The 56,454-nt window shown below is 67.7% G+C and carries 39 protein-coding genes, 1 tRNA gene and 1 pseudogene (1 of these 41 only partly in view); 22 read left to right on the plus strand and 19 right to left on the minus strand.

The window, feature by feature from the left end:
• From nadE to HUA76_RS22155, 10 genes are all read right to left on the minus strand, one after another.
• Positions 1-799: the 5' portion of an NAD(+) synthase gene (gene nadE, locus HUA76_RS22110; RefSeq protein ID WP_174455051.1), read on the minus strand. The gene continues 197 nt to the left of window position 1, outside the view; 799 of the gene's 996 nt are visible here — the first part of the coding sequence; its start codon is at positions 797-799; its stop codon lies off the left edge, out of view.
• A gap of 23 nt (positions 800-822) precedes the next feature.
• Positions 823-2,400 (minus strand): class I adenylate-forming enzyme family protein, encoded by a 1,578-nt coding sequence (locus HUA76_RS22115; RefSeq protein WP_174461968.1) that lies wholly within the window; start codon positions 2,398-2,400, stop codon positions 823-825.
• A gap of 82 nt (positions 2,401-2,482) precedes the next feature.
• Positions 2,483-4,459, minus strand: a complete 1,977-nt coding sequence (gene asnB, locus HUA76_RS22120) for an asparagine synthase (glutamine-hydrolyzing) (RefSeq protein ID WP_174461969.1) — start codon at positions 4,457-4,459, stop codon at positions 2,483-2,485.
• Between the two features lie 13 nt (positions 4,460-4,472).
• Positions 4,473-4,724 (minus strand): acyl carrier protein, encoded by a 252-nt coding sequence (locus tag HUA76_RS22125; RefSeq protein WP_141647593.1) that lies wholly within the window; start codon positions 4,722-4,724, stop codon positions 4,473-4,475.
• Between the two features lie 90 nt (positions 4,725-4,814).
• Positions 4,815-5,405: a DapH/DapD/GlmU-related protein gene (locus tag HUA76_RS22130; RefSeq protein WP_141647594.1), complete on the minus strand. Its 591-nt coding sequence runs from the start codon at positions 5,403-5,405 to the stop codon at positions 4,815-4,817.
• Positions 5,402-5,950 carry an acetyltransferase gene (locus HUA76_RS22135; protein WP_141647595.1) on the minus strand — a complete coding sequence of 183 codons (549 nt, stop codon included), beginning with the start codon at positions 5,948-5,950 and terminating at the stop codon, positions 5,402-5,404. Before HUA76_RS22135 ends, HUA76_RS22130 begins: the two co-directional genes overlap by 4 nt.
• 1 nt (position 5,951) lies before the next feature.
• Positions 5,952-6,815: a hypothetical protein gene (locus HUA76_RS22140; protein WP_174461970.1), complete on the minus strand. Its 864-nt coding sequence runs from the start codon at positions 6,813-6,815 to the stop codon at positions 5,952-5,954.
• Positions 6,816-7,024: 209 nt separating this feature from the next.
• Positions 7,025-9,427 (minus strand): ABC transporter permease, encoded by a 2,403-nt coding sequence (locus HUA76_RS22145; RefSeq protein ID WP_174461971.1) that lies wholly within the window; start codon positions 9,425-9,427, stop codon positions 7,025-7,027.
• A 171-nt stretch (positions 9,428-9,598) separates the two neighbouring features.
• The gene (locus HUA76_RS22150) at positions 9,599-10,279 is read right to left on the minus strand and encodes a hypothetical protein (RefSeq protein WP_174455056.1); all 681 of its coding nucleotides are present in this window, start codon (positions 10,277-10,279) and stop codon (positions 9,599-9,601) included.
• Positions 10,280-10,447: 168 nt separating this feature from the next.
• Positions 10,448-11,941 (minus strand): mechanosensitive ion channel family protein, encoded by a 1,494-nt coding sequence (locus tag HUA76_RS22155; protein WP_174455057.1) that lies wholly within the window; start codon positions 11,939-11,941, stop codon positions 10,448-10,450.
• A gap of 81 nt (positions 11,942-12,022) precedes the next feature.
• Here HUA76_RS22155 and holB point away from each other — a divergent pair, with 81 nt between their 5' ends.
• The 4 genes from holB to HUA76_RS22175 all read left to right on the plus strand — a co-directional run bounded on the left by holB (position 12,023) and on the right by HUA76_RS22175 (position 15,553).
• Positions 12,023-13,057: a DNA polymerase III subunit delta' gene (holB, locus tag HUA76_RS22160; protein ID WP_174461972.1), complete on the plus strand. Its 1,035-nt coding sequence runs from the start codon at positions 12,023-12,025 to the stop codon at positions 13,055-13,057.
• On the plus strand, positions 13,054-14,370 hold the full coding sequence (holA, locus tag HUA76_RS22165) for a DNA polymerase III subunit delta (RefSeq protein ID WP_141647601.1): 1,317 nt from the start codon (positions 13,054-13,056) through the stop codon (positions 14,368-14,370). The genes holB and holA overlap by 4 nt, the downstream gene beginning before the upstream one ends.
• Positions 14,371-14,431: 61 nt before the next feature.
• On the plus strand, positions 14,432-14,893 hold the full coding sequence (locus HUA76_RS22170) for a hypothetical protein (RefSeq protein ID WP_174455060.1): 462 nt from the start codon (positions 14,432-14,434) through the stop codon (positions 14,891-14,893).
• Positions 14,894-15,004: 111 nt separating this feature from the next.
• Positions 15,005-15,553: an AraC family ligand binding domain-containing protein gene (locus HUA76_RS22175; protein WP_174461973.1), complete on the plus strand. Its 549-nt coding sequence runs from the start codon at positions 15,005-15,007 to the stop codon at positions 15,551-15,553.
• Here HUA76_RS22175 and HUA76_RS22180 read toward each other — a convergent pair.
• A complete protein-coding gene (locus tag HUA76_RS22180) occupies positions 15,516-16,322 on the minus strand; it encodes an NRDE family protein (protein WP_174461974.1) in 807 nt (268 codons plus the stop codon). The genes HUA76_RS22175 and HUA76_RS22180 overlap by 38 nt on opposite strands.
• A 115-nt stretch (positions 16,323-16,437) precedes the next feature.
• Between HUA76_RS22180 and metG the strand changes: the two genes are divergently transcribed.
• The 3 genes from metG to HUA76_RS22195 all read left to right on the plus strand — a co-directional run bounded on the left by metG (position 16,438) and on the right by HUA76_RS22195 (position 20,767).
• Complete coding sequence (gene metG / locus HUA76_RS22185) at positions 16,438-18,570, plus strand: methionine--tRNA ligase (protein WP_174461975.1); 2,133 nt, start codon at positions 16,438-16,440, stop codon at positions 18,568-18,570.
• 449 nt (positions 18,571-19,019) lie between these two features.
• Positions 19,020-19,994, plus strand: coding sequence for a HEAT repeat domain-containing protein (locus HUA76_RS22190; protein WP_174461976.1), 975 nt, complete (start codon positions 19,020-19,022; stop codon positions 19,992-19,994).
• Positions 19,991-20,767 (plus strand): TatD family hydrolase, encoded by a 777-nt coding sequence (locus HUA76_RS22195; RefSeq protein ID WP_141648335.1) that lies wholly within the window; start codon positions 19,991-19,993, stop codon positions 20,765-20,767. Before HUA76_RS22190 ends, HUA76_RS22195 begins: the two co-directional genes overlap by 4 nt.
• Here HUA76_RS22195 and HUA76_RS22200 read toward each other — a convergent pair.
• The 5 genes from HUA76_RS22200 to HUA76_RS22220 all read right to left on the minus strand — a co-directional run bounded on the left by HUA76_RS22200 (position 20,754) and on the right by HUA76_RS22220 (position 27,657).
• Complete coding sequence (locus tag HUA76_RS22200) at positions 20,754-22,706, minus strand: HD domain-containing phosphohydrolase (RefSeq protein WP_174461977.1); 1,953 nt, start codon at positions 22,704-22,706, stop codon at positions 20,754-20,756. The genes HUA76_RS22195 and HUA76_RS22200 overlap by 14 nt on opposite strands.
• Positions 22,707-22,712: 6 nt before the next feature.
• Positions 22,713-24,275 (minus strand): 3'-5' exoribonuclease YhaM family protein, encoded by a 1,563-nt coding sequence (locus HUA76_RS22205; protein WP_174461978.1) that lies wholly within the window; start codon positions 24,273-24,275, stop codon positions 22,713-22,715.
• Positions 24,276-24,323: 48 nt separating this feature from the next.
• Positions 24,324-25,463: a class I SAM-dependent rRNA methyltransferase gene (locus HUA76_RS22210; RefSeq protein ID WP_174461979.1), complete on the minus strand. Its 1,140-nt coding sequence runs from the start codon at positions 25,461-25,463 to the stop codon at positions 24,324-24,326.
• Positions 25,464-25,659: 196 nt separating this feature from the next.
• Positions 25,660-26,028, minus strand: a complete 369-nt coding sequence (locus HUA76_RS22215) for a hypothetical protein (RefSeq protein WP_174461980.1) — start codon at positions 26,026-26,028, stop codon at positions 25,660-25,662.
• Between the two features lie 33 nt (positions 26,029-26,061).
• Entirely contained in the window at positions 26,062-27,657 is a 1,596-nt protein-coding gene (locus HUA76_RS22220) for an NAD(P)/FAD-dependent oxidoreductase (protein ID WP_141648330.1), read from the minus strand.
• A gap of 326 nt (positions 27,658-27,983) precedes the next feature.
• On the opposite strand from HUA76_RS22220, the gene HUA76_RS22225 reads away from it, so the two are divergent.
• The gene (locus tag HUA76_RS22225; protein ID WP_246137768.1) at positions 27,984-28,184 is read left to right on the plus strand and encodes a hypothetical protein; all 201 of its coding nucleotides are present in this window, start codon (positions 27,984-27,986) and stop codon (positions 28,182-28,184) included.
• Positions 28,185-28,279: 95 nt separating this feature from the next.
• Here the strand turns inward: HUA76_RS22225 and HUA76_RS22230 are convergent, their stop codons facing one another.
• Positions 28,280-28,975 carry a diacylglycerol kinase family protein gene (locus HUA76_RS22230; protein ID WP_174455069.1) on the minus strand — a complete coding sequence of 232 codons (696 nt, stop codon included), beginning with the start codon at positions 28,973-28,975 and terminating at the stop codon, positions 28,280-28,282.
• A gap of 78 nt (positions 28,976-29,053) precedes the next feature.
• On the opposite strand from HUA76_RS22230, the gene HUA76_RS22235 reads away from it, so the two are divergent.
• From HUA76_RS22235 to HUA76_RS22300, 14 genes and pseudogenes are all read left to right on the plus strand, one after another.
• Positions 29,054-31,909, plus strand: coding sequence for an N-acetylmuramoyl-L-alanine amidase (locus HUA76_RS22235; protein WP_174461981.1), 2,856 nt, complete (start codon positions 29,054-29,056; stop codon positions 31,907-31,909).
• Positions 31,910-32,009: 100 nt separating this feature from the next.
• Complete coding sequence (gene gap, locus HUA76_RS22240; protein WP_174455071.1) at positions 32,010-33,020, plus strand: type I glyceraldehyde-3-phosphate dehydrogenase; 1,011 nt, start codon at positions 32,010-32,012, stop codon at positions 33,018-33,020.
• 28 nt (positions 33,021-33,048) lie between these two features.
• Positions 33,049-34,236 carry a phosphoglycerate kinase gene (pgk, locus tag HUA76_RS22245; protein WP_174455072.1) on the plus strand — a complete coding sequence of 396 codons (1,188 nt, stop codon included), beginning with the start codon at positions 33,049-33,051 and terminating at the stop codon, positions 34,234-34,236.
• Positions 34,237-34,283: 47 nt separating this feature from the next.
• Positions 34,284-35,057, plus strand: a complete 774-nt coding sequence (gene tpiA, locus HUA76_RS22250) for a triose-phosphate isomerase (protein WP_141640855.1) — start codon at positions 34,284-34,286, stop codon at positions 35,055-35,057.
• Between the two features lie 93 nt (positions 35,058-35,150).
• Complete coding sequence (gene secG, locus HUA76_RS22255; RefSeq protein WP_174461982.1) at positions 35,151-35,576, plus strand: preprotein translocase subunit SecG; 426 nt, start codon at positions 35,151-35,153, stop codon at positions 35,574-35,576.
• Positions 35,577-35,663: 87 nt separating this feature from the next.
• Positions 35,664-35,745: transfer RNA gene (locus tag HUA76_RS22260), tRNA-Leu, on the plus strand.
• Between the two features lie 276 nt (positions 35,746-36,021).
• Positions 36,022-37,063 (plus strand): annotated as a pseudogene (locus HUA76_RS22265) (IS3 family transposase).
• 82 nt (positions 37,064-37,145) lie between these two features.
• A complete protein-coding gene (locus HUA76_RS22270; RefSeq protein ID WP_174461983.1) occupies positions 37,146-39,236 on the plus strand; it encodes an N-6 DNA methylase in 2,091 nt (696 codons plus the stop codon).
• The gene (locus tag HUA76_RS22275) at positions 39,233-40,507 is read left to right on the plus strand and encodes an ATP-binding protein (RefSeq protein ID WP_174461984.1); all 1,275 of its coding nucleotides are present in this window, start codon (positions 39,233-39,235) and stop codon (positions 40,505-40,507) included. The genes HUA76_RS22270 and HUA76_RS22275 overlap by 4 nt, the downstream gene beginning before the upstream one ends.
• Positions 40,504-41,148, plus strand: a complete 645-nt coding sequence (locus HUA76_RS22280; RefSeq protein WP_174461985.1) for a hypothetical protein — start codon at positions 40,504-40,506, stop codon at positions 41,146-41,148. The genes HUA76_RS22275 and HUA76_RS22280 overlap by 4 nt, the downstream gene beginning before the upstream one ends.
• A complete protein-coding gene (locus HUA76_RS22285; protein WP_174461986.1) occupies positions 41,145-42,551 on the plus strand; it encodes a restriction endonuclease subunit S in 1,407 nt (468 codons plus the stop codon). Before HUA76_RS22280 ends, HUA76_RS22285 begins: the two co-directional genes overlap by 4 nt.
• On the plus strand, positions 42,551-46,693 hold the full coding sequence (locus tag HUA76_RS22290; RefSeq protein WP_174461987.1) for a protein kinase: 4,143 nt from the start codon (positions 42,551-42,553) through the stop codon (positions 46,691-46,693). Before HUA76_RS22285 ends, HUA76_RS22290 begins: the two co-directional genes overlap by 1 nt.
• The gene (locus tag HUA76_RS22295) at positions 46,693-48,375 is read left to right on the plus strand and encodes a hypothetical protein (RefSeq protein ID WP_174461988.1); all 1,683 of its coding nucleotides are present in this window, start codon (positions 46,693-46,695) and stop codon (positions 48,373-48,375) included. Before HUA76_RS22290 ends, HUA76_RS22295 begins: the two co-directional genes overlap by 1 nt.
• Entirely contained in the window at positions 48,372-53,918 is a 5,547-nt protein-coding gene (locus HUA76_RS22300) for an ATP-binding protein (RefSeq protein WP_174461989.1), read from the plus strand. The genes HUA76_RS22295 and HUA76_RS22300 overlap by 4 nt, the downstream gene beginning before the upstream one ends.
• Before the next feature lie 9 nt (positions 53,919-53,927).
• On the opposite strand, the gene HUA76_RS22305 is transcribed toward HUA76_RS22300, so the two are convergent.
• Together HUA76_RS22305 and HUA76_RS22310 are read right to left on the minus strand one after the other, a co-directional pair.
• On the minus strand, positions 53,928-55,613 hold the full coding sequence (locus HUA76_RS22305; protein WP_174461990.1) for a DUF262 domain-containing protein: 1,686 nt from the start codon (positions 55,611-55,613) through the stop codon (positions 53,928-53,930).
• 179 nt (positions 55,614-55,792) lie between these two features.
• The gene (locus HUA76_RS22310; RefSeq protein WP_174461991.1) at positions 55,793-56,020 is read right to left on the minus strand and encodes a hypothetical protein; all 228 of its coding nucleotides are present in this window, start codon (positions 56,018-56,020) and stop codon (positions 55,793-55,795) included.
• Between the last annotated feature and the right edge of the window lie 434 nt (positions 56,021-56,454).

Consider the following 56,454-nt stretch of genomic DNA (forward strand, 5'->3'; position numbering starts at 1 on the left):
GCGAGTAGTGCACGGAGAAGTAGAAGTCCTCCTGCGACTGGGGAAGGCTGAACGTGTCCGTGGTCGGCTCGCCACTGGTGATTTCGTCGATGACGCCCAGGTGTTTGGCCAGCTTGTATGTCTGGGTTTTGTAGAGGCCGGCGATAGGCTTTACATCCGCGGCGCCGTCGCCCAGCTTCACGAAGAAGCCCTGGTCATACTCCAACCGGTTGGGCGTGCCCGCCACCGCGAAGTTCAGCCGGTCCGCGTGGAAGTAATCCATCATCTTTCGCGTGCGCTGCTTGAAGTTCGTCGCGGCGACAATCTGCGTATACGCCTGGGGCGGCAGCCGGAAGCGGCGCTCCTCGCCATTCACTTGCACCACGACGTAGAAGAAGTTCACCGCGTCCGTGTTCAGCCGGTCGCCGTGCATGACAATCTTCCACTTCATGTCGGGCGTGAACTCAGGGAAGACGGACTGCACCGCCTCGTCGCGCTGCCGGTAGCAGCCGGCGGCCTCGAGGATGGGGGCGATGTCGTGGAGCTGGTACTTGATTCCCAGCTTCTCGCAGAGCTTGCGGCCCAGCTGCGAGCTCCATCCGCTGGAGTCCTTCTCTGGCAGGAGGATGCCGAAGACGCGCTCGGGCCCCAGCGCGCGCACAGCCAGCGCCGCGACACATGCGGAGTCGATGCCGCCGGAGATGGCCACCACGAGGCCGCGCTTGCGCAGCTTCTTCAGCACCGTCTCGCGCAGCCCTTCGGACAGCTCGGTGGCTTTCGCCTCCCAATCCAGTTCCAGCACCTGCTTGGAGAAACTCATTGTGTGGACCCCTCTCAATCCCTTCACGAAGAACCGACCGACGAATATTGGGTGCGCAGCTCCGCCTTGAGCACCTTCCCACTGGGCCCGCGCGGCAGCGCCTCCACGAACACCACGTGCCGGGGCACCTTGTGCGCCGGCAGCGACTCCCTGCAGAACCGCCGCAGGTCGTCCTCCTTCACCTCGACGCCCTCCTGGAGCACCACCACGGCGCAGGCCGCCTCCCCCCCCAGCGCGTCGGGCACGCCGACGACGGCGACCTCGCGCACCGAGGGATGTCGCGCGAGCTGATGCTCCATCTCCGCGGGGCTCACCCGGTGGCCGCCCACCTTGAGGATCTCCTTGGCGCGGCCGACGAGGAAGATGAAGCCGTCCGCGTCCCGCCACGCCAGGTCGCCCGTCCAGAGCCAGCCATCCTTGAGGATGGCCGCCGTCTCCTCGGGAGCGCCCAGGTAGCCCGGTGTCACGTTGGCGCCGCGCGCCACCAGGTGGCCCGTCTCGCCCGTGGGCAGTGCCTTGCCGTCCTCACCCACCACGCGCAGCTCGACGCCGGGAATCGCCACGCCGATGGAGCCGGCCTTCTCCGTGGCGCGGGTCGGTGGCAGGTAGCTCAGTCGCGCGGTGGCCTCGGTCTGCCCATACATGACGTACAGCTCGGCGGGGTAGAGCGCGTCACGCGTCCACTGAATCGTGTCGGGCGACATGCCGCCGCCGGCTTGTGTCGCGTAGCGCAGCCTCAGCTTCGACAGGGCCTCCGCGCCGGCTTGCCTGCGCAGGAGTTCGAAGGTGAGCGGCACGCCGGCGAAGCCCGTGCACTTCTCCGCCGCCATCGCCTCCAGCACGACCTGCGGGTACATGAAGCGCGGGTCCAGGAACACCGAGCCGCCCACGAGCAGGTGCGTCTGGAGGACGCTCTTGCCGTAGCAGTAGTGCAGGGGGAGGACCAGGTGCGCCCTGTCACGGGAGGACAGGCCCAGGTACTCGACGATGGAGCGCGTGTTCGCGGCGATGTTGCCGAAGGTCTGGATGACGCCTCGGGGTGTGCCCGTGCTGCCGGACGTGTAGACGATGGACGCGTGGGCGTGGGCCGGTGTCGCGGGCAGCGCGTCCAGCGGCGTCACCTGGGTGTCTGCGTCCAATGCTCCGTCTTCCTGCACCCAGGTGCACGTCGCGGGTGACAGCGCCTGGAGCATCCGCTCGGGTGGGCGCGCGGAGTGCACCACGCACAGGTGTCCCAGTCCTGGCTTGCCCGCCCACTTGCGTGTGTCCTGCCCGAAGATGAAGGCGTGGCGTGCGCCAGTCTGCGTGAGGATGGCGTCGACGGACGTCGCTCCCGTCTCCCGGTCCAGCTCCACCGCGCATGCGCCCAGGGACTGCACCGCGAGCGCGGCCACCGCGCCCGCCGAGCCCAGGGGCAGGGCGATGAGCACCTTGTCTCCGGGGATCACGCCCGCTGCTTGCAGGTGTCCCGCGAGGGCCCGCATCCGTTCCGCGAGCTGTCGATACGTGAGCCGTGTCCACGGTGAGTCTACCGCCGACGCGTCCGGTGTTCGCTCCGCATGGCCAAGCACCCACGCGGGTGCGGAGTCCGTCGCGCTCATGAGCCCTCTCGTCCCCAGGCAGGGGCGACTGTCGGGGGCTCGGCATGGCCAGGCACCCAGGCGGGTGCTGAATCCGTCGCGCTCATGCGGCCTCCAGCACCACGGCGTCCACGTCGGCCTGAGGCAACGGACGCGGGGTGAGGAAGTGCTGCGCGAGCAACTGCGTGGACGCGATGGCGAACAGGGCCATGGTGTCGGCCTCGCTCTCCGCCGCGTTGGGCGCGCGCAGCTTGGCCACCAGTCGCTCCGCCTTTCGTGCGTCGAAGACGCCCACCTTCGCGATGGCCTCGGGCGCCAGCAGCTCCCTGGCCCATGCGGGCGCCTCCGGCCCCACCAGTGCTCCGGCGATGGGGGCGCGGTACGGGAACTTGCTGCGCTCCAGGATGGACGCGGGGACACGGCCCTGGGCGAACCGCTTGAGGACGTGCTTCTCGTCCAGCCCCTTCAGGCGCACGCGCTCGGGGATGCGCGCGGCCAGCTCCATCACCGACGTGTCCAGGAAGGGGAAGCGTCCCTCCACCGCGTTGCCCAACAGCATGCGGTCGCCCTGCGCGGACAGCAGATATCCGGACAGCAGCGTCTTCGCCTCCAGGTACTGCGCGCGCGCCAGGGGCCGCCACGAGGCCACGTGTTTCGGCACCGTCGCCAGCACCGAGGCCATCGGGTCCTCGTCCACCAGGCTCGCCGCGAAGTCCGGCGCGAGGAACCGAAGGATTCGACCGCTGTTGGACCAGCGCACCAGATGCGAGAAGCCCAGACTCCCCGGGTCCTCCAACCCCATGCCGAAGAACTCGCGCAGCAGCTCCACGTTCTGCTGGCTCACCGACAGGGTGGGGTAGAGCTTTCGCAACAGCAGGGGCCGCCACTTCGACGTCGGCTGCCGAGCCCAGAACTGCCGGACCTTGGTCTCCTTGAAGAGGTCATAGCCGAGGAACATCTCGTCCGAGCCCTCTCCCGTGAGCACCACCCGGATGCCGTTCTCCCGCACCCACTCGCTCAGCCTCAGGAAGGGCGCGGGCGCCGAGCGCATCATCGCCTGCTCCGCGTGGAAGATGACGCCAGGCACCAGCGTGCCGATGTCTCCGTCCCTCATCTCCACCACGCGGTGCTGCGTGCGCAATTGCTCCGCCACCGTGGTCTGATGCTGACGCTCGTCGAAGCGCGCGTGAGCGAAGCCCACGGAGAACGTCCGCAGCGTCCCGCCCAGCTGCTCTTGCGCCAGCGAGCACAGGAGGCTGGAGTCCAGTCCACCCGACAGGTACGCCGCCACCGGCACGTCCGCGCGCAGCCGCAGCCGCACGGCGCGCTCCAGTGCCTCGCCCAGCTCCTCCTGGATGCGCTCGGAGCTCGCGGTGCTCGGCCCCACGCCGAAGTCCAGGTCCCAGTAGCGGAACGTCTCCAGCGTCCCCGCGCGGAACCGCGCCGAGTGCGCGGGCGGCAACAACCGGACGCCCTCGAACGAGGTGCGCGGCGCCACCGGCGACCACAGCTGGAAGGTCTGCTTGAGCCCCCGCGCGTCCAGGGACGGCGTCACCAGCCCGCTGGCGAACAGGGCCTTGGCCTCCGAGCCGAACGCCAGGTGTCCCCCGGGCAGCTCCGCGTAGAACAGCGGGCAGATGCCGACCCTGTCTCGCGACATCCACAGCGTGGCGTCACGCGGGTCCCACAGCGCGAAGGCCCACTGGCCCTCGAAGCGGCGCACGCAGTCGATGCCCCACGCCAGGAACGCCGCGAGGATGACCTCCGTGTCCGAGCGCGTGCGGAAGGCGTACTGCCCCGACAGCTGCTCGCGCAGCTCCACGTGGTTGAAGATCTCTCCGTTGAAGACGACGGTGAGTCCCGTCGCCGCGTCCCGCATGGGCTGGTGTCCGCCCTCCAGGTCGACGATGGACAGCCGCGTATGGCCCAGGGCCACGCCGTCCAGCAACAGGGCCCGCTGCGCGTCCGGGCCCCGGTGGCGGATGCTGGCCGTCATCCGGCGCAGCCGCTCGGCGGATTCCGCCCGCGCGGCCCCGGCGCCCCCTCCCGCCGGGTAGGTGAAGCCCGCGATGCCACACATGGCGCGCTCGCTCTCAGCCGACCTGCGGCAGGCGCTGCTGCTTGCGCTCGACGAAGGCGACGACGCGCGTGAGCGAGTCCAGGTTCTCCGGCACCAGCTCCTTGTCCTCCAGCTTGATGCCGAAGTCCTGCTCCAGGAACGCCACCAGCTCCATCATCCCCGTGGAGTCGATGAGGCCCTTGCGCAGGAAGGAGTCGTCATCGCCGAACTCGTCCACGAAGAACGTGTCGACGATGAAGGTACGAATGCGTTCACGAATGCTCACGGTAGGAAGTCCTGTCTGGAAATACGGTGGAAGGGTGCGGAAGCAATCCGGGCGTGAAGAAGACGCACCCGGGAAAAAGGCTTGAGGCGCTCAGCTGCCTGTGTCGCGAGCAACCAGCTCCAGGCTCATGTTGCGTGCGGGATTGCCCATGGCCAGCGTGTCGGGCGGCACGTCCTGGGTGACGATGCTGCCGGCGGCGACCACCGAGCGAGCCCCCACGCGCACCCCGGGCATGATGATGGCGCCATGGGCCACCCAGACGTCGTCCTCGATGACGATGGGCGCGGTGTGGTGTCCATCCCGATCTCCCACCCGGATGAACGACGCGAACATGCACCGGGCTCCCACGCTCACCGACTTCCACGCCTCCAGAGAGACACCGTAGTTGAACTGGGTCTCCTCGCCGATGCTCAGGCGCGCGCCCGGATGGCACACGAGCGAGCTGGGCAGCATTCCGCCCACGAAGGTGAGCCGGTCTCCCAGCACCATCTCCCCCGCGTTGTGCACGGAGATGGGCCCGTAGGCGGCCACGTTGTGCCCCACCGACTGGACGGCGCGGAACAGCCAGCGGGCGCGAACCATCGCCACCGCGCGCTGGGCCCGAGGCTCCACGGACTTGCGCAGCGCTTCCAACTGGGCCACCACGGCAGGCACCCGGACGAATGGCATTCGCGACGTCATCCCGTCACCTCCCTGCGCAACACCCGGGCGGGCGCGCCGCCCACCGTCACGCCCGCGGGAATCTTGCGGGAGATGACGGTGCCGGGCGCCACGGTGCAGCCCTTCTGGAGCTGCGCTCCTGGCAGGAGGATGGCGCGGCTGCCCACCGTCACCCCCTCCGCGATGACCATCGGCACCGACGGAGGCCGCTCGTGGCGGTTGCCCCTCAGCGGGTGGTGCTGGTTGTCCATCGCCTTGATGAATGCCCCCAGCCTCGCGCCCGGGCCCACGGTGATGGAGCTCAGGGCCTCCAAGGAGGCGCCGCCTTCGATGGCGACGTCGTCCCCCAGGATGATGAGGCTGTCGCTGGACATGGCGTGAAGCTCGATGGGAGCCAGCCGTCCATCCAGCACCACGCGGGAGCCCACGTGCACGCGGCCCGCGCCGTGAATCCACACGCGGCCCAGCACCGTGGGCGAGTCCCCCACCTCCTGACATCGCCTCAACTTCAGGCGGGACAGGAGGCCCCCGAGCTCGCGCGACAGTGATTGATGGAACGGCATCATGTCACGGCGTGGCTTGGACAGCGGGGATGGGAGGCTGCACGACGGGCGCGGGCAGGCCCGCCAGGAAGTTGAGCAGCTCCTTCGCCAGCCGTGCCTGCGCCGTCGCATTGAGGTGGCCGCCGTCGTCCGAGTAGCCCGGCACCATCGCCGGCCACGTCTGCCCGTTCAGCTCGTAGGTCTCCCGTGTCCCGTCGGGCGCCGTGGACTCCAGGCGCGCCAGGTCGAAGAGGGGCTCCTTGCCGCCATACGCCTTGCGCATCAGCTCGTTGAACGTCTCGCGCTGCACGTTCTCGGCGATGCCCCACACCGGTCGGCCGAGCAGCTCCTTCAGCCACGCCTTGGCGCCTCGCTGCACCGTGGTGAGCGGCGCGGTGACGTGGACGAACGTGGTGCCCGGGTGACGCGCCTTCAGGCCCTCCATCGCGACGCGGTACTTCTCGAACAGCGCGCGCGTGTCCGTGGCTCCGTTGAAGTCGATGTAGCAGAACTTGAAGAACGCCACGTCCGTCGACTTCGCGAGCCCCGCGTCCATCATCCGCTCGAAGTCGGCGATCTTCGACTCGGGCTTCTCGTTCTGTCCCACCATCGCGTGGGCCAGGGTGCCGGGCGCCAGCGACTCGGTGGGGCTCTGGACCTCCACCACGCGCGGCACCAACCCCTGCGGGGAGGCGGGGAGCTGCTTCACTCCGTCGAGGATGTTGCCGCCCACCGACTGGTGTCCGAAGAAGATGCGGCGGCTCGCCAGCTTCTCCATCGGGGCGCTCGTCTCCGCGGCGTGCGCCGCCGCGCCATGCAGAACCATGAGCAGCATGGCGGGCAACACCAGCGCGCTCACGCGAACCAGAAAGGTCCAGTCGAAGTGCATGCGGACTCTTAAACCCTTCCATCGCCAAGCGTCAAAGGGCCCACTGTCCGGGACGTCCGCTGGTGCGCTCCTCGTCACCCAAGCAAGGGGATGGGGTGAACTCAACCCACGTGTTTGTCAGCCCAACGAGCGACGGAGGCCGGGGGCTTGACGCTGATGGGGAAGGGCGTTCCGCACCGCCCCTCCCCACACGGCGAGTCGTGGCGGTGCTACTCCGCCCGCAGCGAGATGGACGGCGACACGCGGCTGGCGCGCAGCGCGGGGAACCACGTGGCCATGAGCGACACGCTCGCGAGCACCGCGGCGACACTGACGTAGACGCCAGGTTCGTTGGCCTGCACGCCGTACAACAGCGTCGTCAGGAGCCGCATGCAGCCGAACGCGGCCAGCAGCCCCACGCCCACGCCCACCAGCGTGAGCTGGAGTCCCTGGCGCATCACCAGCCCGAGCACCTGTCTGGGATGCGCGCCCAACGCCAGGCGGATGCCCAGCTCCCGCGTGCGCTGACCCACCGCGTAGGCCATGACGCCGTAGACACCCACGCCGGCCAGGATGACGGCGAGCAGCGCGAAGGCCGCGAGTAGTCTCGCCGTGGCCAGGGGCCGCGAGAGCTGGCGGTCCATCCGGTCCGCGAACGGCGCCAGGTCATAGATGGGCTGCTCGGCGTCCACGGCCTTGAGCTCCTGGCGCACAGACGACACCAGCATCGACGGCTCGCGCCGCGTCCGCATCAGCACCGACATGGTCTTCACCGGATACTGCTCATAAGGCAGGTACGCCTCAGGCGTGGCGGGCTCCGTCAGGCGGAAGTGGCGCACGTCCTCCACCACGCCGACGATTTCGCGGAAGGAGCCGGAGTCGCTCCAGTCCAGTCGCACCCTGCGCCCCAGGGCGTTGCCGCCCTCCAGGAACGTGCGCACGAAGGCCTCGTTGACGATGATGGTGGGAGCGCCCTTCGCGGAGTCCTGGGCGCCGAACTCCCGCCCCTGGCGCACGGCGATGCGCATCGCACGGAAGTAGTCCGGGGTGGCCACGCGGAACTCGGTGAGGTAGCGGTCGGTGTCCTGGTCCATCGCGCCCTCCAAGGTGAAGTTTCCGTTGGCGTTGGTTCCTCCCAGGGGCGCGTCGTTGACCAGACCCACCGCTTCCGTGTCGGGCAGCGCGCGCAGGCGCTCCAGCAACTCGCCGTAGAAGCCTCGCAGCCGGTCGGGTGTGCCGTACTTCACCTCGGGCAGTGACAGCCGCGCTGTCAGCACGCCTTCCGCGTCGAACCCCGGGTCCACCGCCTGCACGTTGCGCAGCGTCTGCACCATCAGCACCGTGCCCACCAGCAGCACCAGCGCCAGCGCCAGCTGCACCGCCACCAGCGCGTTGCGCAGGGGGTGGTTGGCGCGGGCGCCCACCGCGCTCCCGGACTGCTTCAACAGCGGCAGCACATCCATGCCGGCGGTGTGCAGCGCGGGCGCGAGGCCGAAGAGGAGCCCGGCGCCCACGGAGAGGGCGAGGCTGAACAGCAGCGCCGGGACACTCAGCTCCACGGGCGCCATGCGCAACATCGACTGGGGCAACAGCGCGCGCACCAGCTCCATGCCCCACAGCACCAACAGCAGACCCAGGGCGCCACCGAAGAGGCCCAGGAGCACGCTCTCCGCCAGCGCCTGCTGCATCCGGCGGCCCCGACTCGCGCCGAGCGCGGCGCGGATGGCCCCGTCCCGCTGCCGCGCCAGGGCGCGTACCAGGAGCAGGTTGGCCACGTTCGCGCAGGCGATGAGGAGCACGAAGCCCACCGCTGCCCAAAGCGTCCACAGCACCGGGCGGCTGCTGGACGTGAGGTACTGCTGCCACAGCGCCGACGTCACCTTGTGCGGCTTCTCACCCGGTTCGATCCGGGCGATGGCCAGGGCCACCCGCAACAGGTCCTCCGTCGCCGCTTCCAGCGTGACGCCCGGCGCCATCCGCCCCACCACCTGCATGTAGTGGTTGCCGTGGGCTTCCGGGTCCAGCCAGTGGGGCTGCCAGAGGTCCGCGTCCTCGTTGAACTCCGGGAAGGTGAAGCCCTCCGGCAGGATACCCACCACCGTGTGGGTGCGCCCGTCCAACTGCAACGACGAGCCCACCGCGTCCGCCGCGCCACCGAGCGACTTTCGCCAGAAGCGATGGCTCACCACCACCACGCTCGAGCTGTTGCCAGGTTGCGCGTCCTCGTCCAGGAAGTCTCGCCCCTGGGCGGGGGCGACCCCCAGCAGCTTGAAGAAGTTGGTGGTGACGCGGCCCGCGCGGACCCGCTCGGGAGTGTCGCCCCCCGTGCGGCTCAAGTCCTGCCGGGTGAAGCCCGCGAGCCCCGTGAAGCCGCGGCCGTGCTCCCGCCAACCGAGCAGCTCGGGAGGCGAGAGGGAGGCGGTGCTGATGACCTCCTGCTTGCACCACAGGCGAACCAGTTGCTCCGGCATCTGGAACGGAAGCGGCCGCAGCAGCATGGCGTGGATGGCGCTGAAGAGGACGGTGTTCGCGCCGATGGCCAGCGCGAGCGTCAATACGGCGGCCAGCGTGAAGCCCGGGGAGTGTCTCAGCGTGCGCAGCGCGTAACGGAAATCCTGGCGGAGCGAGTCCATGGCGGCCTCTCAAAGCGAAGGCCGTGCCAGTCTCTCACGCCAGGAAACCCCCTGGCTTCCCAGGGAGGTCCCCCGCGTATCCGCGAAGCGCCTTCGCGGATACGGGAAGTCGCGTCCCGGAAATGAACACCGGCCCCTTGTCTGCCTGGGGCGGACGGGGCCGGCGAGCCTTCAGTTCCGGTTCCAGCAGCCGGCGATTTCCTCGCACGCGAGGAGGACGTCGTTCAGCCGGCGCTGCTGGGACTTGGGCGCCACGAAGAGCCGGCCGGCGAACACGTCGAACACTCCGACCAACCGAGGGTCCACGGGGCCCCGCTGCTCCAGTCGCTCCTCGGCGAAGCGGTGGAGCACGGTGGCGATGTACTGGCCGGCGCGCTCATCCAGCGGCGCGTGCTTGGAGAAGTAGAGCTTCAGCACGCCCGAGCGCATCTGCCCGCGCGCATCCACGCCGCGCAGCAGCACTTCCGGCCGGACCTTGACGGAGACACCGGCGACTTCCAGGGGCGCCGGGTCCAGGTCCGCCGGACTGGCGACGGCGCACGAGACGAGGTCGTCCGCGGCGGCGAGGCAGCGCTGGAGGGCCTCGGCGCACAAGGCCAGCCGGTGCGCGTCGAAGTCGGAGTCGGGCTGGGCATTGAGCAGCCGGCGCTGGTGGTAGCGGAGGATGACCTCGTCACGGCCCTCGCAGAGGTACTCGGTGATGGCCTGGGCGGCCGCGGGGTAGCGCAGGTACTGGGGGTCCACGGGGTTGCGCTGCCCGTGGATGATGCGCTTGCGGAGGGACGGCGTTCCGGTGAGGTACTGGCCCAACTGGTTGACGGAAACGCACGGGGTCTCACGAAGGGTGGTCATGTCGACTTCCTTTCCGGTAGCGAGAATGAGGACATACTACCGGAGGGGTCTGACATTCCCTCTGACGGGGAAGGCGCCGCAGACACCGCCCGATGGACTCCCTGGCGGGTAGGGCGAGCAGGCCCAACCGGGGCGCGAAGGGCCCCCGGGGACGAGGGTCTCCAGGGCCTACTCGTGCGACGCGTGCAGGCCGAAAATCTGGCGCAGCCGGCCCAGAATCCGGCCCACTTCGGCGGGGATGGGGTCCGTGCCGGCGCCGCTGGCCTGGGCCACGGCACGCAGCTGGGTGCGCCGCTGGGCCAGGATGGCGGAGAGCTGCCGGGCCAGTCCGGGGTGTTCGGCGAACAGCCGCGCGAAGGTGGGGCGGTCCACCTCGAGCAGCAGCGAGTCCTCCAGGGCCACCACGGTGGCCGCGCGCTTCTCTCCGGTGAGCAGCGACATCTCCCCGAAGTAGCCTCCCTGGCCCAGTCGAGTGACTTCCGCCTGGGACTTGCCCGCGCGCACGCTGACCTCTCCGGAGGCGAGCACGTAGAAGGTGCGGCCGTCGTCGCCCTCCTGGATGACGTGCTCGTCCCGGCCGAAGCGGCGCACGTGGACCTCCTGGCCCAGCCGCTCCAGGTCCGCATCCGCCAGGGGCTCGAACAGGTCCACCGCGCGCAGCAGCCGCAGCACGGTGTGCGCGGGCAACTCCGGCCTGAGGGCGTCCTCGCGCATGCGCACCACGCGATGGGGCACGGGCGGCTCCACGCCGTCGCGCCGCAGCCGGTACCACAGCCGCGTGTAGACCTCCGCCGTGACGGCGTCCGCGAGCGAGAAGTCATTCACGAAGAAGCGGACCATGTAGCGCACGCACTGCTCGTCGAACGCGAGCGTGCGGGCGATGGGCGCGGGGTCCACCAGGACTTGGGGAATCTCCCGCACCACGTCCAGCAGCGCCGCCTTCATCACGTTGGGAGGGGTGTCGTAGGTGGCCCGCACCTGCGCGTCCACGCCCACCGGCTCCCGGTCCTGGGAGAAGGTCTTGAGCTGCTCCTTGGCCACCATCGAGTTGGGCAACGTCACCAGCTCGCGGCGGAACGTCATGATGCGGATGGAGCGCCAGTTGACCTGGGCCACGCGTCCGGTGTGCTCGCCGATGCGGATGAAGTCGCCCACCTCGAAGGGCTTGTCGAGCTGCAGCGACAGGCCCGCGAAGAGGTTGCCCAGCGTCTCCTGGAGCGCCAGACCGATGACCACCGACAGCACCGCCGACGTGGCCACCAGTCCCGTGAGATCCAGGTTGAGCTGCGTCTGGAGGATGGGGACCGCGGCCAGTGTGTAGAGCAGGAAGTCGATGACGTTGCGAAGAATCTTCGGCGTCGCCACGCCCGAGGAGCGCAGCCGCATCAGCTTCAGCCCGAAGCCCACGCTTGCCCGGATGACGCCGAAGGCGAACGTCAGCATCCAGGCGACCTGCAGCGCCTTCATGGGCCCGGGGGGCGTCGTGTGCGGCAGGGCCCAGGCGGCCACTCGCACCACGAGGAACATCACCAGCAGTCGGAGGGCCCCGGTGAGGTCCCGCTTCAGGTCCGCGTCGCCGCTGGAGGCTCGCGCGCCCAGCAGGAGGAGGACCAGGACCGCTCCCACGGCCAGCGACAGATTGCTCTGGAGAAAAGGCAGCAAAGCCCCCCGACTCTGGCCCGCGCTCGCATGAGGGTCAAGGCAGCGGTTGACGCGTGGCGCGCAAGCAGGGATACACGCGCCATGACGCTCGCATCGGTGCTGGGACAGCCCCGCGCGATTGATTCACTTCAGGCGGCACTTCGCGGTGGTGCGGTGCACCATGCGTATCTCTTCGCTGGGCCGGAGGGGGTGGGCAAGGAGCTCGCGGCCGTGGGGCTCGCCCAGGCACTGACCTGCCCCGAGCAGCCGAACGTGGGCTGTGGCGCCTGCGCGAGCTGCGTGCGGGTGGCGCGCGGACTCCATCCCGACGTCACGTGGGTGATGCCGGACGATGAGCGCGTGTCGCGCGGGCTGGCGGGGCGCTCGGACTTCACGGGCACGCCGAGTCGTGAACTTCGCGTGGAGCAGATTCGTGGGCTCCAGGAGCGGCTGGCCCTGCGCGGCCTGGAGTCTCGTCGCAAGGTGGCCATCGTCATCTCCGCGCAGGCGATGAACGTGCAGGCGCAGAACGCGTTCCTCAAGACGCTGGAGGAGCCTCCGTCGGAGACCACGCTGGTGCTGGTGGCCAACGCCATGGACAAGCTCCTGCCCACCATCCGCAGCCGGTGCAGCAAGGTGCACTTCGGGCCGCTCTCCGTGGAGCTCGTCGCCGAGCGCGTGCGCACCGAGCGCAAGCTGGACGCTGACACCGCGCAGCTCGCGGCCATCATGGCCGGTGGCAGCCTGGGCCGCGCGCTGGCGCTGGACGTGGAAGCGTTGGCGCGACGCAAGGACGTCGTCACCGCCTTCGAGTCCCTGCGCGGCGAGAACGCGGTGGGCCTCTTGCGCTTCGCGGACGAGCACGGCGGCTCGCGCGAGGACGCGGAGGCGACCTTGGAGTTGCTGGTGTTGTGGACGCGCGACGTGGCGCTGGTGAGGGCCGGTCGCGAGGACTCGCTGGCGAACCGGGACCTGCGCTCGCTGGCGGAGGAGGTGGCCTCGCGTATTTCCGACGCGGGGCTGCACCGTCGTCACGCGCTGCTGGAGGTGGCGCGCGCGGCGGTGGCTCGCAACGGCGCGCCCCGGCTGCAGTTGGAGCGGATGCTCATCGACCTGTTCACGGAGACCGCACGATGAGCTCGGACCTGGACGACGTGCTCGCGGGCGTGAAGGCCGGCAAGGTCTCTCCGCTGTACCTGCTGTGGGGCGAGGAGTACCTGGTCCGCAAGGGCGCCGACGAGCTGGTGAAGGTGCTCGTCCCCGACGCGGCGGTGGGGCTCAACCTGGTGACGCTGGACGCGGGCAGCCCGCGCGAGGTGGCGCAGGAGCTGGCCACCATGCCGCTGTTCCCTGGCCGCAAGGTCGTCGTCGTGAGGGACCCGGAGTTCCTCGCGCCGAAGAAGGGACGGGGAGATCCGCTGGCCAAGGCTCGCGAGGCGTGGAAGGCGGGCAAGCGCAAGGAAGGCGCGCGGAGACTGCTGGCGCTGGCCGCGCGCGCGGGGTGGGGCGTGGACCGGTTGGACCCGTCCGCGTCTGGCGCTCCGTCGGTGGAGCAGTGGAAGGAAGAGCTGAACGTCGACCTCGCCGAAGCGGACGTGGCCTTCCTCAAGGAGGCTGCCGCCTTCTGCAAGGAGGAGCGCATCACCGCGCCGGAGGGCGACGCCACGGTGCTGATGGACCTCATCCAGAAGGGAGTCCCCGCGGGGCACTCGCTGGTGATGGCGGCCACGGAGGTGGACGCGAAGAATCCGCTGGTGAAGCTGGTGCAGGACAAGGGCCACGTCGTCGAGCGCAAGGTGGCCGCTCGCCACAAGGACCTGGACCTCTCCGACATCGCCAAGGAGTTCCTGGCGCCCTTCAAGAAGAAGCTGGGGCCCGGCGCGCTGGAGGAACTCAAGGAGCGCGTCGGCGGCAACATCCGCCTGCTCCAGTCGGAGCTGGAGAAGCTGGCCACCTACTCGGACGGGCCGGCCATCGAGCGCTCCGATGTCGTCTCGCTGGTACACCACGCTCGCGAGGAGGAGTTCTTCGAGCTGTCCGAGGCGCTCCAGAAGCGGGACTTCCGCGGCGCGCTGTCGTACGCCGAGGACGCGATGGGGCAGGGGACCCATGCGCTCCAGTTGCTGGGCGCGGTGGCCTCCATCGTTCGCGGCCTGCTGGAGGCCCACGAGTGGATGTTCCGCTACGCCGGGGGCACCCCCCCACGCACCGCGAAGGACGTGGAGGCCCGGGTGTTTCCCAAGCTGGAGGCGGAGTTGAAGGGCACGCGGCGCAAGATGCCCAACGCCTGGGCGCTCACGTTCAGCATGAAGGCCGCCGCGGGCTACGAGCGCAAGGAGCTGCTGGGCTCGCTGGTGGCGTGCGCGGAGGCGGACCTGTCGCTCAAGTCTTCCGGCAATGGGCGGCTCGTCATCGAGCGCCTCCTGGCCACGGTGTGCCTCGGCGCCTGAGGAGCGGGCGGGCGGCGGGGGACGTGCACTTGGCGTCTGGCTCGGGTAGAGGAGGCCGGGTATGGCGGACAAGCGTCGCTTCGACCTCTTCGCGGACTTCATCGTGTCGCGCTTCGTGGCCCCTCGCGTCTTCGACGTGGCGGGAGGCCAGGGGCGTCTCAACGAGGCGCTGACCCGGCGCGGCCGGGCTGTCACGACCTTCGACCTGCGGCACAAGCACCTGCCGGTGACGTACGCCCAGCGCCCCTTCACGCTGGAGGAGCCGTGCGACGCGGAGCTGGTGGTGGGCATGCACCCCGATGGCGCCACTCGCATCATCATCGAGTACGCGGCCCGGCACGGCCTTCCCTTCGCAGTGGTGCCCTGCTGCTCCGACAACGGCATGCCCTACAACCCGTGGATGCGGCACCTGGCCGAGCTGGCTCGCACGGCGGGCTTCGCCACGGTGGAAGAGGTGCAGCTCTCCATGGACGGCCGTGCCCGCGTCCTGGTGGGCGAGCCCGCGCCTGTCGCGCCGCGCTGAAGGGGACTGCCCGGGAGCGGACAGCAACCCGGGTCCTCGCGGCCAGCTGTGAGGGCCTGTCGTCGCGTCTAGCTTTCCTGACACCCGTGCATGACGGGGCGGGAGCAGGCCATGGCGACGGAATGGGACGGCTATGCGACGGCGCAGGTCTGGCGCCCGGTGTCGTATCCAGGGCTGGTGCTGTATCGGGTGAGTGGCCGAGCGAACTCCCAGGCGCTGCATGTCCACGATGAGCTCCAGCTCACGCTGGATGCCGGACATGTCCAGCAGGTGTCATGTGGCGGCGCTCGGCTGACAGCCCTGCCTGGGAGTCTGGTCGTCATTCCCCCAGGGGAGGTCCACGCGCTGCGCGGTGAAGGCGGGCGGCCGGGAGTGTTGTGCGGAATGCTCGTGCCGGCTGCGTTCCTGGGCGGTTCTTCTCCCTCGGGGCCGGAATTGGAGGATGAGCCTCCCGGAGAAGAGCTGCTGCTCGGAGGCTGCGCGGTGCTCGACGACCCGGAGGTGGCGCGGGACTTCGTCGCGTTGCACCGGGCGTTGAGGGCACCGGGACTCGAGAGGGAGCCCCGGCTGTGGGTCCTGCTGGCGGGCCTGCTGTCGCGACTGGGGCCGGGACGGGCGGGGCTCATGCTGGGGGGCGGGGCGCATCAAGCATCGCCGTGACGTCCTGCCAGGGCCCCTCGCAGGGGCGCGCCTCTGTCGTCAGGTAGTGCCCGACGCGTCCGGGAGCGAGGGCGACGATGGCCGAGGAGCGCGTGCCATAGGCCGGCGTGTGGATGCACAGCGCCTGGAGCTGCTGGCGGAAGTCCTGGGGAAACGACTCGCCGGAGAGCTGCGCGGGCAGGGCCTCCAGGGGAGGCAGCAGGTCGTCCGCCAGCAGGGCCTTCAGGCCTCCCTCGAACCGGGACCAGGGCTCGTGCACCAGCCCCTCGGCGAGCTTCCTGGCCCGCTGGACCTTGGGCAGCTCCGTCGAGTCGAGCACGTCGTTGGGCAGGACATGGATGCCCGGCGGGACATCCTCGCGTCGGAGCCGGGACTGTCCGGGCCGGGCGTAGGCCACCCGGAGTGTCCGGGCGTCGCCATAGAGGAGGTTGAAGGGGAGGAAGTCCTCGCCGGAGAGCGTGTCCAGGTAGCGCTCGATGCCCTCGACCGTGCCCGCACCGAGGGCCTGGAGGACGACTTCGCCCCTCGAACGGGGGGCCGGGCCCCTCGCCTGCCCGCCGCGCTGGTTCGTCAGGCCCACGAAGAGGCCCTCGTTAGTAACGCCCATCCACGTCCCGCCGCGCTCCACGTCCCGTCCCCCTACGGCGCGGGGAGACTCCAGCAGGACTTGTGGGCCTGTCGCGGGACGCACGAGGAGTTCGTCCCGGTTGGCCGCGAGCACCAGCGGCCACTCAGGATGGACCTGGCGAAGGATGATGATGGTGCACATGCGTTTCCGGTCGATAACATCCCCGGCCCCGCGGTGCATTCGTGCTCGCGGGCTCCACGCCGTCGATGACCTCGGCCCACCGAGCGGCTAATGTCCGCCGCCCCCAGGAGAGTCCATGGCGGAGAGAATCCTCGTCACCAGTGCGCTTCCGTACGCGAACGGCCCGCTCCACATCGGCCATGCCGTCGAGTACATCCAGACCGATATCTACGTCCGTTTCCTCCGCTCCAGCGGCAAGGACGTCGTCTACTTCTGTGCTGACGACACGCACGGCACACCCATCGAACTCAACGCGGCGAAGCAGGGCCTCAAGCCCGAGGACTTCATCGCCCGTTTCCAGGACGAGCATCAGAAGGACTTCCAGGACCTGGATGTCCGCTTCGACTACTTCCACTCCACCAACTCGCCGGAGAACCGCCAGTACGCGGAGCTCATCTACGGGCGGTTGAAGGAGAAGGGCGACATCGAGCGCAAGGACGTCGAACAGGCGTACTGCGAGAAGGACCGTCGCTTCCTGCCCGACCGCTTCATCAAGGGCACCTGTCCCAACTGCAAGGCCGTGGACCAGTACGGCGACGCCTGTGAGAAGTGCGGCAAGGCGTACAGCCCCACGGACCTCATCGACCCTCGCTGTTCCCTGTGTTCGACGCCGCCGGTGCGCAAAACGTCCGAGCACCTGTTCTTCAAGCTGTCTCGCCACGCCGACTTCCTTCAGGAGCTGCTGCGCAAGCCTGGCTTCATTCATCCCGGGCTCGCCGCGCAGCTCCAGGGCTTCTTCGAGAAGGGGCTGGCGGACTGGGACATCAGCCGCGACGGCCCCTACTTCGGCTTCGCGATTCCGGGCGAGACGGACAAGTACTTCTACGTCTGGCTGGACGCGCCCATCGGCTACATCGCCACGACGGAGAAGTGGGCGAAGGAGACGGGCAAGGCGAAGAGCGCGCTGGACTACTGGGCCAAGGACAGCGGCGCGCGCATCGTCCACTTCATCGGCAAGGACATCGTCTACTTCCACGCGCTCTTCTGGCCCGCGGTGCTGGACGTGGCGGGCCTGCACATCCCGAGTGAGATCAAGGTCCACGGCCACCTCACGGTGAACGGGGAGAAGATGTCGAAGAGCCGCGGCACCATGGTTCCGGTGCGCGACTACCTCAACCAACTGGACCCCAGCTACCTGCGCTACTTCTACGCGGCCAACCTGGGCGCGGGCGTGGAGGACCTGGACCTCAACCTCAAGGACTTCCGTCTGCGGGTGAACGGGGAGCTGGTGAACAACGTGGGCAACCTTGCCAACCGCGCGCTGTCGCTGTTGGCCGGGCCGCTGGGCGGGACGCTCGCGCCAGGTCGGTCCGAGGGACCGGGCCGGGCGCTGGTGGAGTCCGTGCTCGCTCGCGTTCCCGAGGTTCGCGAGGCCTTCGAGAAGCTGGAGTACCGCAACGCCATCCGCGTCATCACGGACATCGCCTCCGCGGCGAATGCCTTCGTGCAGACGGCGGCGCCGTGGGCTCTGCTGAAGAAGGACGCGGAGGCCGCGCGCGCGGACCTGTCCGACGCCGCCGACGTGGTGTATCTGCTGGGCGCGCTGCTGGCGCCGGTGACGCCTCGGTTGTCGGAGAAGCTGTTCGCACAACTGGGCGCCACGCCGCTCACGTTCCAGGCGCTGGAGGGGGCGAAGTATCCGTTGCTGGATCGCAGCCGCCCCATCGGTACTCCGGAGCCGTTGTTGCCGCGACTGGAAGAGGACCGCGTCAACGCCATCATCGTGACGCCGCCGGGGGAGCCCGCCGCAACGCCCGCGCCCGAGGCGAAGAAGGCCGAAGGGGGCGGCAAGGAGAAGAAGGCCGAGAAGAAGCCGGCCGAGCCCGCGCCTGTCACTCAGGCTTCCTCGGGGGCAGGGGCCGCGGAGGCCGCTGGCTCGGGGGAGATTGAGTACGCGGACTTCGCCAAGGTGGTGCTCAAGTCCGGCAAGGTGCTGGCGGCGGAGAAGGTCGCCAAGGCGGACAAGCTGCTCAAGCTCACCGTCGACGTGGGTGAGCCGAGCGGCCCGCGCACCATCGTCTCCGGCATCGCGGAGGCGTTTGCTCCCGAGACGCTCGTCGGGCGCAACGTGGTGGTGGTCGCGAACCTGAAGCCGCGCAGCCTGAAGGGCATCGAGTCGAAGGGGATGCTCCTGACCGCGGGCCCTGGTGGCAAGGACCTGTCCTTGTTGGATCCGGGCAACGTCCCGCCGGGCAGCGACGTGAAGTGATGTGTCGGTGGGCGGAGCGAACCTGCTCCGCTCGCGGGCCCGGTGCGGGCGCGTGGAGGGTGTCTCTCGCACGAGCCCGGGCCGACACGTCGTGGATGGGCGGGGCGGTCGAGTGCCGTCTCGCGTGACTCGGGGCTGCGGCTGCCGGGCGATACGTTGTGGATGAGCGGGGCAGTCAAGTGCCGCTTCTCATGGCTCTAGGCGGTGTCTTTCCGGGCCGACACTTTGTGGATGAGCGGGGCGGTCGAATGCCGCTTCGCGTGGCTCCGGGGCTGGGTCTTTCCGGAGCGAGTTTCAGGTGAAGCGCTGGTAGAGCGGTCGTCAGCCGCTCGTCGCTCCGGGGCCGTGGCTGTCCAGGGCGAGTCGTGACGGATGGGCGTGAGGTTGGGGCCATTCCCCACTCATGGGGCTCGGGGCCGCGAGGCAGCCGGGCAGCGAGGTGACTGGACGTGACGGATTGGCGTGCGGAGCGAGACCGGGCCTTGCTGACCCTTGAGCGCGAGAAGCGTCCGGCGTTCCGAGCGGAGGCGGCGCAACAGCTCCATCACCTCGCGTTGGAAGCCCCGTCGCCCGCGGCGGACTTCGCGGAAGTGGTGCCCCGGCTGCTGGCGGATGCCCAGCCGGAGGTGAAGCGCTCGGGTATCGCCCTGGCGACGGTGGCCCTTCCTCCCGAGGAGCTGCCCGCGCTGCTCATCTCCTACCTGCGGGACGCGGAGTCGCTCGTGCGCCTGGAGGCCACCGGTCGACTGGCGGACCTGTACCGGCCGGAGCTGCGCGGGGCACTGGCGGGCATGCTGGAGGACTCCGTCCCCGAGGTTCGCTTCGAGGCCGCCCGGGGCATCGCCGCCCTCAAGCATCCGGCGGGACTCGACGTGCTCATCGATGCGCTCGACGCGGACCTGCTGCGCTTTCGCGCCCTCGGTGCCCTGGCCGAGTTGGAGGATGCGCGCGCCCTGCCCGCCGTGAAGCGCCTGTTCGGCCGCTGGCTCCTGCCCGCCTTCGACAGGACCCAGGCCGCGGGTGTGCTCGCGAAGCTGGGTGACGCCGCGGGCTCGGCGCACCTGCTCCAGCGCTCGCGCAAGAAGTGGAGTCAGGACCGCGCCCTCGCCGTGGAGCTGCTGGGCGAAGTGAAGGCCCCTGGCGCGCTGGAGCGGTTGAAGGTCATCCTCGACGACGTGAAGGACTCCTGCCGTGGCGCCGCCGCGCGAGGCCTGGGTCGGCTGGGTGACCCTCGGGCGCTGCCCTGGCTGCTCGCGCTGCTCCAGGACGTGAGCGCGGACGAGGAGGACCGGTTGGATGCGGCCGATGGGGTGTGGCGTCTGGGGGACGAGGCGGGCCGCGAGCGTGTGCGCGCCTCGGTGAGCACCTTCACCTCACCCGAGGCCCGGCAGGAACTGGACGACTTGTTTCAGGAGGAGCCATGAGACTGGTGGATGCGCACTGCCACCTGGAAGTGAAGGACTTCGCGGACGTGGCTCCCGTGCTGGAGCGAGCGCGCGCCGCGGGCATCGTCCACGCCATCGTCGTCGGGCAGTTCCATGGCCCCGGCGAGTGGGGCAATGCGCTGGAGCTGGCCGCCGCGCATCCGGAGTTCCTGTCGCCCACGCTCGGCATCCATCCGCACGAAGCCGCGCGGGCCACGGAAGACGACCTGGCCACGCTGGAGCGCATCTGCGCCCGCCCTGAGGTGCGCGCCGTGGGCGAGGCCGGGCTCGACTACTACTACGACCACTCACCCCGTGAGGTGCAGGCCCGCGTCTTCCGGCACCAGTGCGCCCTCGCGGTGAAGCTGGCAAAGCCGCTGGTGGTCCACGTGCGTGACGCGCACGAGGACTGCGACGCGATTCTCGGTGAAGTGGGCGTCTCCCGAGGCGTCATCCACTGCTTCACCGGAGACACGGACGCGGCGCGGCGCTACCTGGACAGGGGCTTCTTCCTCTCGCTGTCCGGCGTCATCACCTACAAGAAGACGGAGGCACTCCAGGACGCCGTGCGCTTCGCGCCGCTGGACAGGTTGATGGTGGAGACGGACAGCCCGTTCCTCGCGCCCGTACCGCACCGGGGGCGGAAGAACGAGCCCTCTCACGTGGTGGAGACGGCGCGGAAGCTGGCGGAGCTGAAGGGCGTGGCGCTGGAGACGGTGACAGAGGTCACCACCGCCAACGCCGCCGCCCTCTTCAACCTCACCCTGAGGTGACGCCGCCGGCCAGGGCCTGGAGGTCCTGGTCCATCTGCGGCACGTCGAGCAGCAGCGCGTCCGGGTCGTACTGGAAGTCGGCCTGCTTGAGCTTCAGAAGGGCCTGCAGCGCGGGCTCTCCGGTGTGGCCGCCGAAGGAGGCGAAGACGACGCGGCCTCCCTCCAGGTGGAGTGAGCCCTCCAGCGTGTGCTGACGCAGCTGGAGCTTGCCGCTCTTCTTTCCGCCACCCAGCGTGCGCAGCAGCTCCCGAGGAGGCAGCTCGTCGAAGCTGCCTCGCACCACGCGGCCCGGACCGTTGTGCAGCACCCGGTCCTCGAGCATCGCGCGCACCGCCTTGGCCACCAGGGACTTGTCACCGGGAGGCAGCAGCTCCGTGGCGCCGCCCATCATCAGCCGCTCGCGCGTGGACGCGTCCGGCTCGCCCACCACGGCGATGGGCAGGCCCGCCGTCTCCGGCGTGGAGCGCGCCTGCTGGAGCAGGTCGAGCACCTCTTGCTGCCCCAGTCGCAGGCTCACCACCAGCACGTCGCAGTCCTGTCGGGCCAGCCCGTCCTGAGCGCCTTCCTGCGTGGACAGCGCGTGGGCCACCAGACCCTGCTTGAGCACCGCCTCCAGCAGCTCGCCCCGGGCCGTCTCATCCGGCTCCACGACGAGCACCTGTCGGCCCTCGCTCTCCAGCCGGTGGCGCAAGAGTTCGCCGCTCTGGAGCTGGATGACGATGTCCGCCACCACGGGGTCATAGAGCACGCCCGAGTTCGTCTTCAGGTGCTCCAGCGCCTGCTCCTTCGTCAGCGCCTTGCCCAGCGCGTTGCCGGGGTTCTTCGTCAGCTCCAGGAAGCTGTCCACCGCGGCGAGGATGCGCGCGCCCAGGGTGATTTCCTCGCCCTTGGCGCCCTGCGGGGTGCCGGAGCCGTCCCAGGCCTCATAGAGCTGCGCGAGGATGGTGTTGACCTGCGTGGGCAGGTGCACCGTCTCGAACAGCTTGGTGGGTGCGCGACAGGCCGCGCGGGCCTGGGCCTTCCACTCCGAGTTGATGGCGTTGCTCGCGAGCGAGAAGTGGCGCTCGGAGGGCTTGCCCAGGTCATGCAGGTACGCGGAGATGGACAGCGCGGCCAGCTCCTTGTGAGGCATGCCCATGCGCTGGCCGACGATGCCCGCCTGTCGCGCGAGCTGCGCGGAGTGTCCCCGGTGGCGCTGGCGGTCCTGCTCCAGCAGCCCCACGAGGATGCCCAGCGTCTCCACGTAGTCGATGTCGCTGACCAGCCCGCGAGGGCCGCCCGGCTCACGTCGCTGCGTGGACGAGGGGCGCCCCGCCACCTGCGTGCCGCTGGCGCGCTGCAGCCGCATGCGCGCGTCCGTCTCCATCCGGAAGGACAGGCTGGTGCGGTTGCTGGTGGAGGTGCGGTTGTGCTCCGCGGCCCCCGTGCGCGACGTCGACTCCGTCGGGTTCGAGTGCGCGCTCGCTGACTCCAGCAGCGCGGCGAACGCGGTGGGGTCGCCGTAGTAGTGCTTGCGGATGGCCGCGGCGATGGCGCCGCGCAGGCCCACGTACGCGTAGACCTCCGACATGCCCGTGACGAGGGCAATCTCGTCCATCAGCGCCTTGTTCTGCGGCTCCGCGGCGACCACGGACAACAGCTTCCTGTCCGGGTCCACCGCGAGCGGCAGCACGTTCTGCGCCTCGGCCAGACGCACCGGGAGCCTGTCGAGCACCTCGGTGGGAATCTTCGCCTTGGCCAGCTTGTCCGCGCTCACGAAGCGCGTCTGGAACTCCGCGGCCAGGAAGCGCAGCAACGCCGCTTCCTGGAGGAGCCCCAACTCCACCAGACAATCCCCCAGCTTGTGGCCGGTGATCTTCTGGTGCTCCAGGGCCTGCTCCACGGCCCCGGCGTTGACGAGTCCTGCCTCGATGAGGCGCTCACCCAGCTTCTTCGCCATGACGACTCAGCTTTCCGAGGAGCCCTCTCCATTCTTGGATGTGGACTCGGAGGCGGGGGGCAGTGACGTGAGCGCGCTGAAGGGCTTGAAGGTCAGCTCCTTGGGCAGGCCGCTCGGGTCGCGAGCCGGACGGTCCTCACGGGGAGGGCGGGGCGCACGCTCCTCGCGAGGCGGACGGTCCTCACGCGGCGGACGGTCTTCACGGGGCGGGCGCTGCTCGTCCCGGGCCCGCTCCTCGCGGGGCGGGCGCTCCTTGCGCGGCGGACGGTCCTCACGGGGCGGACGCTGCGGCTCCTCGCGCGCGGCGGGGGCGGTGCCCTCAGCGGGCGGCGTGCCCTGGCTCGGAGCCTTCTCGCCCCGGGCCTTGCGCTTCTCCTCGCGAGACTTGCGACGGCCTCCGCCAGCGCCGCCACCCTCCACCGGAGCGCGGCCCCGGCTGGTGGGCGCGGGGCCCTTCCAGAGCTGACGGTCGTAGTGGCGCAGCACGTCCGTCCACTTGTCGTTGGGGTCGCGCTGCATGGCCTCCAGCCACGAGGCGATGCGCGAGTCCAGCGAGTCCAGCGCGTGGACGATGTGCGCCTCCAGCGTCATCGGCACCTTGGGGCTGCCGTACTCGAGCTGGCCGTGGTGGGAGATGACCAGGTGCGTGAGGTGCTGCTCCAGGAGCGGCGGGAAGCCGGGGATGGCCAGCGTCTTCTCGCGAATCTTCTGGGCCGTCATCACCAGGTGACCCACGAGCTTGCCTTCGTCCGTGTAGTCGAAGCCCTTGTCCGGCGAGATCTCCGCCACCTTCATCACGTCGTGCAGCAGCGCGCCCGCCAGCAGCAGGTCGCGGTCCGCCATGGGGTAGTGGTCCGCCACCCGCAGCGTCAGCCGCATCACCGACAGCAGGTGCTCGGCCAGACCGCCACGCCACGCGTGGTGCATGCCCTTGGCCGCCGGCGCCACCGGCAGCCCCGAGGCCACCTGCGGATCCTCCAGGAAGGCAATCAGGAGCTGCTTCACGTGCGGATCACTGACCCGCTCGTTGACGATTTCGCGGATGAGGCCCACTGCGCGAGCGCCACCGCCACCCTCGTGACGGCCCTCGCCCTTGTCCGTCTTCTCTACCTTCTCGACCTTGTCCGCCTTCTCGGCGCGCGGCTCGGGAGCGGGCTTCGCCTCGGCGGCGGGCTTCGCCTCCGGGGGCGGGGCGGGGGGCGGCTCGAACTCCTTGGGGTCCAGGGGCTCGGGGTCCAGACGCTCCACGGCCTCCACGACAATCTGGGTGCGGCCGTGGAACTGGATGACGTTGCCCTGGACGAGCACGAAGTCGCCCGACTGGAAGGCGGGCTCGAGCGCGTCCACCTTGTCGAAGACGCGCGCGTCCACCTCGCCGCTCTTGTCGACGAGCGTCATGGCCAGGAACACCTTGCCACTTCGGGCCGTCACCTTCTCCTTCTTGGTGACGCGGAAGACAGTGTTGACGCGGTCCTTCTCACGCAGGTCGACCGCGTACACCTTGCGGACGGTCTCGACGGAACCTGCCGGGGTGGGGGTCGCGGTATCGGGGACGTTTTCGTTGGTCATCGCGGGCGCGGACACTAGCACCCCGGAAGGCGGCGCGGGGGACTCGCGTCAGGTGACCTCGAGCGCCACCGCGTCGAGGTACTCCGCGCCGGGGGAGCCCACCAGTGTGGGGTGGTCCGGGGGGAGTCCAGGACGGGACAGCCGGGTGGCGATGCGCGCCTCCGCCTCGCAGGCGGTGGCCACCAGCTCGTCGAAGCCGCCCAGGGCCAGTGGTGGGTGGTAGCCGACCACGAGCAAGCGGCCCCCATGGCGGGTGCGCCGCAGGGCGTACCGGATATGCTCCACGAATTCCTCCTCGGAGCCCACCCGGGGCGTGTCCAGCAACACCAGGTCGAAGGTCTCTCGCACCGCGCGCAGGGCCTGGAGGGCCGTGCCCTTCTCCACCATCACCCGGCCGAACAGGCCGTTGGCCTCCGCGTTCTCCCGGGCCAGGTCTCCGGCGTCCGCGTCCGCGTCGAAGGCGAGGATGTGTCGGGCGCCATGCAGTCCCGCGTGGACGAAGAGGCCGCCCACGTTGCAACTGGCGTCCAGCACGCGGCCGTCCCAGGCCATGCGCCCGACGACGCGCCGCAGCTCGCGCTGGTCATACGCGTAGCCCGTGCCCTGGCCGTAGGTGAGGTCCACGGTGAACCGGGCGCCCAGCTCCAAGAGCCGGCACCAGCGGGGTGGGGTGCCGTAGAGGACGTGGGGCCGTTGCGTGGGCAGGCCCAGGACCTGACGGCGCCCGGAGTCATTGCGCAGGAGCACCGAGCCCGCGCCCGTCACCTCCACCAGCGCGCGGGTGATTTCCTGGTGCCGCGCGTCCATGGAGCGGGTGAGGGTCTGCACGACGAAGTGCGTGTCGTACCGGTCCACGATGAGGCCGGGCAGGCCGTCCCCGTCATCGTTGACCACCCGGCAGAAGCGCGGGTCATCCACCAGCCGGCCCCGGCGCTCGAAGGCGTGACGGAGGTGGCGTGGAATCAGGCCCTCCACGGCCTCGTCCGGCATGCCCAGGCGGCGCACGGCGCGCGAGGCCTCCAGGTCCACGTCACCCAGGCCCAGCACCGCGCCGTCCTCATCCCGGAGCTGCACGGGCTCCCCGGGCTGGGGCGTTCCCTCCATGGAGACGATGTCCTCCCGGCGCAGCCAGGGGGCGCCGTGTTTCAGGCGGCGGGCGGCATCCCGGGACAGATAGGTGCTGAGCAAGGTGCGTCCTCCCTCTCGCGTGGTGCCACGGGACCGGACGCCCGTGGACTGCTTCCAGCGGACAACATGGGCCGTGCGCTTGCCGATGTCGGCGGACGCCTGGCCCCCGCGCTGGAGGGCAGGGGAGGGGGCGAGCCGCGAAGCCGGGGGGATGCCGTTCGGAGCGCCTCGGCCGAGGGGACCGGGTCGCTGATGCTCACGGCTGGGGTGGAGGCCGCTTGAACGCCTTGAACGTCACCCGGGTGAGCATGGAGCTGACGACGAGCGCCAGGATGATGCCCAGGATTCGCAGGTGCCAGGAGTCGCGCAGCACCAGCGCCAGGGCCAGCGCGCCCACGAGCACCGCGCCCGCCACGGGCAGCCACTGTCCCCGAGCGGCCAGCCCCGGCGACGGACGGCGTGCCTGCGCGAGCACGGGCAGGCTGCCCGCCTTGCGCCACAGGCTGGAGCTCTCCTCCCTCACCTCGTCGTCCGGGTCCACCAGGCCCTGGGTGTAGGCGCGCTCCACGTCACCCAGGCTGGGATAGGTCAGCTCTCCGTCCGGAGTGCGCACGATGTAACGCATGGCAGCTCTCCTTCCGTGAGGCGCGACCTCGCCTCACGCCAGCTCGGTGGCAATCTGCTCCGCGATGCGCAGACCATCAATGGCCGACGAGACGATGCCGCCCGCGTAACCGCAGCCCTCGCCCGCCGGATACAGTCCCTTCATGGACACCGACTGAAGAAGTTCGTTCCGTGTGACTCGCACCGGCGACGAGGTGCGGCTCTCGATTCCAATCAGCTTTCCCTCCTCGCTGATGAAGCCGCGCATCTTCCGGTCGAACGTCTTCAGCGCCTGCTTGAGCGAGGTGGTGAGCCGCTCCGGGAACAGGCGGTTGAGGTCCACGTGCGCCAGCCCCGGACGGTAGCTGGTGCCTCCCGGGTCCTTCTTCACGCGGCCGGCCAGGTAGTCCGGAATCGTCTGCGCCGGCGCGAAGAAGCGTCCGCCACCCAACTCATAGGCCTTCTCTTCCCAGTGCCGTTGGAACTCCAGGCCCGCCAGCGGACCGCGGAAGCCCTCGCGCTCGAAGTCCGCCACGGAGACGGAGACGACGATGCCGGCGTTGGCGTAGCGCGCGTTGCGGCGCGAGTTGCTCATGCCATTGGTGCACTGGAGCCCGTCCTGGGTGGGCGTGGGCACCACGATTCCACCCGGGCACATGCAGAACGAATAGACGCCCCGCACCTCGCCATCCACGTCCAGGTTCTCCGCCAGCTTGTAGTCGGCGGGGGGCAGCTTCGGGTTCTTCGCGGCGCTGCCGTACTGGATGCCGTTGATGAGCGCCTGCGGATGCTCGGCGCGGAAGCCCAGCGCGAAGGGCTTGGCCTCCACGAGGACGCGGCCGTCGGCGGCGAAGCGCTCGTACAATTCCCGCGCGGAGTTGCCGGGCGCGAGGATGACGCGATTGCTCTCCAGCGTGCGCCCGTCGGCCAGCTTCACGCCGGCCACGTGCCCGTCGCGGTAGAGGAGGTCGTCCACGCGCTGCTCGAAGTGCACCTGGCAGCCGCCGGCGATGAGCTCCTCGCGCAGCTTCGCCACCGCGCCGGGCAGGAGGTCCGAGCCGATGTGCGGCTTGCCCTCGATGAGGATGTGGTCCGGCGCGCCGTAGCGGGCGAAGGCCTCGATGACCTTGCGCACCATGGGGTGGTTGATGCGCGTGGACAGCTTGCCGTCCGTGTACGCGCCCGCGCCGCCTTCCCCGAAGTTCATGTTGCTCTCGGGGTCCAACGTGCCGTCGCGCATCAGCTTCGCCACGTCCTTGCGGCGCGCGACGACTTCACGGCCGCGCTCCAGCAGGATGCTGCGCACGCCGCGCTCCAAGAGGCCCAGGGCGCAGAACAGCCCGGCGGGGCCGGTGCCGATGATGATGGGCCACTGCTCGGGCGCCTTCACCGGGGGAAGGACTTCCGGCGGCGGAGGGGCTTCGCCCACGTCCGGCGGAATGTGCGCCGGCTTGCGGCCGGGGGCCATCTCCACTTCCAGGGTGTAGATGTAGCGGGGGCTGCCCTTCTTGCGAGCGTCCAGCACTGAACGCACCACCCGCACGGAGGCCAGATCGGAGCGGGTGACGCCCAGCTTCTCCGCGGCCCGCTGACCGAGCAGCTCCTCCGGCTCGTCCAGCCACAGCCCGATGTTGTTCACCCGATACGCCATTGCCGTTCGCTCCTGGTGGGGGCGCGTATCTGCTTCACCCCGGTGAAAGATTGCAAGCACTTGAAACCACGGGGGGCCCGAGCCCTCATCCGGGTGCGTATCCCGTGATGCACCCCGCCATCCACTTCCCTCGGGGGTTCCCCAGGGTGCGTAGGCTCCTTCGCACCCCTGGCGGGGCCATGCCGGGCCATATTTTCATCCAAACCATTGGAATTATTACGGAATCATTCCGGAAGAGAACGACTGGCACGGGGGTTGAAGAACAGGGCTCGCGTGATTACACGGCGGCCCCCCTCATTTCGCCGCCCCATTTGGAGGCATTCACTGTGAGCACCGATCAAAAGGGCACCCGGATCCTGGCGCGCACCTTCTTCAACCAGCTTCGCGCGAGCGGGTACACCCCGCACCAGGTCATCGGCATCGCCACGGAGCTGCTTGATCTGGTGACGTCGGACCTGAAGGAAGGCGACAAGGAAGTCGCGGTGCCGGCCCAGGAGCAGGGCTCCGAGTGGCGCCAGCGCGCCTGATGGTGCGAGACTTCACCGAATAGACCCTCGGCGGGTGAGCGGGCTCCGGACTGGTTTTCGGGGCTCCCGCCCACGAGGTGGCAGGTGGACCGGCGTCAGCCGGTTTTTTTATGTCCGCTGATGGGCGAATCGCCCGGTGGCTGCCCCGTGGAGCGCGCTTCGCGTCGGCGGGTGTAGGCCGCTGAGCCGGCGACGAAGAGCAGCCCCGCCGTCATCGCGCTGAAGACCATGCTGGCCGAGCGTGTCGCCAGGATGCCCAGCAGCACACCGCCGCCGAGGAAGGCGAGCAGATCCACCCAGAGCGGGCGGCGCTGGGGGAGCACGAGCACGAGGACACAGGCCGTCAGGGGGATGCCGAACGCCACCTGTCGGATGATGGCGTCCGTGCTGGTGCGCACCGTCTCCCAGTTGTGCACGAGGATGGCCGCGAAGATGACCACCGTGCCCAGCGCGAGCACGAGCACGCCCGCGGCGGCGGCGTCCTTGGTGAGCCGGGCCTTCTCGTCGAACTGCTGCACGGCCAGGTCGACCAGGTGCTCCAGCGCGCTGTTGAGGATCTCCGCGAAGAAGATGAGCAGCACGCAGAAGATGAGCGTCACCTTCTCCGCGAGCCCCAGGGCGATGCCGCTGCCCACCAGTCCCACCAGCATGGCGGAGGTGAGGTGCACGCGCATGTTGCGCTGGTGGACGACGGTGTGGATGAGGCCCGCCCATGCGTGGCCGAACGAGGCGAAGAGCCCCGAGCCGCGACGAGGAGGGAAGTGGGGAGGTGGCCGGGCAGGTACGGTCATCGGAAGCTGAAGGGGCGGGCAGGCTAGCACTCACGGGTTCGATTGCCGTGGAGATGTGAATAGGTAAGGTCACTCGCCATGAGCACCAACTTCTTCCGGGCGCGTCCAGGTGGCGTGCTGCTGGCCTTCCTGTTGACGTCGTCACTCGCGGGGGCCCAGGCCCCTGCCCCTGTTCAAGAAGAAGAAGTGAACGCCTGTGGGCTGGAGCCTCCCGGTGTGGTGTACCTCCCGGCGCCCTCGCCCCGCGCGCATGAGACGCGCAAGCTGAGCGCCACCGAGGCGCCCGTCGTGAGGCGGGAAGCTCGCGATGGGACGGTGCGTGTGTCGCTCGCGGGCGTACCGCAGACCCGGACGCGGGCCGGAGCGCTGTCCGGGAAGGTCATCTATCTGAGCCCGGGCCACGGCTTCTACCGGGCCGCGCCCCTGGGGCGCTGGGCCACGCAGCGGCCCAACACGTGGGCGGTGGTGGAGGACCTCATCTCCGCCGAGGTTGTGAACCAGTACCTGCTGCCCATGTTGATGGGCGCCGGCGCCACGGTGGTGCCGGTGCGCGAGTCGGACCTCAACCCGCGCATGGTCATCGTCGACGAAGGGGGCGTGGGCTACTCGCAGGAAGGGGACGCCGGCCTGTTCCAGACCACCGCGCAGAAGGGCTGGGGCACGCCCCCGACGCCCATGGGCAACGCGGTGGAGCCGTTCACGCTGGGGGCAACGCGCGTGCTCACCACCGCGACCACTCCCACGGCGTCGGCCACCTGGGCGCCGGTGGTGCCGGCGGATGGTCACTACAACGTCTATGTCTCCTATGGGGCGGACCCTGCTCGGACGATGAACGCGCACTATGTGGTGCGCCACTCGGGAGGGGAGAGCCACTTCCGCGTCAACCAGCGCCGCCATGGCGGGACGTGGGTGCTGCTGGGCCGCTTCTTCTTCAAGTCGGGCGCGGGGCCGGAGGCGGCCTCGGTGGTGCTGATGAACGACGCGGAGGAGGGGAGCACGGTGTCGCTGGACGCCGTGCGCTTCGGCGGCGGCAGTGGCGTCATCGGCGATGCGCAGATGGCCGCGCTGCCGCGCCCCCGCTACGAGGAGGCCGCGCGCTACCACGTGCAGTTCAGTGGTGCCCCGGCATCCGTGTACGCGCCCACCGGGGCCAACGCCCTGGCCAACGAGCGCAACGCGGACGTGACGGCGCGCGCGCGCTTCGCGGCGTGGCTGCACGAGGAGGGCGAGGATGCGGTCTACGTGGCCTGGCACACCAACGCTTCGACGACGGGAAACGTCGTCGGCACCGAGGCCTACGTGTACGGGCCGAACCCGGTGGACGGCACGCTGAACTTCACGGGCGTGCCTGGCAGTGACGTGCTGGCGCGAGCGCTGCTGGACGAACTGGGACGGGACGTCCGTCGAGAGGTGGACGCCAACTGGCGCGTGCGCAACCTGCGCTCCGCGAACCTGGGCGAGGTGAACCCCACGCACAACTCGGAGATGCCGTCCGTGCTGCTGGAGATCGCCTACCACGACGCCGTCGCCGACTCGAACCGCCTCAAGGAGCCGGCCTTCCGCCGCGTTGCCGCGCGCGCCATCCTCCAGGGGCTCATCAAGTACTTCGCCACCCGCGACGGCGTGGCCATCCAGCTTCCTCCAGAGGCGCCGGGCGCGGTGGTGGCGCGCAACGCCTCGGCGGGCACGGTGGAGGTCCGCTGGGCCGTGCCCGCGGCGAACCCGGACGAGGAGGGCCATGACGCGCCCACCGCGTACCGCGTCTATCAGAGCGCGGATGGCCAGGGCTGGGACGAGGGGACCGAGGTGACGCAGACGACCTTCAGCCTGCCCCTGGCGGCGGGCACCGTGCGCTACTTCCGAGTCGCTGCGGTGAATGCGGGCGGCGAGGGCTTCCCCTCCGCCATCGTCGGAGTTCGCTCGGGCGAGGCGCCGCCGGCGCTGGTCGTCAACGCGTTCGAGCGGCTGGACTCGGCGCTGGCTTGTGGCGAGGCGCTGGACGTCTATGACCTCCAGGCTCCGCTGCGGGTGCTGCTGGAGGCGATGAACGACGGCACGTACGTGCGTCGCCATGGCGATGCGATGAGCCAGTCCGGGCTCGCCTTCGACAGCGCGACGAGCGGCGCGGTGGCGGCGGGGCTGGTGTCCGTGGGAGCGGGGTACCGCGTGGTGGATTGGTTCACCGGCCGGGGTGGCGAGGCGGGGGCCCGTCCGACGCGCGCCGAGCAGGACGCGCTGCGCGCCTTCGTGACGGGGGGCGGTCACCTGTTGTTGTCCGGTGGTCAGTTGACCTCCGCGCTGTCGGTGGGGGACGCGGACGACAAGGCGTTCCTCGCGGACATCCTCCGGGCCTCGCCTGGCACGGGCACTCCGCCCTTGAGCGTGGAGGGCGTGCCGGGGGACTTCCTCTCCGAGTTGACCGGACTGACGCTGGACGACGGCACCCGGGGGGCCTACCCGGTGGGAGTGACGGACGTGCTCACCCCGGCGTCGGGGGGCTCGGCGGTGTTGCGGTACGCGGGGACGAACCTGTCGGCTGGCGTGTTCTCAATGCCGGGGGGACAGGTGCTCCTGCTGGGTGTTCCCTTCGAGTCGGTGGTGGACCGGGCGGCCCGGGCGCGGCTCTTGTCCGCGTTCCTGGTGCGCGCGGGCTTCCCCGCGCCGGCCACGCCGCCCGTCGGGGACTCTGGCGATTCGGGCCCAGGCCTCCTGAGCGGATGCGTGGCGCCACGCGGGGTGGACCCGCATCCTCCGGAGCCGCCCGAGCCTCCGGCCCCCATCGTCCTGGACGTGCTGCCGCAGTTCTATCCGCTCGGTGACTCCGGCTGCGGCTGTGGGACGAGCGCGGGAACGGGCACCGGACTCTGGCTGTTGCTCGGGGTGATTGTTCAGCTTCGGCGCGCGCGTCGTCGCGCGAGCGACGTGAAGCGTTGACTCGGCGGGGCCGCGTGCCTACGGTCGGCGGCCCTTATTTTCTGACGTGATGACCCGTGGGCGCCCCATCTGCGCCCACCTCTCCCAAGGAGACACGAACATGGCCACCCGCATCGCCATCAACGGCTTCGGTCGCATCGGTCGCTGCATCCTGCGCGCCGCCCTCAGCCGCAAGGAAGACCTCGAGATCGTCGCCATCAACGACCTCGACAAGCCCGCCGCGCTGGCGCACCTGTTCAAGTACGACTCCGTGCACCGCACCTGGCCGGGCGAGGTGAAGTCGACGGACAAGGGCATCGTGGTGGACGGCAAGGAGATCACCGTCACCGCGGAGAAGGACCCCACGGTGCTGCCGTGGAAGAGCATGAACGTGGACGTGGTGCTGGAGTGCACCGGCCGCTTCACCAGCCGCGAGGGCGCCGAGAAGCACCTGAAGGCGGGCGCCAAGAAGGTCCTCATCTCCGCGCCGGCCAAGGGCCCGGACCTGACCATCGCCTACGGCATCAACCACGGCGAGTACGACGCGGCCAAGCACCACATCGTCTCGAACGCGTCGTGCACCACCAACTGCCTGGCGCCCGTCGCCAAGGTGCTGCTGGACGGCTTCGGCATCGAGAAGGGCTTGATGACGACCATCCACAGCTACACCAACGACCAGCGCATCCTGGACCTCACCCACGATGACATGCGTCGCGCCCGCGCCGCCGCGCTGTCCATGATTCCCTCGAGCACCGGCGCCGCGAAGGCCATTGGCGAGGTGCTGCCGCAGCTCAAGGGCAAGATGCACGGCATGTCGGTGCGCGTGCCCACCCCGAACGTGTCGCTGGTGGACCTGACGGTGAACACCACCAAGAACGTGACGGCCGAGGCCATCATCGAGGCGTTCCGCAAGGCCGCCGCTGGCCCCCTCAAGGGCATCCTGGAGTTCAGCGACGCGCTGACGGTGTCGGTGGACTACAACGGCAACCCGCACTCGGCCATCTTCGACTCCACGAACTGCTTCGTGATGGGCGACAACATGGTCAAGGTCATGGCCTGGTACGACAACGAGTGGGGTTTCTCCAACCGCATGGTGGACACGGCGAAGTTCCTCGTGTCCAAGGGCGTCTAGTCCCCGTCAGGGGCCCAGGGGAGACCAGATGATCCGCTACATCGACGAGCTGCAGCTCACCGGCAAGCGCACCTTCATTCGCGTGGACTTCAACGTCCCGCTGGAGGGGCGGCGCGTGACGGACGACACCCGTATCCGAGAGGCGCTGCCCACCATCCGGCGAGCGCTGGAGCTCGGCGGGAAGGTCATGCTGGCCTCCCACCTGGGCCGCCCCAAGGGCCCGGACCCCAAGCTGTCGCTCGAGCCGGTCGCCGCGCGACTGGCCGAGCTGCTCGGCCCCAAGCACGAGGTCATCCTCACGGATGACTGCATCGGGGACGGCGTGAAGAAGCAGGTGAAGGAGCTGAAGGAAGGCCAGGTCGTCGTCCTGGAGAACCTCCGCTTCCACAAGGAAGAGGAGGCCAACGATGAGACCTTCGCCCGCGAGCTGGCGGCGCTGGCCGACGTCTACATCAACGACGCCTTCGGCACCGCGCACCGCGCCCACGCCTCCACGGCGGGCATGGTGCCCTTCGTGAAGGAGAAGGCCGCGGGCCTCCTGATGAAGAAGGAGATCGAGTACCTGGGCCGCGTGCTGAAGAACCCGGAGAAGCCCTTCGTGGCCATCCTCGGGGGCTCCAAGGTCAGCGATAAGATCAAGGTCATCGAGAACCTGCTGCCCAAGGTGGACGCGCTGCTCATCGGCGGCGCCATGGCCTACACCTTCCTCAAGGCGCAGGGCGTGGAGGTCGGCAAGTCCCGCGTCGAGGAGGACAAGCTGTCGTTGGCCACGCGCATCCTGGATGCGGCGCAGCGGCTGAAGACGCCCATCGTCCTGCCGGTGGACCACATCGCCGGCACGGAGCTGACGGACAAGAGCCTCGCGCTCGAGACGCCGGACAACGTGGTGCCCACGGGCATGATGGGCCTGGATATCGGCCCGAAGACGCGCGCCATCTTCACCCAGCACATCCGCGACGCGCGCACGGTCATCTGGAACGGCCCCATGGGCCTGTTCGAGGTGGCGAAGTTCGCCGAGGGCACCCGCTCGGTCGCCACGGCCATGGCGAACAACAAGCAGGCTGTCACCGTCATCGGCGGCGGCGACAGCGCGGCGGCCGTGGAGCAGATGGGCGTGGCGGATCAGCTCAGCCATGTGTCCACTGGCGGAGGCGCCTCTCTGGAGTTCCTGGAAGGTCGCGAGCTGCCGGGCATCAAGGCGCTGGAAACGCGGTAGTCTCCGCGCCGCCAAGCAACACCACCACACCTCTGGGGGAGCGATTCATGGCCGTCTCGGCTCGTCGTCGGAAGATCGTCGCCGGCAACTGGAAGATGAACAAGACGGTGCCGGAGGCGCTGGCACTGGTGCGCGAGCTGCGGGGGACCGTGGCCGCCGTCGGAGATGTGGTGGAGGTGGTGGTGGCGCCGACGTTCCTGGCGCTGCAGCCGCTGCACGTCGCGCTGGAAGGGGCGCCGCTGCAGCTGGCCGCGCAGAACTGTCACTGGGAGTCGTCCGGTGCCTTCACCGGCGAGGTGTCCGCGCCGATGCTGGCGGAGCTGGGGTGCGCCTACGTCATCGTGGGGCACTCGGAGCGCCGGCAGCTGTTCGGCGAGACGGACGAGTCGGTGAACAAGAAGGCCCGGGCCGTCCTGGCCGCTGGCATGAAGCCCATCCTCTGCGTGGGCGAGACGCTGGCCGAGCGCGAGGCGAACCAGACGCTGGACGTGGTGGAGCGTCAGGTCCGGGGCGGGCTGGCGGGCTTCGAGGCGAAGGACGTGGCGACCTTCGTGCTGGCGTACGAGCCGGTGTGGGCCATCGGCACGGGGCGCAACGCGACGTCGGCGCAGGCGCAGGAGGTCCACGCGGCGATCCGGGGGCTCCTTGGTCGGCTGTACGACGGGGAGACGGCCGGGCGGGTGCGGATCCAGTACGGCGGCAGTGTGAAGCCCGACAACGCCGCGGAATTGCTGGGGCAGCCGGACATTGATGGGGCGCTCGTCGGTGGGGCGAGCCTCAAGGCGGGCGATTTCGCGGCCATCATCAAGGCGGCCACCTAGAGTAGGCTCACTGGCGGGCGGAAGAAGTTGTCACCCATTCGGCAGTTTGTGTAGGGTGCGCCTCCTTTTCACGGAACGTTCGAAAGATCTCTCATGCTGACCTTCGTCACGATCGTGCACGTCCTCGTTTGCGTGTTCATGATCTTCGTCATCCTGCTGCAGCCGGGTAAGGACGCTGGCATGGGCTCGGCCCTCGGCGGCGGCGCGGCCACGAGCGCCTTTGGTGGCCGTGGTGCCGTGACGTTCCTGAGCAAGCTCACGGGCGTCTGCGCCGCGATGTTCTTCTTCACTTCGCTCGGCCTCTCCTTCGTGGGGCTTCGCTCCTCGGTGGCGGCGGGTGGTTCGGTGGCTTCGCCTCCTCCGGCGGCTTCGGCTCCGGCGACCCCGGGCGCGGCGGTTCCGGCGGGCGAGCAGTCGGCGCCTGGCGCGGTCGAGCAGCCTCGTGGTGAGGCTCCGGCGGCTCCGGCGGAGGGCCAGTCGGCCCCTGCTCAGCCGGCGGCGCCGACTCCGGCTCCGTAAGAGCCCGTCGAATAAATCTGGAGCACGCAGCGGTTAGAAACTCGTTGCGTGATCCGGTGCGGTCCTGTAGATGGTCCGCGCAGAAACGCCCAGGTGGTGGAACTGGTAGACACACCATCTTGAGGGGGTGGCGCCGAAAGGTGTGCGGGTTCGAATCCCGCCCTGGGCACTCCGATAGAAGCCTCCGAGTCGAAAGACTCGGGGGCTTTTGTCGTTTCTGGAGTCGGAGTTCCCCGCGATGTGCCTCCAATGCTTCCAGGTGTGCCTGTCGAGCACCCAGACTTCGTACGTCTTCACGTTCAGGCTCAGGTGGGCGAGCATCATCATCCCGATGATCTCGTGCCCTATTTCGTTTCTTCAGTTTCGTTGAGTTCGTTCGACTGTCGGAGAAGGACTCGACGAAGCAGAACCGAAGCCCCAATAACCTCCGGAGTTCCGCGCCAGAATCGTCGAGCTGGCCAATGCAGCGAGAACGACGAGCAGTCTGGCCTAGGTGTTCCATTTCACCGACACCACGATGCGCAACTGGGTCTGCCAGAGAGAACTGGGCGAGGGCGTGCGCCAGAACGGGGTGACGACGGACGAGAGGCAGGAGCAGGCCCGATTGCGGCGCAAGATGAATGTGCTGCGGGAGGAGCGCGACATCCTCTCAAGAAGCCGCAGCCTGGTTCGCTCAGGATGTCGTCGGGGAGCCCAAGCGAAGCGTTCCAATTTATGAGCGAGAACCAGGCCGAACCTGCGGTGTCGACGATGTGCCGGGTGCTGGGCGTGACGGAGGCGAGCTATTTCACCTGGGGAATGGACGCCCAGTCTCGAAGCGGGCCGTGGCGGATGCCTAGCTCACCGAGCGCATCCAGGTCATTCACCGGATATGTGACGGTACGTATAGCGCGCCACGCGTCGGGCGGAGCTGGCCGAGGAAAATGGAGTCCAGGTTGGGCTGCGGCGGGTAGCTCGCTTGATAGGGGGCAGACTGGCGGGAGTCAGCCGGAGGGCATACTGCGTGACGGCAAAGCGAGGCGAGGCGGCCTATCTCGCGGCGGACCTGGTGGAGCGACGCTTCGAAGCCAGCCAGTAGGCCCGACTGTGGGTCGCCAACATCACTTACATTCCGATATGGGTAGGGCTCCTATGCCTGGCCGTCGTCATCGACGTGTGGAGTCGCAAGGTGGTGGGCTGGGCCATGGCCACGCACTCGAAAGTCGAGTTCGTCATCGCCGCGCTGGATATGGCCGTCGCCCAGCGGCAGCCCCAGGAAGTCATCCATCACTTGGACCAGGGATGCCGATACACCTCGCTGGTGAGCTTCGGCCAGCGGTGCCGTGGAGTGCGAACTGCTCGACCGATGGACCTTCCGGACTCATGCCGAGGCCAGGATGGCCGTCTTCCAGTACATAAAGGGCTGGTACAACCTGGGGCGCAGGCACTCCGTCCTCAGCTACCAGTCTCCGGCTAACTATGAGAAGAGGAACCGAACTGAGGCTTGACCCACGAAGTCGCCGGAACTCAACGAAACCGGTGTAACTCCAGTTTCGTCTTCCGACGAGCTTGGTGAGAAGGAGCGGAAGCATGGCTAGGCCCAAAAAGACAGCGAAGTCGGAGTCGGCGACAGCAGCCGAGGAGAACGAGACGTCGACCGACGAAACGAGCGCGATCGAGGACGGGAAGATCCTCGACTACATCACGGGCAAGCCTGTCGCGGAGAACGACAAGGAGCGTGTTCGCCAGCGCATCGCTCGTGCGCTTTTTCACGAATACGGCATCTCCGTCGACGACATGGAGCCCGACTTCAAGGTGAAGGTCGAGGAGTCCGGCAGGTCGTCGAACAAGAAGATCGACATCGCCATCTTCGAGCCTGGATCCAATCATACTCCGGAGAACGTGCGCCGCCTCGTCGTCTGTCAGAAGGAGCTGAAGGTCGGCGATAGAGGTGCGTACAAGATACGCGACCACGAGCAGGCCGCGAAGGATCTCGAGCTGCTCAAGGATGCGATGGCCGCTTGCGAGAACTGCAAGTACGGCCTCTGGACCAACGGACTCGAGTTCTTCTTCTTTCAGGTCAAGCGCACCAAGTTCGACGTCAAGTTCAACCCAATTGGCGACTGGCCGCTCGCCGACGACTCCATCGGTACGCGCGATGTCGCCTCGCACGCCAAGCTTCGTCGAGCCGATCCCGAGATGCTTCGCACCGCCTTCCGGCGATGCCACAACTTCATCCACGGTAATGAGGGGATGCCGAAGGACGCTGCCTTCTGGCAGTTCCTTTATCTCATCTTCGCCAAGATGCATGATGAGCGGCAGCCGAACGATGCGCGTCGCTTCTGGGCTGGCCGCTTCGAGAAGAATGGCCAGCTCATCGACGAGCAGTTCGATCCCGATGGGCAGAAGGCCATTCGCAAGCGTATCCTCCCGCTCTTCGAGGAGGTGAAGAAGAAGTACTCGACGGTCTTCCGCGGCAACGAGGAGATCACTCTCTCCGATCGCGCGCTCGCGTTCATGGTCTCGGAGCTCGCGAAGTACGACCTCGGGCGTACAGATGTCGACGCAAAGGGGGCCGCCTACCAGGAGATCGTTGGCACCAACCTGCGTGGTGATCGAGGGCAGTATTTCACGCCGCGCGGGGCTATCAAGCTGGTTGTCTCGATGCTCGACCCGAAGCCGAACGAGCGTGTGCTCGACCCGGCGTGTGGCACGGGCGGCTTCCTGACCGCGACGCTCGCGCACCTCGCGCACAAGTTCCAGGCCGAGAAAGGCATCGAGCCCGGCGCCGAGTCGACGCAGGAACTCAACTCCATCCAGGACCGCCTCGGCGAGTTCGTGAAGAAGCACCTGTTCGGCGCTGACTTCGATCCGTTCCTCGTCCGTGCTGCGCAGATGAACGCCGTAATGGCAAGCAACACCGAGGCACATCTCTTTAATATCAACTCGCTTGAGTTCCCCGCAGGTCACTTGCCGGGGCGCGCCGAGGCTGAGAAAGTCGCGAAGCTGGGCACGATGGACGTGGTAATGACGAACCCGCCCTTCGGTTCCGAGATCCCGATCACCGATCCGAACATCCTTCGGAACTTCAACCTCGCGCGCATTTGGGAGCGCACTGAGGACGGAGGCTTTCGAAACACGGGCCGACTGCAAGGTAGAGTGGCACCCGAGGTCCTCTTCATCGAGCGCTGCGTCGATTGGCTCAAGCCGGGTGGACGCATGGGCCTCGTCTTGCCGGACGGCATCCTCGGCAATCCGGGCGACGAGTATATCCGCTGGTGGATCCTTCGACACAACTGGGTGCTGGCGAGCATCGACCTGCCCGTCGAGGTCTTCATCGTCGAGGCTAACGTCAACATCCTCACGAGCCTCCTCTTCTTGAAGAAGAAGACCGAGCAGGAGCTGAAGGCTGGCGACCTCGGGAGCACCAATGAATACCCGGTCTTCATGGCTGTCGCCGAGAAGGTTGGCTTCGATCGGCGAGGCAACACGCTCTACAAGCGCAGCCCCGACGGCGAAGAGATCCTCAAGGACATTGAGGAGATCGAGCGCATCCGCGTGAACGGCCACTTCGTTGAGCGGCGGCTGCGTCGCAAAAGAAAAGTCGTTGATGACGACCTGCCGCTCATCGCGGACGCGTACCAAGAATTCCGCAAGAAGAACAAGGAGCCTGGGGCGTGATTACGCACATCGATGCCACCAACTATCGATGCTTCGAGAAGCTCTCGATCACCACCAATGACCTCGTGGTCGTCGCTGGCGCGAACGGTTCCGGCAAGACAACGCTGCTCGACATCTCAGTGCTCCTCGGAGACCTGCTCAGGAGTCGTAGCATCTCGGGTGCGTTCATGGACCCGCTATTGAACAGAGGCGCGCGTGCGTCCTCTCTCAGCGAACTGTGCTTTCGTCACAACGGCGAGAGCTTCTCGCTCGGCATTGAGGCGCGGCTGCCGGACCACGTGCGAGAGGCGGTCGTTGCGCGCTCGAGCCCGACGGTCCAGAAGGACGCCTCTAAGCACCCGACGCACATTCGCTACGAGCTGCGTCTTCGGGTGACCACTCACCAGATGGCTGTGCAGAACGAGTACTTGTTCCTGTTCACCCACTCGGACGCATACGAGGCGCAGCGGCTTCCTCTCCAGGGTGAGAACGCCAATCAGGACGACTGGCGCTTTGTCATCAATCGAGCCTACGGTGGGGAGAGCATCTTCCGGCCTGAGGGACACGGCGCCAAGCGCTCGGCGCAGATCGACGAGACGCTGCCCGCGCTCCTTCGCATCCAGGTCGAGAACAAGGCCGAGTTCCCAGCGAGCATCTGGCTCCTCAACCTCCTGCTCGATGGTGTCGTGTTCTTCGATCCAACCTGGAGCAAACTCAGGAGCCCGAGCCAGCCTGGCCTCAAGAGGCAGCCGCTCCTCAGTTCGGGCGAAAACCTGCCCTGGCTCGCCCTTCGTCTGCAGGAGGAGTCCCCCGAGCGCTTCGCCGCGTGGGTCGCGCACGTTCGCACCGCGCTCCCTCAGATCACTGGGCTTTCCGTCCGTGAGCGCCAGGACGACCACCACGCCTACTTCCGTGTCCAGTACGAGGCTGGCTTCGAAGTGACGTCCTCGGGGCTGTCAGAGGGCACTCTCCGCATCCTCGCGCTCACTCTCATCGCGTACATTGACGATGCGCCTCGCCTCCTCGTCGTCGAGGAGCCGGAGAACAGTATCCACCCGCAAGCGATCGACACGGTGATGCAGTCGCTGCGATCGCACTATGACAGACAGGTCTGGGTCTCGACTCACTCTCCAGTGGTGCTCGCTACGACAAAACTCTCCGAGCTTCTTGTCACGCGGCTTGCTCGGAGCGGCGCGGCCTCGGCCATCCCCGGCGTGCAGCACCCACGCCTCGCTACATGGAAGGGCGCGATTGATCTCGGAAGCCTGTTCGCCACGGGGGTGTTCGAGTGAACGACCTCCTCTTCTTCGTAGCGGACAAGAACATGGCCGAGGCTATCGGCGGTCTCTTGGAGCGCGACCAGATCCACCGCATCGTCAGATGCGGTCGGTTCAAATTCGACGCCCGCCGCGACATCAAGGTCGCCGCTGGCCAGAACGACTCGGGTCTCTATGTCCGAGCCAACGAACTGCTTCGCCCGCTGGTGGCGGACTACACGCGCGCGGTCGTCATCGTCGACGAAGAGTGGGAAGGCAGCCCGGGCGCCGACGCCATTGAGAGTGCGCTTCGCGGCCATCTCAACGATGCGGGCTGGTCGGAGGCGAACAGCTTGGCGATCGTTGTACGGCCCGAGGCCGACGTGTGGCTCTGGTCCGACTCCCCGCACTCCGCGCTGGCGCTCGGCTGGGCGTCGTGGGACGTGCTACGCCTCGCGCTCAGTAAGCAAGGGCTGCTGGCTGCTGGCCGGGCGAAACCGGAGCGACCCAAGGAGGCTGCTGAGTGGGCGCTGCGAAACTGCGGCAAGAAGGCGCCGCGTTCGGCGGCACTCTACCGGCAGGTCTCGTCTCAGGTGTCGATTCACCGCTGCGAAGACGAAGCGCTCACGCGGCTCTTGGACGCGCTCCGCGCGTGGTTCCCTGTGGAGGGCGCATGAGAGCGAAGACAATCGCCAGCGCACTGCTGCACCAGAACGGCCGGCGCCTGGACTGCGGCCCGTACATGTCAGGTGGACCGGAAACGAAGCACGCCCTTGGTAAGCTCCGTGCGGCAAAGGTTCCACTTTCATCGGTAACGCAAGCTGGCGCTGCGGGTATCTTCAACGGTGGACGTCACGCCCGGAGGTATGTGACGGAGGCGCACGATGGTGTGCCATTTCTCGGCAGCACAGACATATTGATGGGGGATCTCTCGGGCGTTCCGCGCGTAGCGGCCTCGCAGGCTGTTCGTGATCGTGGACAACTTCTCGAGCCTTCTTGGAGCCTCATCACTCGATCGGGAACGGTCGGGCGCATGGCGTTCTCACGTCCCGATATGCGTGGGATGATGGCGAGCGAACATGTCCTTCGTGTGGCCGCCGACCCGAAACGAATCCCACCCGGTTATCTCCACGCCTACCTCCGCTCGAAGTTCGGCGTGCCACTCATAGTGTCGAGTACTTACGGCGCTATCATCCAGCATATCGAGCCCCACCACATCGCGGAGCTTCCGGTTCCCCGGCTCGGCCATACGATCGAAGGCCGCGCGAACGACTTGGTCGTCGAGTCGGCGAAGCTGCTGGCTAAGTATCAAGCGGACCTGAACGCTGCGACGAAACAGCTCTTCTCGTCAGTGAGGCTCGACGACATCACCGCCGCGGACTGGCATCTGATGGGGCGGGACACTGCTTTTGTGGTGGATAATCCGCACACGGACTCCCTCCGCGCGCTCAACTTTGCGCCAAGGTACCAGAGGCTGCTTGCAGAGATTCGTAAGCGCCCCTGGAAGACACTCGGTGACATATGCCTCCCTGGAACCCTTCGAAGCGGGGGACGATTCAAGCGCGTCGATGCGGACCCTGAATTCTCCTACCGGCTCGTCGGCCAGAAGGAGATTTTCTGGGTACGCCCTGAGGGGCGCTGGATCGCCCGAGCAACGGTAGGGAATACAGTGTTGGTGCCTCGCGGAACCGTCATGCTCGCCGCGCAGGGAACTCTTGGAGAGTCCGAGCTGTATTGTCGTGCGGAGTTCATCTACGGTCGAGCTGAGGAGAACGCGTACTCGCAACACTTCGTCCGAGCTATCGCCGACGAGTCCGTGATGCTGCGCGGCTGTCTGTTTGCCTTTCTGCGATCAGAGACAGCGTTCCGCATGCTTCGGTCGATTTCGATCGGGACCAAGTTACAGGATCTTCACCCAAAGTTCAGGGCCGAACTGCCTGTTCCCTACCCAGCCCGCGAGGCACAAGCGGCGATCCATCGAATCGTCGTTGAGGCTTATTCGGCACGGGACAAGGCGGTGCTCCGCGAAGAGGAAGCGGTTTCCCTGGTCGAAGAGGCTATCGAGAAGGGGGCGAGCTGATGGCTACGGTGATCCCCATTGGCGAACCGGTAAACGAGGCCGAGCGCCAGTCCATCGCTTACCTGCGGGCTCACCTGCCGTCGAGCTACCTCGTCCTCCACAACTTTGAGATCGTACGCGACGGCGAAGCCTTCGAGGTCGACGTCGCGATCGTCGCACCGCATGCCGTTTACCTCGTCGACGTGAAAGGCACGCGCGGGCTTATCGATGTTTACGGGTCTAAGTGGTACCCGGACGGCCGCCAACCTTTCAGCTCGCCCCTCGCCAAGCTTCGTGGCCACGCCAGAGCCGTCAAGGGCGTCATCACGAGCAGCCAGCCCGGCCGCCGCGATCTCGAGGCCATCTACGTTGATGCCGCCGTCATGCTCACAGCACCTGACGCCACGCTCGTCGATCAGGGAGGTCGCGACGCGCCGAACGTCACGATACTCAAGAAGGCGGCCGCGTTTTTCCAGAACAGCACGCGCATCCCCGCAGGAAAATCGAAGAACATCGGCGCGCACCAAAACATCATCATCAAAGCGCTGCAGGGCGTGGCGAACCCCCGTTCCGGGCCGCTGCGCTTCGGCAACTGGGTCGTCGCCGAGAAGCTCGGCGGCACCGATAGCTATGTCGAGTACCGCGCGTTCAACGCGTACGTCGCGCAGAAGTCGAGCGTGCTGCTCCGCGCGTACCAGGCCGATCCGTACAAGCAGCCGGAGGATCGCGAGAAGCAGAAGCTCCTCATCTCGAACGCCTACCGCGCGCTCAGCTCGATGCCGGGGCACCCGAGCATCGTTGGCGTGCGCGAATTCTTCCCCAGCGAGGCCGAGGACAAGTACTTCCTCGTCACCGAGGACGTGCCCGGACAGGCGCTACGCGTCCACATCGAGAAGCCAACGTTGGCGCTCACGCTCGACCAGAAGAACATGATCGCGGCTGACCTGCTGACCGCGCTCGGGCACCTGCAGACGCACAGGGTCGTTCACCGCAACATCTCGCCGTCGAACATCCTTGTCGGCACCGACGGTCGAGTCCGGCTAACCGGCTTCGACTTCGCGCGCCCGGGCACCGACCACAGCCGGACCATCGCGCAGGAGATCGTCGACGACCTCGAGCCGAAGTACATGGCGCCGGAGATTCACGGCGAGCCCGCTGCGGCGACGCCCGCCTCCGACATCTTCAGCGTCGGTCTCGTGCTCTACGAGCTGTTCACGGGCGAGCGCCCGTTCAAGACGCACACCGAACTCTTCGAGCAGAAGGCCGTCTTCGCGGTGAAGCCCAGCGCCCTCCGACTGGAGCTGCCCAAGGGCTTCGACGCCTGGCTCCAGAAGATGTGCATGTTCGAGCCTGGCGAGCGCCCGACGCCCTCCTGGGGGCTGACCGAGCTCAAGGTTCTCCTCGAACCGGGCGCCGCGTCGGTGCGCATGGCAGGCGCACCGCCGTCAGCGCCGGCGCTGGAGCCTGCCGTTCCCCAGCCCGACTACTCGAATCTGCTGTCCCAGACGCAGCTCACGCCGAAGTACGTCGTCGAGAAGCGCCTCGGGAGACCAGGCTCGTTCGGCGTCGCGTACAAGGTCATCGACACGCTCGGGGACGTGTCGCGCGCAATGAAGCTCGTGCTGCGGGACCGCGTCTCGACTGTCGACCGGCTCAAGAAGGAGTACAAGACACTCCTTCGCATCCCCGATCACCCCAACGTCGTGAAGGTGATCGACGCTGACTTCATCCCCGGCAACGGTCCACCCTTCATCGTCTTCGAGTACATCGATGGCCTCGACGTCGGCGAGATGATCGAGGGCAACCTCTTCGCTCCCGAGGACGCGCTTGAGTTGGCGCGACAGGTGGTGTCGGGCCTTGTGCATCTCCACGAGGCCGGTGTTTTCCACTGCGACATCAAGCCTCGCAACCTGCTGTGGACCGAGCGTGGCGCGAAGATCATCGACTTCAATGTCGCGGTCTTCGGCGCGAGCGGCGACCGTGGTGGTGGATCGCGTCGCTACCTTCCGCCGGACCTCGATCTCGAGGCGGTGCCGACGCCGAGCGATCTTGCGGACCGCGACCTCTACGCGCTTGGCATCACGCTCTACGAAGCGGTGACGGAGCGGTACCCGTGGGACAGCGCGCAGATTCCGCCGCCGGGGAGGAGTGCCGCCGACCCGCGCGAGCAGTCAAACTTGAGCGACATCGCGCCCGAGCTCGTGGACGTGATGCTGAAGGCCATCGCGCCCAAGCGGGCTGCTCGCTTCGCGTCCGCCGTCGAGCTGCAAAGAGCTCTCGCGGGTGTGCCTGCTGCGAGGCGGGCCCCGCAGCCCGTCACGCCAGTGCCACCATCATGGGGACCGCCCACCAACGGAGGCAACGGGAGCTCGTCAGGCCAACCGATCGCCCCGAACACGAATCCGTACGTGCGCCACATGCTTACGGTCTACAGCCAGAGCAAGCGGAGCAACGCGGGCACCCGTGGGCTCGACGTCATCAGCGAGCAGACCTACGTCGAGACCGCGCTTGACCGCGACCTCTTGCCGTCGGTGCTCTCGGGCGAGTTCTCGTTGGTTATCATTTCGGGCAACGCCGGCGACGGGAAGACGGCGTTTCTACAGAAGCTCGAACGCGCCGCCACAGACGAGCAGGCCATCGTGGATCACTCGCTGAACGGCGCGCGCTTCGTGCTCCGTGGCCGCACGTTCCTGTCGAACTACGACGGCAGCCAGGACGAGGGCGATCGGAAGAACGACGACGTGCTGCGCGCCTTCCTCGCGCCGTTCAAGGGCAAGGACTCGTCGGGCTGGGCCATGTCGAAGGAGACGCGCCTCATCGCCATCAACGAGGGTCGCCTCGTCGACTTCCTTGAGGCGAACCGCGTCGACTTCGAAGCGCTCGCCACGCTGGTAAGGGAAGGACTCCGCACTGGCGAGCCCTCCAAGGGCGTCGCGGTCGTGAACCTCAACCTGCGCAGCGTCGTCGTCGATCCCCATGGCTTCGATAGCTCGATCCTCGAGCGGCTCGTGAATCGAATGGCGCACGAGAAGTTCTGGGAGCCGTGCCACGGCTGCGACCTGAAGGAGCGCTGCTATGCCTTCCACAACGCGCGGACCATCCAGGACGAGACAGCTGGCAAGCACGTGGTCGAGCGGCTGAAGAGCCTCTACGCGATTACGCACCTGCGCGGGCGACTGCACATCACGCTACGCGACCTGCGCTCGGCGCTTGCGTACATGCTCGTCGGCACGCGCGACTGCGACGAGATCCACGAGCTGTATCGCACCGGTCAGCGCAACGAGATTATCCAGGGCTTCTACTTCAACAGTTGGAAGGGCGGCGACGCGCCGAGTGCGGACCGCCTGTTGACGCTGCTCTCCGAGGTCGACGTTGCCGAAGCCGATGATCCGCGTCTCGACCGCGCGCTCGATTTCGTCTCGCCCACCGAGGACCGCACGCTGTTCCGCTTCGAGCGGCGGGGGAACTACGACCGCGAGATCCTCCGCAGGCTGTACGACGAGCTGCCGCGCGATGTCTCCGGGAAAGCCAGCGAGCATCGGGCAGAGGCCCACCGACGCTTCATCGCGATGGCTCGGCGGCGCGCATTCTTCGAACGGCGCGATACAGGCTGGCGTTCGATGCTGCCGTACAAGACGGCTGATGAATTGCTGGCAGTCGTATGCGGCGCCCGGCCGCCCGAGGGGCTCCTCGAGCCGCTGCTTGTCGCGATCAACCGCGGCGAAGGGCTCACGCGGCCCGAGCACATCGGCAACAACCTCGCTCTCGAGGTGCGGCGCGTCGAAGGCGGCAGCGTGCGCTCGTACCGACTCTACCCGCGAGAGCGCTTCTCACTAGCGCTCGCTGACCAGTCCTCGCGCTCTCGCTTCGTCGAGCACATGCCGACCGGCCTCGTGCTTCGCTACCAGGACAAGGGGCTTGCCGCCGAGTTGTTCGTGTCACTTGACGTGTACGAGATGCTCCAGCGCCTGAACGAGGGCTATCGGCCCAGCGTCGAGGAGGAGCAGGGCTACTACTTGAGCCTCGCTGTCTTCAAGAACCTGCTGGGCTCTGCGCCCTATCAGGAGGTTCTGCTCAGCACGTCAAGCCACGATTTCTACCGGGTCGCGCGGCACTCGGATGGGCGCCTCGAGATGACGCGCGCTCGGGAGGGAGCGGTCTGATGTCTTTGTCCAAGCGTGATCGAGAGTTCCGGCTGCCGAAGATCAGCTACCTGGACTTCAAGCACCTCGAGATGGACCGCGTGCTCACCGCCTTCTTCGCGCGGCTGGCGCACAATGGCTATCCGAGCCGTTTGACGCGTACGTTTGAACTCTCGATCGAGACCTTCGTCGAGGAGTTCTTGGAGCACCCAGAGTGGTTTACGAACTTCCAGGGCCATCCTGACGTCGTGCGGCGCTGGGTCGAGACGCACTTGCTCGACATGGTGAACCGAGGGAGGGCCAACCAAGCAGTCGCGGCTCCACGCCCGCTTCACGGTTTCACGTATCGGTTCCGCAATCCGAAGCACTCTCGCGACTACGGTGCCGCGCAGCACCTCTACGAGATGCTCTACGGGGCGCGGAACGGCGCCGGTCAGAAGGCCATCGAGCACCTCCAGCACTTCTTCTTCCAGGGCCACGACAAGGTCACCGGCAAGGCCGACGGCTCAGCCACGCTCGACGTCGAAACGCAGGCGCTCCTTCGACTACTTGACCAGGTGAAGGACGCCCCGGACGCCAAGTCGGGCCGCGAGATCTTCGCGCCGCTTTGTGTGGGCGCGGCTGACCTCCTCGCCGATGACGTCCAGCGGCTGCTGTTCTACCAGCGCTTCATCCCACGCTCGGTAATGGTGGACTACCTGAAGGTCCTTATCGCGTTCCACCTCGGACTCTATCACCTGCGGCTCCTGAATCTCCTGCCGGCCCTGGTGCGTCGCAAGGGCGCTGACCCGACCTGTGCGACGGGCGCATGCCCGGTGAACCCGACGAGACCGGACAACCCGTACGGCGACTGTCCCTATCGCGTCGGTATGCTTGTCGACGTCGCTGGCCAGCCGGGTACGCCGATGGCGGCCCTCGCCGAGCGGAGCGCAGATACCCACTACCGCCGCATCCCGACCTTCGTGCGCGCTTACTTCGCGACGAAGAAGCTCGATGAGTTCGCCACTGATCTCGTTCGACGCGGCAAGCTGTCGAAGCCGCCGAGCGGCGATTTCTCGGTGGGCGAAGTGCTGCAACTGCTCGACGCGCCGTTGAAGGCCGAGCGCGAGAAGTTCTTCGGTCAGCGCATCTCGAGCCTCGTCGAGGAGACCTCGGGTGCGAAGGATGCCGAACTCGATCCGGAGCTGAAGGCCGTCACCGAGATGGGGCTTCCCGAGTTCGACGCCTACATCGAAATGATCGTCGCGCTGCGCGGTCGCTTCCATCGTCAGTACATCGTTGAGTGCCTCGACTCCCTGCTGCTCAAGAACCGGCCCGGCGCCGCTCTCGCACAGGGGAGGACGAAGAACGCGCCCCGCCGCTTCGTGCTCGACAGCCAGCTCCTTGAGGTCCTGCTCCAAATCGCCGTGCTGAAGCCTGGCGGTGCGGAGGGATTCCACACGGGGGAGCTGCGCGTCGACGAACTGCTCGTGTTCCTTCGTGAGCGCTACGGCATCTTCATCGACCAGTTGCCGCGAGGCGATGGCTTCGCGACGACGAGCATCGAGGACCGCCGTGCGCTCAGGGACAACGTTCGCGCGTTCACTGGGCGACTGCGCGAGGTCGGCTTCTACCGCGACCTCTCTGACGCCTACGTCACGCAAACCATCACCCCGAGGTATCGCATCGCCGCCGACGACACAACTGCAGGAGGACGGCCGTGAGCGCTGGGTTTCAGGAGCTGTCTTCGACGCAGCTCACGAACGAGTTGGAGAACGTGGCCGTCCCGCTGCTCGTCGAGCAGCTCCGCACGCGCGTCACTGGCCACTGCATGCGCGTGAGCGACCTCGACGCGGAGCTGATGACTCGGCTCTGCGCGCGGCTCCGAGCCGAGCTGCCGAATACCACGGTCGTCGTACTTACCGATGGAAAGCTACCCATCCCCGCTGAGCTCGCGGTGTCGAGCACCAAGCTCGTCGAGCTGCGCAACACCCACGCCGATGGCTCGCTGCGCCAGCCGCTCCTCGTGTTTGTGCCGAGCGAAGTGCGCGCGTCGGCCGAGGACTCGTTCGGCGTAGCAACGTTCGAGGAGGTTTCGGTCACCGGCCTTTACGAAGCGCTGAGCAAGCGGCTCGTCGACGAGATCCCTCCAGCGCTGCGTGGCTCTGTGCAGGAGTCTCTGCGACGGCTCCGCGACTCCGAGAGCCCCTGGACCTTCGCCGATGCGCTCTCGACGGTGCGTTTCCTCCTCGCCGCTAAGGTCAACGGCAACGACGCCGAGGCGATCGGCGCGTCTCTCTACGAGGTGGGGCTCGTGCCCGACTTCGAGTGGCTCGCGCAGCCAGAGAAGGCGCCGCTGCGCCTCGTGCGCAACCGTGAATGCGTCGAGAAGCTAACCTGGTCGGCTCGCTCGGAGCGAGGCCGCGTTGGTGATCTGGGCCTCGCCAACCGTACGTTCCGTAATCAGCTCGGCAACTTCCTCGCCGAGGCGGGCACCGATGATCCGCGCCAGTGGGCGCGCCGCATCGTCGTTGACAAGTCGCTCTGGCAGCTCGCCTTCAACAAGTGGGAGTTCGAGGACGGCGACCTCCAGCCGGACTCGGTCTTCATTGGCGAGGTGCAGACAGACCTTCCGGCCGTCGAAGACGACGAGACTAAGGATCCGCTCGCGCAGCTCATCGGCCAAGTCATCCTGCCGGTCGCCAGCCTCAAGAAGTTCAACGTCACGTTCCGCGTCGACCCGCACCCGATTAAGATGCAAGGCCTCGCCAAATTCGTGGCACAGGTCATCTCCAAGGAACACGGCCCCATCGGCCTCGCGCGTAGCAAGGCCGTCTGGAAGACCGCGACCGACAAGGCGACGATCTCCTTCTCGGCGCTCGGCAAGATCGACTGGGAAGAGGGCTGGCACTTCGTCCGCGTGCTCGCACAGACAGAGAGCGGCGACCTGATCCCGCTCGTCGATTCAAGTGGCCATGCCATCGCGTGGAGTGCTGACGCAGACGCGACGCTGCCCCGCTCGAACGAGAGTGACCTCTTCTACGTCTTGCCCAACACCGAGGTTGAGATCGAGCCCGCGCAGCGCGCAGTGCCGCGAGAGGCGAGCGCGCTGCACGCGATCTTCCGCGCGCAGTTCTCTGCGATCCTCGACGGCCGCGACCCGGCGGGCGTCGCCTTCGGGCACGTCACGTGGGCAGAAAAGACCAAGGGGCACGTCAGCGGCGCGGACATGCTTGAGGTGAAGCTTGGGCGTGAAGGCTCCGTGCATGTGCCGGTCGCGCGCGCGCTCAAGAGCATCGAGCAGAAGATCCTCGGTGCGCCGGAGGGTCCGATCAGTTGGCGTATTCCGCTGAACCATGGGGTGCCAGGAACGAGCACGGGCGAGGTCAACGGCTGGCCGCAGGGGCCTGCGGGCGATCGCTTCCTCGAGGCTCGCACGCGCTACTTCGAGGCGGTTCGTGGTGATGCTTCGGAGTTGGTCACGCAGGGCATCGACGCCGCTGCGCACGCCGAATTCGCGAGCGGCTACGCGGAGACGTACCTCGAGCTGATAGCGGACCTCGCGCGCCGTGCGGAGGCGACTGCGAAGAGCGACTCGCAGCGTGCGTTCACCGACCTGCGCAAGGTCCTCGCACTCGACTCGGTTCTCCTTGCGATCGTCGACCACCGCGGCCGGCGCCGCGATGCGGTCCTCGTCGCCCCAACGCATCCGCTCCGGGCGCTTTGGTTCGCCACGTGGGCGAAGCTGGGCGCGCGCTGGGTGGCGGCCGCGAAGACGGCGCCGCACGAGTATGTGGTCCCGACGCGCGAGGCGCTCCTGAAGCTCTTGTCGCCGACGAGCTTCCCGCCGGTCCTGCCGACGGAGGCGGGGCACGTTCTCACTGCCGTCGACAGTATCAACCCCTTCTGGACGCTGTTCGCGCCGTCGAGCGAGGAAGATCCTCGCGGGCTTGTCGGCGAGGTGTGCAGCGCACTCGGCTTGCCGGAGCCAGCCATCGGCGGTGCGCTCATCGACGGCGCGTACCTCTCGTCGCGCGTGCGGCGCTATCTGGTGCAGCATCCCTACGTCCGCACGCTGATCATCAACGCGTTCAACCCCGGCCGCGCGGGCGTCCTGGGCGACATGCTCCTCAAACTGCAGAAGGAGCCTGCGTTCGCCGATCTCCGGTACGACCTACGGCTCTTTGTGCCCGACCCAGACGCCCCCGGCGTTGGCGAGGAGATCGCTGCGCTGCTCACGACGGACGGCGGCACTACCGCACGTGAAGCGGACGCCTTCTCCGTCCCGGCGGAGACTCATCTGCATCCCAAGCTACGCTTTGCGGTGCGCGCGACCAAGGACTTCCGCACGAGCCCCGAGATGCATGCGGCGCACCTGTCTCTGCTGTTCGATGTGTTCCCGGCCGAAGAAGTGGCTGCACGGAAGGCCGACCCGCGCCATGCGACCGCCTTCGTGCACGGCCTCGTGCAGGAGTTTTCGACCGAGTACCACGAGGACGAACTGACCGTTGCGTGGCGGCGCCTCCCGCGCCACGGCGTGGCTCAGCCTATCGAGGACGCCGAGGAGCTGTCCGATCTGCTCGGCAGCCTTGCCGCCGCGATGTCGAGCGCGACCGCCACCATCGCCACCGGCCAGAGCGGCATCGACCTACGCCCGGTCGTGAGCCTCGCGCTCGGACCCGACGATCGTGCACTCCTCCATCAGGTCCACGAGGTGAGCGACTGGGTGTTCACGCTCGATCGCAACCTCGGCATCGAGTTCTTCGACCACGGCGGGCACTCCACGCGTCCTGACTACCTGATCGACCACTCGCCGGACATGGCGAGCACGCTCGGTCACCGGCTCGTCATTACCTCGCGCTCGGTCGCCGAACTCGAAGCGCTCCTGCGCCCAGTCCTCGAGCAGTACGGGCTCCATGCCGAGGGGCGCCACGCGGTGGTGCTGCTCGACCAGCTCCGTTCGCTGTCCGGGCGACTCGCGCTCAAGCTTATCTCGTCGCCGACGCAACGCGCCGAAGCCCTCGGCCTCGCGCTCTCACGTCTCTACCTCGAACACCAGGGTGTCTTCGAGAGCCAGATCGTCGTTCCGCTCGACGCGCACCTCGATCTGTACCGCGTACTGAAACAGCAGGCCGACGAACTCGGCGATGAGGTCAGCTTCAAGCGCACGGACCTCGGGCTCTTCGATCTCGACATCACCCGGCGGATCATCACGTCCCGCCTCGTTGAGGTGAAGTGCTACTCGGGCGTCGGCGACCTCAGCGCATACAACGTGCTGAAGTCGAGCATCGCCGAGCAGATCGCGCAGAGCGAGCAGGTCCTCGCGCACCACTTCGATCCGCAGCGCACGCCCCAGGACCGCCCGGACCGCGCGTTCAAGACGCGCGAACTCGCGTTGCTCCTCGAGTTCTACCTGGAGCGCGCGGAGCGCTACGGGGCCATCAGCCGCGAGGCCGCCGACGAGGCGCGCTACTTCGTTCACACGCTGGACGATGGCTATCAGCTCGCGTTCACGCGCAGCGCGCTCATCTTCGACTTCGCCAAGCCGGGCACCGAGCCGCCCGAGAGGGAGAGCGGCATCGAGTACCACCGTATCGGCGTCGACCTCATTCGCCAGATTGTCGAGGCCGCCGCGCCCAGCGCCGAGTCGTCGGCGAGCATTAGCGCCAGCTCGTCGGGAAGCGGGGAGTGGGGCGGGGGGCCTCGCCCGCGCGGTGTCACCGAGGTACGCCGTCGTCGCGAGCGCGCGCCGTCGGTACCGACGCTCGACATGGCCGCCTTCCTCGGTTCACCGCGCGATCGCTCCGTTTCTTGGGAAGAGCTGCGAGGCCGTCAGCCCAGCGTCCCTCCGCCGTCGCATACGCCCGTCGCCCCGCAGGAGGCGGTGTCTACGCCTGCGGTGGTGCGCCCTGCCGCACCCGAGGCCCCATCGGTTGCGGTTCCGCCGAAGGTTGCCCCTGCGGCCAACGTCGCGCCCGTGGCCGTGCCTCCCGAGCCCCCGGCAGCGGAGGGGCCGGCGCCCACGCCGAGCGCCGAGCCAAAGGGCGCTTCCGCCGTGCCCTACGACATCATGCTCGGCGTCACCGGCGACTCGCCTCAGTACGGGCTCCTTGGCGACGTCTCAGGCCGACGCGTCGCGATCGACCTGAACCAGACGCACACTATCAGCCTCTTCGGCGTCCAGGGCGGCGGCAAGAGCTACACGCTCGGCACGATCGCGGAGATGGCTTCGCTGCCCATCCCGAACATCAACGTCCTCCCGCAGCCGCTGGCCACGGTCATCTTCCACTACAGCCCGACGATGGACTACCGGCCGGAGTTCACTTCGATGGTCGCGCCGAACAGCGAGGCCGATCAGGTGAAGGCACTGAAGGATACGTTCGGTGCGGAACCGCAAGCGCTTTCAGACGTTCTCCTCCTCGCGCCCGCCGACAAGCTCGAAGAGCGCAAGAAGGAGTATCCGAGCATCGAGGTGCGCCCGCTGAAGTTCGGCGCCGCCGAACTGCAGACCAGCCACTGGCGCTTCCTCATGGGCGCCGTCGGCAACCAAGCGACGTACATCCGCCAGCTCAACCGCGTAATGAAGTCCCTCCGCGATGACCTCACGCTTGAGGGACTGAACCAGGGCATTGAGGCGTCGTCCTTGTCGGATCACCTCAAGGGCATGGCGAAGATGCGCCTCGAGCTCGCGAGCGAGTACATCGACGACTCGATTCGCCTGAAGGACGAGATCTGCCCTGGCCGACTCATCATCGTCGACCTCCGCGACGAGTTCATCGAGAAGGATGAAGCGCTCGGCCTCTTCGTCGTGCTCCTCCAGCTCTTCGCCGACGCGAAGTACCGCGACGCGCAAGGCGCTGAGCACTCGTTCAACAAGCTCGTCGTGTTCGACGAGGCCCACAAGTACATCGAGAGCCCGGACCTCGTGGCGGGCCTCATAGAGGTTGTGCGCGAGATGCGTCACAAGGGCACGAGCATTATGGTCGCAAGTCAGGACCCGCCGTCGGTGCCCGTCTCGCTCATTGAGCTCTCCAGCCAAGTCATCCTCCACAAGTTCAATTCGCCCGCATGGCTCAAGCACATCCAGAAGGCGAACGCGGCTCTCGGCTCGCTGACGCCCGAGAAGATGTCGAACCTGCGTCCCGGCGAGGCCTTCATCTGGTCGAGCAAGGCGACTGACGAGATGTTCACGAAGAGCGCGGTGAAGCTCCGCTGCCGCCCGCGCGTAACCCACCACGGTGGCGCGACAAAGACCGCAGTGGGCTGACCCGCGACGCTACGAGCTCTGGTTTAGCGGCGCGGGCCACACATTGATCGCGAGATCGGCGAGCAGATTGGCGCGCTCCTCGATCTGATTCTTCGACCACGCTTTCAAGGTGTCCGCCTTGAAGTGCTGGTTCAAGTAGACCTTGCTCTCGGCGAGGACTGGCCTTTTGATCTCGAACGGGCGGTTCGACATCTCCCTGTTGTAGTCCGAGCCGACGAGCGTGAGGTTGCCCGGCGTGTGCAACCACTCGGCGTGCACCAGGCGCCACGGATCACCGAGAGCGGCGATCCATGCGCGACCCTCGTCCTCGGCATCGTCGATGGTCTGCGGCATGACGTGCTCGATGGAGCAGCCGTCCAATAGCACCTGCTCGCTCTTGGCCTGTACGGCTAGCTCGAGGGCAGCGAGTACAGTCCGGTCGTACTTGCTCTGATAGAGATTGAACCGCACAAATTTTGCCCTGAACTCGTCATCCGACGGCCATCCCTTTGCACACAGGAAGGCAAGCACAGTCCGCGCAGGGTCACCTAACTCACGGCAGGCCGCGACGAACCAAGTGCTGTACCCTCGGGAGCTGAGTCCGCAGACGAAGCGACGAAGCACGAAGCTCGCGATCGCCCGCAAGATGACGAGGAGGTCGGCGCGCGGCAGCTCGTTCCGGCTTGAGCGCTCAAGCAGGGCGGTTACGAGAGGGTAGGCCGTCGTCACGTTGAGCTCCCGGATCGCGCGCAGTGCCGTTTCGACCTCCGCGTTGGTGTGGGCCGTGGCTCCTCGGACCACGTCGTAAAGCTTCGAGAGCTTGACCAAGTCGCTTACGACGGTGCGGGGCTCGAACTCTCCGTGCGGGAATTTTCGCTCGAACATCTCGAAGGTCTCATCCCGGCCGACGTAGGTTCCGTCGCGCATGAGCGCGTCGCGGAGGAACGCCTCGATGTCGCGCCCATAGAGCTTGCCCTCGCGCATGAACCGCGACTCGAGGTCACGCCAGAGTGTGTCGTCAAATCCGTCTTGGTCGTCGATCGGCAACGACATGAAGACGTGATTGCGAATCAGATCGGCCTCGGTGAGGTCGACGCCGGTGGAGTTTAGCGACCGGAAGATCTTGTATGGATTCTCGGCTCCGAGCGTGATCGCAACGAAGTCGAGTCGCGTCACGAGCGCCGTGAAGAAGCGACGCAGCTCCGGTTCCGATATCGCCCGCTGCTCCACGTGCTTCGCGAAAAGATGGTGGGCTGCTTCGATCTGGCCACCGGCGGTGGAGTCGGTTTGATCGACGAGCGCGAGGTAGCCACCGCGATCGCGCAAGCGAGGGAAGATCTTGTAGCGCTCGCGCCCCTTCTTGAATCTGTGGAGGAGGTAGTTCTCCTCGACCTCAGCGGCGAGTTCGTTCCACCCGCGGGACAATGCCACGTCGCGAACGACGCACAGGAGGATGGAGAGCGTCGTCAGGCGCTGCTGTCCGTCGATCACCTGGTACGCCGGGACGACGCCCGGCTGGTGCCCGTCCGGGACGGTCACGATCGAGCCCATAAAATGGCGGCGCTCGTCCGCGCCGACCTCGAGCAGCTCGCTTACGTCTGCCAGGAGCTGCTCCCAGTTCGCGGTGCCCCACGTATAGTAGCGCTGAAAGACTGGGATTACGTACTGGTCCGACGAGTGTAGGAGCTGCTGCAGGGTTCGCTCGGATGCCTTCATGTCGATGGATTCTCCCGGCGCCATCCTACTCCTGAGCCGCTGGCCCGTTAACCAGCAGCTCCAATGGGTGTTCGCCTCCTTTGGCTTGGGGGCCGGCAAAATTGAGCGTCGCGGGCGTGGGTTGAACCGCAAGCCGGCGATCCCGCCACGGCGTGAACGTCGCCATGGCGGGCTCTTCCTCAATGGATGGTGGGCTCCCGCGCGCTGTTCGGGTTCTTCAGCATCAACTCGAAGCCCGCCTCCAGGCAGCCGGTGACGATAGCCATCCGCTCCTTCTTGCTGCCCACGAGGAGGCGCAGCTCGAGAAGGATGCTGTGCTGCGTCAGGCTCGTCTTTACCGCGTAAAGACTCATTCGTCCGAGGTGGCGGATGGTGGTGCGGCGGTCCTCCTCGGTGGCGGCTTTCATGACCAGCCCTCTCTGCCAACGTGAGTGAGACAGTCCGTACCCGGCAGTTTAATGTGCAGGGCGACCCAGGCAGGAACGATGAATCCGGTGGTGGAAGTGACTCGGGGCAGGGAGACCGAGGTGCAGGAGAAGGCGAGGCGCCGAGGCTTCACGGCGGAGTACGAGTTGAGGGTGCTCGCGGAGGCAGACCGCTGCACGAAGCCCGGTGAAGTGGGAGCACTTCTTTCGCCGGGAGTGGCTGTACTCGTCGCTGCTGAGCGTGTGGCGGCGCCAGCGCAATGCAGGAGTGAAGTTGCCCCGGTTCCGCGGCTCTCCCGCACTTCGTGTGGTTCCCCTCTGGGGAGTAGGCAGACGCGGCAAGCTGCCAGCGGGGCGAATACACCCTGGGAATGGAAACGCTGTACCCACTTCCTGGGTGTCGGGTGGACCGGGTG

This window comes from Myxococcus sp. CA056 (assembly GCF_013336715.1).
GTDB classification, from domain to species: Bacteria; Myxococcota; Myxococcia; order Myxococcales; family Myxococcaceae; genus Myxococcus; species Myxococcus llanfairpwllgwyngyllgogerychwyrndrobwllllantysiliogogogochensis.

What these genes read in the sequence shown, in the direction of transcription:
- HUA76_RS22115 (WP_174461968.1), bottom strand. Translation starts at nt 2,400, where the DNA reads ATGAGCGCGACGGACTCCGCACCCGCGTGGGTGCTTGGCCATGCGGAG.
- asnB (WP_174461969.1), bottom strand. Translation starts at nt 4,459, where the DNA reads ATGTGTGGCATCGCGGGCTTCACCTACCCGGCGGGAGGGGGCGCCGGG.
- HUA76_RS22130 (WP_141647594.1), bottom strand. Translation starts at nt 5,405, where the DNA reads ATGACGTCGCGAATGCCATTCGTCCGGGTGCCTGCCGTGGTGGCCCAG.
- HUA76_RS22135 (WP_141647595.1), bottom strand. Translation starts at nt 5,950, where the DNA reads ATGATGCCGTTCCATCAATCACTGTCGCGCGAGCTCGGGGGCCTCCTG.
- HUA76_RS22140 (WP_174461970.1), bottom strand. Translation starts at nt 6,815, where the DNA reads ATGCACTTCGACTGGACCTTTCTGGTTCGCGTGAGCGCGCTGGTGTTG.
- HUA76_RS22145 (WP_174461971.1), bottom strand. Translation starts at nt 9,427, where the DNA reads ATGGACTCGCTCCGCCAGGATTTCCGTTACGCGCTGCGCACGCTGAGA.
- HUA76_RS22150 (WP_174455056.1), bottom strand. Translation starts at nt 10,279, where the DNA reads ATGACCACCCTTCGTGAGACCCCGTGCGTTTCCGTCAACCAGTTGGGC.
- holB (WP_174461972.1), top strand. Translation starts at nt 12,023, where the DNA reads ATGACGCTCGCATCGGTGCTGGGACAGCCCCGCGCGATTGATTCACTT.
- holA (WP_141647601.1), top strand. Translation starts at nt 13,054, where the DNA reads ATGAGCTCGGACCTGGACGACGTGCTCGCGGGCGTGAAGGCCGGCAAG.
- HUA76_RS22170 (WP_174455060.1), top strand. Translation starts at nt 14,432, where the DNA reads ATGGCGGACAAGCGTCGCTTCGACCTCTTCGCGGACTTCATCGTGTCG.
- HUA76_RS22175 (WP_174461973.1), top strand. Translation starts at nt 15,005, where the DNA reads ATGGCGACGGAATGGGACGGCTATGCGACGGCGCAGGTCTGGCGCCCG.
- HUA76_RS22180 (WP_174461974.1), bottom strand. Translation starts at nt 16,322, where the DNA reads ATGTGCACCATCATCATCCTTCGCCAGGTCCATCCTGAGTGGCCGCTG.
- metG (WP_174461975.1), top strand. Translation starts at nt 16,438, where the DNA reads ATGGCGGAGAGAATCCTCGTCACCAGTGCGCTTCCGTACGCGAACGGC.
- HUA76_RS22195 (WP_141648335.1), top strand. Translation starts at nt 19,991, where the DNA reads ATGAGACTGGTGGATGCGCACTGCCACCTGGAAGTGAAGGACTTCGCG.
- HUA76_RS22200 (WP_174461977.1), bottom strand. Translation starts at nt 22,706, where the DNA reads ATGGCGAAGAAGCTGGGTGAGCGCCTCATCGAGGCAGGACTCGTCAAC.
- HUA76_RS22205 (WP_174461978.1), bottom strand. Translation starts at nt 24,275, where the DNA reads ATGACCAACGAAAACGTCCCCGATACCGCGACCCCCACCCCGGCAGGT.
- HUA76_RS22215 (WP_174461980.1), bottom strand. Translation starts at nt 26,028, where the DNA reads ATGCGTTACATCGTGCGCACTCCGGACGGAGAGCTGACCTATCCCAGC.
- HUA76_RS22220 (WP_141648330.1), bottom strand. Translation starts at nt 27,657, where the DNA reads ATGGCGTATCGGGTGAACAACATCGGGCTGTGGCTGGACGAGCCGGAG.
- HUA76_RS22230 (WP_174455069.1), bottom strand. Translation starts at nt 28,975, where the DNA reads ATGACCGTACCTGCCCGGCCACCTCCCCACTTCCCTCCTCGTCGCGGC.
- HUA76_RS22235 (WP_174461981.1), top strand. Translation starts at nt 29,054, where the DNA reads ATGAGCACCAACTTCTTCCGGGCGCGTCCAGGTGGCGTGCTGCTGGCC.
- gap (WP_174455071.1), top strand. Translation starts at nt 32,010, where the DNA reads ATGGCCACCCGCATCGCCATCAACGGCTTCGGTCGCATCGGTCGCTGC.
- pgk (WP_174455072.1), top strand. Translation starts at nt 33,049, where the DNA reads ATGATCCGCTACATCGACGAGCTGCAGCTCACCGGCAAGCGCACCTTC.
- tpiA (WP_141640855.1), top strand. Translation starts at nt 34,284, where the DNA reads ATGGCCGTCTCGGCTCGTCGTCGGAAGATCGTCGCCGGCAACTGGAAG.
- secG (WP_174461982.1), top strand. Translation starts at nt 35,151, where the DNA reads ATGCTGACCTTCGTCACGATCGTGCACGTCCTCGTTTGCGTGTTCATG.
- HUA76_RS22270 (WP_174461983.1), top strand. Translation starts at nt 37,146, where the DNA reads ATGGCTAGGCCCAAAAAGACAGCGAAGTCGGAGTCGGCGACAGCAGCC.
- HUA76_RS22285 (WP_174461986.1), top strand. Translation starts at nt 41,145, where the DNA reads ATGAGAGCGAAGACAATCGCCAGCGCACTGCTGCACCAGAACGGCCGG.
- HUA76_RS22290 (WP_174461987.1), top strand. Translation starts at nt 42,551, where the DNA reads ATGGCTACGGTGATCCCCATTGGCGAACCGGTAAACGAGGCCGAGCGC.
- HUA76_RS22295 (WP_174461988.1), top strand. Translation starts at nt 46,693, where the DNA reads ATGTCTTTGTCCAAGCGTGATCGAGAGTTCCGGCTGCCGAAGATCAGC.
- HUA76_RS22305 (WP_174461990.1), bottom strand. Translation starts at nt 55,613, where the DNA reads ATGAAGGCATCCGAGCGAACCCTGCAGCAGCTCCTACACTCGTCGGAC.
- HUA76_RS22310 (WP_174461991.1), bottom strand. Translation starts at nt 56,020, where the DNA reads ATGAAAGCCGCCACCGAGGAGGACCGCCGCACCACCATCCGCCACCTC.